Here is a 57,671-nt window from a genome sequence, read left to right as displayed (position 1 = left end):
ATTTCCTTCCCTGTCTCTAGATTCCACAGTTTGATTGTCTTGTCATCACTGCCAGAAGCCAAAGTCTTGCCGTCGGGGCTAAAACTCACGCTAGAGACATTGTTATCATGCCCAGTCAGGGTGCGGATTTTCTTTCCTGTATCTAGATTCCACAGTTTGATGGTGTTGTCACCACTGCCAGAAGCCAAAGTCTTGCCGTCGCGGCTAAAACTCACGTTAGAGACCCAGTCATCATGCCCAGTCAGGGTGCGGATTTCCATCCCTGTCTCTAGATTCCACAGTTTGATTGTCTTGTCATCACTGCCAGAAGCCAAAGTCTTGCCGTCGGGGCTAAAACTCACGCTTCTGACATTGTTATCATGACCAGTCAGGGTGAGGATTTCCTTCCCTGTCTCTAGATTCCACAGTTTGATTGTCTTGTCAGCACTGGCAGAAGCCAAAGTCTTGCCGTCGGGGCTAAAACTCACGCTCCAGACATCCCTATCATGCCCTTGCAAGCGATTGCGTTCGCTGCTTTCATTAAGAGCTTTTTGCAAGGCATTCATCACCACTGAGTTGTATACGTGCTGGTTTTGCAGGATTTTTCCTGCTTTAATTGCTTTGACAAAAGCATCCAACTCTTTTCTTCTATCGAGTAGAGACAAGGAAGAAGAACCGAGAGAATCTGCAAGATTGAGTTCCGCTTCTTTTGTCTTTTGCCAAGCCATTAAACCCAATCCACTGCTAACTACCACTGCCACCAGGGAACTTACCACAATTCCCCACATAGCTCTGATTCCATTCTTCCTGATGCGATCGCGTTCTTGGATACTCTGCTCAATAAATTCTTTCTCATCAATCAAGTCTTCTGGGCGTTCCTTCAGTCTTTCTTCTGCTTCCGCCAAAGCCGCACCACGCAATAATGACCCAGAATCTTGCTTCGTTGCTTCCCATTGTCCCTTCGCTGACCGCAGTCGTTCTTGCCAAGCTCTAAAAACGCGGTTTGTATTCATCCATTCGCGCAGTTCTCCCCAATTACGAATCAGAGTTTCATGGACTACTTCGACCGTTTCTTGACCGCTAAGATTGCGACTTGTCACCACCAACCGAGCATCAGCTAATTGTTTTACCAAAGACCAGCTTTGCTCCCCTAATTCCGCTTTCATGGCCACGCGTCGGGTATCTTCTGCTCCCTCACCCGGACGCACCAATTGAATAAAAATCCGCCGGACTTTTTCCTTCTCATCATCTGTCAAGTTGCCATATTTCTCATCAGCATGGCGAGCTAATGCACCTTCTACTTGACCAATTTCTTCATAGATTTTGTGAGTTAATTGTTTACCCGTTCGCTTGTTCCACAACTCTGTTAATGCAAACTCTAACAAAGGTAAATTTCCAGGTTGGTCTTCCACATCATTGAGAATGCGTTCTACCAGTCCGTCTGCAAATGTCACCTCTAATTTTTGGGCAGGTTTTTCAATAACTTCTTTTAGTTCCTCCCGATTCATTGGCCCCAGTTTCACATCAGCATTTTGCAAGACATCAGCAAAGGGACGATAGGAGAGAGCATTTCCCAAAAAATCTGCCCGCATCGTTGCTATCAACACGGTAGCGGATGAAGACAGAGAAATAGGAGTTTTTAGACTGGCTAATAAGCAATCGAGAAATTTACGGCGAATTTCCTGATCATTACAGAGTGTGTAAATTTCTTCAAATTGGTCAGCAATTAGTAGGACTCGATGATCAGGGTGATTTTGCCGAATTTTAGCAAAAACGTCCGAGAGAGGAATAGAGCCTTTTTGCAAATAATCAGCTAACTCTCGCGCTTGGATAATTTGTTTAGTTTCATTTAAGTTGGGTGTATAAAGAGGGACAAGAGCTAAAGCGATCGCATGGAAAGGATCAGAACCAGGACGAAAGTGAGTAAACTGCCAATGACCCTCTTTTTCTAACTTAGGAACTAATCCAGCTAATACCACCGAAGATTTACCGCTTCCCGACGCACCCAGCACGGGTATAAAATTACGGGTTTTAGTTGTAATATAAAGTTCTTCTATAAATATTTCCCGCCCAAAGAAAAACTCAGCATCCTTGGGGCCAAAATGAAACAAACCCTGATAAGGACAAAGGAGATATTCATCAACAGCGATCGCAGAATCAACAGATTTTACCTCTTCCCTAGAGTAGAAGTAGTTGTAGATAATGTTTCCTTCACCAACTACAGCACCTTTAACTTCATTTTGAAAAGTTGAGTGGTATTTGGAACTCTCTTCAGCCATCTAGATACTCCAGTGGCTTCTAACCAAATTTATTTTCTTGTGTGTTGCGATCGCCCACCTGAATCCCCTTCACTTCTCCTTGAAATACTGTGTTATACTTACCTGCTGCTGACTCTTCAGGTTTTAACTGTTTCAGCAACTCCTGCGCTAACTTAATAATTTCTGCATCTTGATCAGCACCAGCTTCCGCTAATTTCTTTTTAAGTGGTGCTTCATAGGTTTCAGGGTCTGTTTCGTGTTCTTCCAGAACCATTTGTGCTTTTGGTTCACTTTCAAATCTCTTCTTAATCAAGGTTTTCAATCCCTGATAGGCATCTTTAACGGCTGTTCCTGCGGTATCTTTAGTAGCAGCGATCGCACCAGCACCTAAAGCCGTAATAATCATAGAAACAGGTTCCATAGTTAATCCTCAATAATTTGTAACAGCTACAGGTATATTCTACGTTTAGATAATATTTGGAAATGGTCTTTTGCTCTCATATTTAGCACAGTAAAGCATCTCAGTACATGGCTAAAAAACTTATTTTTCCTAGCATCTAACCCAGATCAAAACGGCAAAAATACACTTTCTGCGACTTTTCAAATATCCTCTTAGATTATCACAAAACGTGTAATTTATTACTGACAGCATGAATTTGACAATCAGTAAACTAAAAAGTTTTTTAGAAGTCTTACGATGTGTATATTTAGTATCTGCTGTTTACCGAATGCGACAAAATTTGCGATCGTTATCACTCTCAGGATATTGCCAAGAATAGGCAAAATGGCTAACTCCCTTCAGTTGAGGTGAAAATTTGCGAAGTGCCTCCATTTGCGCTTCTAGCGATGGACGATTGCTAACGGATTCTCCCCATTTGCCTGCTAAGGCTGGGATTATCTGCGTACCTGGTTTTGCCATACTCAAAACTCGTTGCACTTGCGCCACAATACAACTGGCATTACCGCAATTCCCATAAGCCATAGGATGCCACTGCAATGAAGTGGGGAAACGATCCCAAGGTTGCAAACGGGAATCATAACCTTGCCCTACAGTTTGGTTGCCATCAGGGAAAAACACCACCCCTGTAGGAATACCTTGCTGCTTTGCTGGATAACTGGCTATGGTGACAAAATCTAAAATTCCTTGCATAGCGTGGGCAACAGCAAGCTGCCATAATTCCCATTGTAAAAGCGGCTGTCTATCGGTTGCAGACAGGATTGACTTTTGCCCTAATGGAGGAATGCGTCCTTGCCACAGAGGTTCGCCTTCTTGAGGATAAAGTTTATCAACTTCCGCTATATCTCCAGCGCCGACGAATCCCTTACTCAAAAAGCGCCGAATCAATTCCAGTCCTTTGTAATTGAGTGCCCGTTTAAATAAAGCTTCTTGGGTTGCGGGACTAAATAGCCATAAATCTGAAACTTTGGTGGCGATGGAATCACTTCCTGCTTGGCGGGGATAGCGCACATAGTCTAATAGCAAGCCATCTGGGCGACGGCGCAAAATTTCTTTTACTAATTGGAAGTAGTCGCGTTTTGCTTGTAAGTTGTAGGGGTCGATAAATACTTGAGAGCCATTGTCTACCACATATAGGCTCGTTTGACCTTTGCCATTACGAGCGATCGCACTTTCTCTATCTGGGCGCTGGGCGTAAGTATAGCCGAAATTGGCAGTAAACATCCAAGCGTAAACTTTTAAACCGCGTTGCCGACCTTTTTGAATTGCTGTGGCGAGTAAATCGGTGTTTTCTGCTCCCGGAGTGCGAATTACAGAAGGCCAAACCGTCGGGTTAGCTTTTGCTGGCAATAATGCCTGCCCGTCGTAAAAGACTTCTAAATAAACTTGGTTATAGCCACGGTTAACAATCCGATCCATAACCTGATCAATTATTCCTGGCTGAATGTCACAAGGGTACAAGCGCAACCAAATGGCTTGGACTTGCGGCCAAGTCCTAGTGCGGCACTCCTGTAATTCCTGTGCCTGTTTTTTTATAATGTTTTGATAGCGGGTTTTGGCATCTGGTTTGCCTTTGAGGGCTGACAAACGTAAGTTTTCTTTTTCTTGTGCCGCCGTTGATGATAATTGGCAATACTGGGTTACTTGTGCCCTTGCTGGTTCGCTTCCAAAGTTGGGGAGCAACGAACTACTAGTGAAAACAATAGCGAATAGACGCCGCCAAAATAATGTTGATCTTGCAACGTTCAAGGGATGGTTTGACATATCTAGCAGTAGATGGACACAATAATCATCGACCCCAATTCAGATAATTGTGGGTTATATGTATAAAATAATACATTTAAATGGCAGGGATTTTAAACCTATTTTTTTAAGACTACCAAAGGCTTGTTTGTGTTGCTGAATTTTTTGATAAAGACATAAATACATATAGGGAAGTATAAAACATCTGAAGATACACCAAGCTTAGTCTGTTATTAGATAGATTCTGCTTGTGCCTTCGTGAGTAAAAATCTGCTTATGCTATTCTTACCCCAAAAGGAATTTTAATATGCATCGTCGTTGGCTTTTATCTGCTTTAGCACTTTTGATGAGTATATTTTTAGTTGCTTGCACGACTGCAACCACTCAGCAGCCACAAACAAAAATCACAAGCACTACGGAGACGATAAACACAAATTCTCAGCAATTACCAAAAGGATCAGCAAGAAGAGTTGTTGCTCTTTCTTCTCTTTCTGCTGATATTATCTCTCGACTCAATCAAACAAAAATTGTTGGCATTACTGGTAGTAAATTATTTAAGGATAACTCAAGATTTAAGGATATTCCCCGTGTTAGTGAAGGGCAAAGTCCGCCAAATTTAGAAAAAGTGGTAGCACTTAAACCAGATTTAGTTATTGGTGCAGAAGGTTTTTCTAACATCCCAATTCAAAAACTTCAGCAGCTAGGAATTCCGACTTTTCTCACTAAGGTGAATAATTGGGAATCTCTAGAAGAACTTACTAAAACACTTGCTAAATCAATTGATGCTGATCCTCAGCCTTTGTTAAATCGTTACAAAACTTTCTTGCCAGAAAAGCCAACTCAGGGTTTTTCTACTCTAGCACTAGTTAGTCGTCAACCAATTTTAGCGCCAAATAAAAATAGTTGGGCAGGGGATTTGCTGGCGAAATTCCAAGCGAAAAATATAGCAGCAGATTTACAAGGGAAAAGTCCTGTTGGTGGCTATGTAACGCTTTCGGCTGAGAAGGTTTTAGAAGCAAATCCAGAGGTAATAATTTTGGTTAATCCCCCACAAGGGAATTCAGAAGTAGCGCTTTTAGATTCACTGAAAAAGGAAGCCTTTTGGCAACAACTGCAAGCAACAAAAAATAACCGAGTCTATGTGTTTGATTATTATGGTCTAGTAAATCCGGGTAGTATAGATGCAATTGAAAAGGCTTGTCAGCAGCTTAAGCAAGCATTGTTTGCATCACAGGGCACTTAGCTCGTCTTACAAATACCTGTACCCGATAAGTAAGACAAAATAAATTCGACAATTACTATGATTAATTCAAAATTAATATCAGTTTTGCCGTTATTTTGTGCTAAATAATTATTAACAAATTTATTTTTCAAGCATTCCTTGCACTCAATATTTTCACTCGGCAACACTCAACACTTTTTATTACAAAGTAGTTAGATAAAGACGGTTTCGACCTTATCAACAACTCTAAAAACTAGCTATTTACAGTGTTGTTGAAGAAGAGATACAGCTAATTCAAAACTATTAGGTTGAGTTTGTACTGCATAGGCTTCTTTTTCTAAATCTTGTCGTTTAATATCGGTATAACGTTTAAAAAATGGTTTAGAATAATTGATTGGTTGAATGTCTAAGCCTAAAGTTTTGATTTTTCCTTTTCCGGCACATACCTGCGCTGCATGAACAGTTTCATGGATTAATGTTTGAGTTCCAATATTTAACTCAAACACTACGGGATTAATCCAAATTTTTTTGTCAGCTTCTCTCAGTAACCCATAAGCTCCTCGCTTTGGTGGTAGTGCAATGATTACCTGAAACCCTTTTTTTTCTAATTTATTTTTTAAATCTAAAAATTTTGCTTCTGGATTGGGTATTTGAGAAAGCAATAGTAAGGAATTTAATATAAAAGTTTTGCTCATTACCTAATCCGCTTTAGGGAAGCTTTAGTTGGTTTGTGTTGCTGACAAATACCGCTCGCTAAGGTAATTCCCAGTCATAGATAGACTGGGAACAAGGTAATTGACTATGCTTTTAATCTTTTGCAGAACTAATTGGTTTTTGACCAAAGGGAATATTTTTTTTAACTTTAGGAAAAGCACCTCCAAGGCTGCGGAAATACAGTCCTCCAATGGTGAGTAAAAATGCCACATATCCCACTGCTTGCACAAGATAGAGATTATCTCTATAACCAAATAAAGATTTGAGAATAATGCCAGGAAACTGTTCGTCAGGCAAGATTGTGGAAGTATTTGAAACCATTGGCCCCAAAATACAGGAGTGGATTTTTGTAAAACGTTCGTAATAGAAACAAAGTCCTTCTGTGGCGCGACTGCTAAGGGCAAGGTTAGCCACTGCTTCGTCAAAATGTTTTAAGGCTGAAACTACTAACCCAGCGACAATTAATACTAATAAAACGCCCATTACCTGGAAAAACTGACGGATGTTAATTTTGACACCACCTTTAAATAACAGCACCCCAATGGCGGATGCCGCTACCAAACCACCAATAGCACCCAATGCTGGCATTAATCCCTGTTGGAAATTAGCAGCAACGAACAGAACAGTCTCAAAGCCTTCGCGGACAACAGCAATTAAAATTAAAGTAAAAACACCCCAACCAGCATTTGAGTTTTGTGTGAGCGCTTCTGTTACTGCTCCTTCAACTGTAGCTTTCATGAATCTGGCTTGTTTAGTCATCCAGATTAGCATCCAACTGAGCATTGCGATCGCTAACACACTAAACACACCCTCTAACGCTGGCTCAACTACGGTGGTGTATTGAGGATTCGCTGCTCCCAGTATTTGAATTATCCAACTGAATAGCACGCCTATTAAGGCACTGACGACAATACCAACGCCGATACCAGCATATACCCAAGAGTTGAGCCGAGATTGTTTAGCTTTTTTCAGCAAAGCTAGCACAATGCCAACAACAAGGGCAGCTTCTACTCCTTCTCGGAGCGTTATTACAAAAGTAGGTAGAGCAGTACTAAAATCCATCTTTTATCCTTCGTTTTTTGTCCTTTGTCATTAGTCATTTGTCATTTTAATTTAACTAATGACTAATGACTAAGGACTAATGACTATTAACCAAAATCGCGTAGCATCTTTTTGAGTTCGAGATTATGCATCTCTTCTTGCCCAATCATACCGCGAGCGAATTCTTCAAGATAAATGCTGGCATTGGTAACAGTATCGAGCAGATTTTTATACAGATCCAATGCCTTTTTTTCGTGGGATAAGCTTTCTTCTAAGATATCCTTGACTTTATGCTGATAGGTTTCTTCCATTGGAGCAATTTTCAGGGAGGGATGCCCATCTAAACCGGTAAGAATTTCTCCCACTTGTTCGGCATGAAGTAAAGATTCACTTGCCTGTGCTTTGAAAAAAGCCACAATTGGAATACGATTAGGGCCAGTCACCATCAAAGAATAATGTGTATAGCGTACTACCCCTGCTAGTTCAAATTCCATGATGGCGTTCAGCAGGTCAATGGTCTTTTTTTGGTCAAGTTCTTGCATCAGTTGTTAATTCAAGTAACGAATGGAGCGTAATGAGTTAGGAGTTAGGAGTTAGAAGTGAGGAGTTAGGAGTTAACAGTTTGGGATTCATAACTCCTAACTCTTGTACAGACACGATTAATCGCGTCTCTCTTAACTATTTTAAACTCCTTACCATATACTTCCCATTAAAAGAAAGTGTTATCTCTGTGCTTGGGTATTGGATTTATCAACCACTTTTTGGGAGTTTTCCTCAATGGTTTTCACTACCTTGGTAACATCACTAGAAGTTTTGACTGCTTTTGCTGGTGGGATAGCAGAAGGCCAAACTTTTATGAGTTCAGCGAAACTAGTATCGATCGCTTTGTGTGCTTCGGGATCTGCTTGAGCTACTTGACTAGAAATCCCTTTGTATAATTCATTGGCGTAAAATACAAAACCACGGGAGTCTTGATACTCAATTGGTGCGGTTATTTTACCATTTGCGATCGCAGCGCCATACTCGGAGTTAGCTGAATCTAGCAATTCGTTAATTACCTGTAGCACAAATCCTGGTTTTGAGCGTTGAGATTCTGGCAAAGCTGCGATCGCTCCATCAACTGCTTGCACTGAAGAGGCAAAATTAGTTTTAACTTTGCTATCTTTCGGACTAGATTTTACTAAGTCTTGTAAACTTACTAATGTTGTCTTAAATTCTTTGACTTTGCGCTCATTAAGTTGATCTTCTACATCAACGTAAATCTCTTCAACTGGATGTCCTATATGAGGTTCTGCCTGCTTCGGCTGATTTTGATCCAACAGTTCTCGTGCTACTAAAAGATGCCCTTTCATTAAGCCTAATTTAGACATATAGTCAACATCTTTTGCCTCACCCGTAAGTGCCACTTCTTGAACACCAACTTGGTCTTTAATTTGGTCGAACTGTTCTTGAGTAATTACTTTTTTAGTAACTAAATCTTCTGGGCTACCATAAGGACGACTTGCCTGGATTTTATTCGATAAAGCCGGAACACCTAGTTTGGCTTCAAATTTATCTAATTCGGACAATATAGCAGTATTAATATTAATTTTCTCTTTGCTAGCGTGGCCACTATGACTGTTACTACTTACTGCTTCTGTAGCTGGGCTAGCAACTGGTGCTGAGGGATTTTCTGCGGTTGGTGTACTACTACAGGAACTTAAGGTAACTATTACTGCTGCTGCTGCTGCTAAACAGATATAACGAACTTTTATCATCTTTGCTCCTCGCACAACTAAAAAAGGTATTAATTGAAACATTTCAAACTATTACTAGAAGCTAGTTTGTTTGACACATTGTCATAGATTTTACTGTCTCATATAATGAGATTTTTTATCAACTATTTATCTAAAAATTTTATAAGTTAATTACTAACTGCTAATAATATTGTCAAGATTTTTTAACAGAATTTTGAGAGTTACTCTCAGCAAGTACTTCAAATTGACCCATGCAACCGTTTTCTGCGATCGCATCCTGATGGGGATGGAACATATACTTACCTGGGTAGCGAAAAGCAAATTCCAAGATGTGCCTTTCTGCGACACCCATCGTAATCACATCACTTTTCTCGCTAGGAGTCATACTCATGCCATAGCGATAGACATCAAAGAAATTGGCGTGGAGATGAAACGTCACCGCCGGATCGTATTCAATGATGTTGAGAACATACAGCCGAATCAACTGATCTTTGTAAATGCGAATCGGGTTATGCATGAAATAGTGGGGCAGACCGTTGAAGGCGTAATAATCATTATGGCTATCATCATTCACGTCATACCCACCCATCACTAATACCATCTCATCAGCCGGGGAACGGGCAGTAGGTGGATCGATGATGAACATTCCGTACAATCCCTTGGCGATGTGGCGGGTGACTGGTTCAATATGGCAGTGGTATAAGTGAACGCCATAAGGTTCAGCATCAAATTCATAAATTGTGGCACTACCATTGCTGATTGGGCGAATACCATCCATTTCTGCCGGATGAACTCCATGAAAATGCAAAGAGTGAGAATGTCCCGCATTGTTGAGAAATAGTACCCGGATGCGATCGCCTTGTTTTGCCCGTAGCGTTGGCCCTGGTATACGTCCGTTTAAATCCCAGATATTGTAAGAGACAGCACTATTAAGTTGAATGATGGAAGTACCCGCAGTTAACTGAAATTCCCGGATAGTTCGTCCATTTTCTTGCTTTACCGTCCCGTAATCAAAATCCCTTAACATCCTCATCGGGTTAGTAACGTCGTCTGGTGTTTCAATATTGAATGGTGGCACTTTGACCATTGACTTACTTTGTAGATTTAGCATCTGCCAAAGTCCAGCTGCACCAGTTAATCCAGCACCTGCTACTCCTAACTGCAATAATTGACGGCGGCTCCAGGGTTTTCCGTTACCTAGAGCGAAGTTGTTGGGCATGACATTTCGTTACGGTTAGCACCAAAAAAGAATTGCAAAAGATTTGCAATTGCTTTTAGATATTAGAGGAATTAATAATTATTGTCAATAATTTTATGGAGCTTCAAAATGGCTAGTTAAGTTGCTAAATCTAGATAAAGCTAGAATCAGTCCCTGAAAAGTGTAGCCAATTATTTTTAACTTTTACAGTATTTATACGTTTAATTTATGTATAAATAATATTTAGATTAAACTAACTTTATTATGCCTATTCCTAATATGCTTATTGCTTCAGCAGTGGTTTAAGTACAAACAATGAGTATAATAGCACCTTTAATATCAAGTCTCTTAGTAATCTGTGGCGTATTTAATTAGCTTAGAGATAATATCAATTGCATTTCAAGGAATTTTTGGATGCTTGGCAACATGACCAATTTTAAATTTTTATCTGTTACCTTCGTGTTATCAGCATTGAAAATGCCATCATTCAAATCCATGTGTCATTCTTTTGTTATTTGTATGGACTTTATGTGGAGATTTCTGTCTCATGATGAGTCAATCTTCAAAAGATAGTATAGTATTCACTAAAGCCCACTTACCCAATACATTTGATACACACTTGTCAAAAACAAAGTTGATCGTATATCTTTTTGCAATCAAGCGGCATAATGCCCTTTGATTGATGAATTACCCGAATTTATTATAGGAGGTCAAAAATGACTACTTTTTCTCATATTTCAGTATTGCAGAAGACCGCAGGTATTACCTTATCCAAGCCTGTGCAGGTAACGCTTTATATGTTGCTATCTTCTTTAGTTATCTGGACTGTGTTGTTCTCTACCTATCCTGCGGTTCATAACACAGCACACTCAACGCGTCACCACACATTAGGCGTTGCATGTCACTAAATTATCATAATTTCAAGATTTTTTAGGATGAAGCAATGCTTTGACATCTAACACAATTATGACGCTAAAATAGCGCAAATTTCACGCCAGTGTTCTGTTTGGATATACTTTTAGGTTATGTAGAGATGCTTTATTTACTATCTCTACATAACCTTAACTGGATTGAAAATAGTGTCTAATTTAGAACTAATTCTTTGATTTGAATTTTTGGCTTTGACTTCATCAACTGCTATTTATTTAAGTTTCAGTTGCCAAAAGTACAGGAGTTTCACATATACCGTAAGTTTTTATGAAAAAATATCGGCTTTTTGGAGTTATCAGCGCTGTTTGCATCACTTTATCAATTCTTTATTCCTTTGTAGGTAATTCCCAAATTTCTACATCTAGAGTACTACTTTCTACCAACCCACCTTTAGAACGTATTCTCCCTTTTGAAGCAGAGGCAGAAAGGCCGCAATCTCCCGTTACCTTAAAGTTACAAGCTGTTAATGCTGCGGGTAAACCATTAGAAAATACCAAAATCAGCTTACAAATTCTCACGCCTAATCGGAATCCTTGGTTAACAACAGATTTTCCCATTGTTGAGGGAACAAAATTGCTGCAAATGAATGCCACTGCACCTGATGGAAAGCTAGAAATTCAGCAGATGTTACCCATTCGTGGTAATTACCAACTGCTGGTAAATGTGTCACCTTTAGTAGCAAATGCTTTTACCCCATATCAGCAAACTTTAAATCTGAATGTCCGGGAAAATCCTATTAAATATAAATATTTTGTTGTTATTGCAGCTATCTTACTATCACTTGGATTGTTGGGTGGTTGGGTTATTGGCGGACAAAAAGAACTTCAACAAGGAGAAATTGCACCACAGTCAGTCCGCCTTTTATTAAGTGCATTGACAGTGGTAGCTATAGTAACCCTATTAGTTATCAACATCAGTGCAGAAGTTGCCGAAGCTCATGGCAGTGAACACCATTCAAATAGTACCGAAGTAATCGCACCATCATCTCAAAAATCTCAAGGGTTGGAAATTAACCTTGGGGGAGATAAAAACGCAACTGTCGGAAAACTTGCGAACTTATCACTACAGGTGAAAGATAGCGCAACAGGACAACCTATCAAAGATGTAGCGTTACAGGTAAAAGCGATCGCCCTTGAACATAATTTAACAGTCTTTGATTACAAAGGTATTCCTGACGAACAAGGGAAGTTAACATGGCTAGAGCAATTTTTTGATGGTTCACCCCACAAAATCGAGGTGGAAGCAACTCCTCTACCAGGATCTAGCCGTCAATTTGCACCAGTGAAGGTAGCACAAGAAGTTGAAGTTGAAGCGATCGCACCACCAATTTATATCCGATTGATTGGTTTATTCTACTTTACAGCCTTTGTCGGCATTGGTATGGCGATCGGATTGCTAATACAGCACCGACGCACACCACAAATAAGGGAAAGTTAGTAATATAGGACTAATGTTTGATTTCTGAAAAAGCTCGGTACAAATTAAAAGCCTAATTCCCTATTCCCTACTCCCTACTCCCCACTCCCCGCCTACGGAGATAATTTCAAAAATCAAATACGATTCCTATATCAGTCTTTTAGTGAGAATTTCAGCCAATATAACAATGTGCATTAAGTAAGTGGGTCAAATTAAATACAAAATCTCATCCTCAATTCCTCTCCTTACAAAGGAAAGGGATTGAGGATAAGGTTTTATCTTATGTTTAATTACGCCTACCTACTTAACTTTTAGACTGGCAAAAAATAAATTATCCCAAATTATTTCTATATTTCTAGGGATGCAAGGTTTTGCACCCAGGAAATAGGATGTTTTTAAACTGGAAGTCTCTTAAGTAGGCAACAATAAATCAAAGTATCTTACGCAATGTAAAATTAATTAAATTAGCTGGTAGTAAGCGGCTTCAGCCCATATTACAATTACCACAGCAGAAATTAGATTTAAAGTGGGTAATATTATTGATGTTTATATTTTTGCCTGTTATTTCCTTAATTACTATTTTTTTGTTAGTTAATAAAAAATGTATCGATTGGCGTGAGTCGCTGATATTAGCAATTACTTACTGGGGAATTTTAGTCACTGCAATCACAGAATTTTTGAGTCTTTTTAAATTAATTACTTTTGGCTGGATATTGGGAACTTGGGGAATGATATGTATCGTATTAATTTATATATACTTCCAAATAAATCACCAAATAATTCCGAATCCAGAGCTAAGAAATTCTCCTCAAATAAACAAAAATGTTAAAGTTAAACCTTCAATAAATTTATTGTTATATGGCATAGGTTTCATTGTAGCGACAGTTGGATTAATTGCTATCATAGCGCCACCCAATAACTGGGATTCTATGGACTATCACATGAGCCGTGTTGCTCATTGGATACAAAATCATAGCATTGCCCATTATCCAACAAGTTATACTCCACAGTTGTATCAAAACCCTTGGTCAGAGTTCGTGATTTTGCATTTTCAAATTCTCAGTGGTGGTGACTACTTCGCTAACTTAGTTCAATGGTTTAGTATGATTGGCTGTATTATCGGAGTGTCATTAATTGCAAAAAAACTCGGAGCAGATTTACGAGGTCAAGTTTTCTCTGCGGTTGTAACTGCAACAATTCCTATGGGAATCTTGCAAGCTTCAAGCACTCAAAATGATTATGTAGTTGCATTTTGGGTAGTTTGCCTTGCTTACTACTTACTATCAACTATCCAAGCAGGAAAAAGTGATATTTGGGCGAATTCATTCAACATTGGTACTAGCACAGGATTAGCCATTTTGAGCAAGGGAACTGCTTATTTTTATGTATTTCCCTTTTTAATTTGGTTTGGTTTCTACCTGGTTAAACGCTTACGCTGGCAAGCATGGAAGCCTGCTTTGATAGTAGGCAGTATCTCTTTGTTGCTTAATATTAGTCACTATTTACGCAATTATAATTTATTTGCTTCCCCACTTGGTGAACCGGGTGGCTATCGTAATGAAATATTCGGTGTTAATATACTCATTTCTAATATTCTGAGAAATATTGCTTTACATATAGGAACACCGATTGGTTTCTGGAATGGGAAAGCGAACAGATTAATTCAACTTTTACATACATTCATTGGTGTAGATTATAACGATCCTCGGATAACTTTTTCCCAGACATTCTTTGTACCAGGAGGTTGGTCAACAATTGGGATAACTGGCAATGAAAACAGTGCTGGTAATTTATTACATCTAGCGCTAATATTGATATGTATGATTATTTTTATAACTCGAAAATCTCTCCGTAAAGACCGTTATATTTTTACTTATCTCATTGCTACCGTATCTACATTTTTGATATTTTGCTACTTGCTAAAATGGCAAGCCTGGAATAGTCGTCTGCATTTACCTTTGTTTGTTCTAATGTCTCCCTTTGTAGGTGTAGTGTTATCTAAGCTTAAACAGCAAAAAATAGCAATTGTTATAGTAACATTTTTGCTAATCTCATCATTGCCGTGGGTGTTTTTTAATAGGTACAGACCTATTATTGATAGCAACAATATATTCCAAACCCCTAGAATTGAGCAGTATTTTAGTAATAGACCATTCCTTAAAGGTACTTACACAGGAGCAGTTGAGTTTTTAAATTCCAAAAAATGCTCTAATATTGGGCTATCAATGGGAAATGACCCTTGGGAATACCCTTTATGGGTACTTTTGCAGGAAAATAATCAAAAATTACTTAAAATTCAACATATTAATGTTAATAATATTTCGGCAACTTTAGAAAAAGAGGATTCCTATAAAGATTTTGATCCTTGCGGGATTATTTCAATGGAAACTAAAAAAAGTAAACAAAAGAAATCTCAAGAAATTAATTTTAAAGATAAAATTTATGTCCGAGGTTGGGATTCTCCAGAACTTGGTGTATTTATTAAGTAGAATTTTATTATTTACAAGATCATAAAATTAAGATTTACTCAGAAGTTAAGAAAGTAATGCTGACAAAAATTACTGTTGAAACAATTCTTGACCGTGCCTTGATGGGATACGACTTATCTCACGAAGAGGGAGTGGTGTTGTTACAACAAACTGACGAGGAGGCGATCGCAGCGATACGTGATACATCCGATACACTCCGCCACACTCAAGCAGGCGATACGGTTACTTATGTAATTAATCGTAATATCAACTTTACCAATATTTGTGAGCAACACTGTAGTTTTTGTGCTTTTCGTCGAGATGATGGTGATGCTGGTGCATACTGGTTAGATTCGGCGCAAATTTTAGAAAAAGCGGCAGATGCAGTGCAACGGGGTGCGACGGAAATCTGTATGCAGGGGGGATTAAATCCACAAGCGCAGATAAATGGTAAATCTTTACCCTATTATCTCAAGGTTGTAGAAACCATCAAACAGGAATTTCCCCACATACATCTTCACGCTTTCTCTCCCCAAGAAGTGGAATTTATTGCCAGACTTGATGGACTTGGGTATGGTGATGTAATTGCTGCTTTGCGCGATGCTGGTGTTGGCTCAATGCCAGGAACAGCAGCTGAGGTGTTAAACGATGAAGTAAGGCGGATATTATGTCCAGAGAAAATCAACACAGCCACTTGGCTAGAAATTGTCAGCACCGCTCACAAATTAGGCTTGCATACCACCAGCACCATGTTATCTGGGCATATTGAAACCCACGAACAGCAAATTGGGCATTTAGAAAAATTGCGATCGCTCCAACAAACCGCCATTAATCAGGGATATCCAGCAAAGATCACAGAGTTTATTTTATTACCCTTCGTTGGGCAAGAAGCACCCAAACCCTTACGTCGCCGTGTCGGACGCGATCAACCAGTTTTGAGTGATGCACTGCTGCTAGGCGCTGTAGCGCGGATTTACTTAGGTAATTGGATTCCTAACCATCAGCAGAGTTGGGTAAAACTGGGGCTTGCAGGTGCAACAGAAGCTTTACTTTGGGGTTGTAATGATATCGGCGGCACATTGATGGAGGAGCATATTACCACAATGGCAGGTGCTTTGGGTGGTACGTGTATGGAAGTGGAAACTTTGGAAAATGCGATCGCTTCTTTAGGAAGACCTTACCAACAACGTAACACTCTTTATCAAAAAGTTAATAGTTAAGAATAGCTTTGATCTCTGTATTCTCTGCGCCTCTGTGATGAAATAAATTACTTTTAAACCGCAGAAATCCCGAGAGTTCAAAGATCAATAAATAATTTATAGGAACATTAATCAAATCGAATTAAGTTCAAATTAAGAATATATGATAAAAATTTTAAGATTACCCTTGTAGGTAAGATAATCCTGATTTGGTGTTGGCAAGCTCTAATAATTTAGAGGTGGAGCATTATGAGAATTTTGATAGTTGAAGATGATGATCGCATTGCTAAACCATTAGCCGAGTTTTTAAGACGACAACACCATATTGTGGATATAACAACCGATGGTTTTGCAGCCTGGGAATGGTCGCAGTCAGGATTATATGAGTTAATTTTATTAGATTTAATGCTTCCTAAATTAGATGGAATTACTTTATGTAAGCGTTTACGCGCTACTTCATCTAATGTTTTGATTTTAATGCTGACGGCACGAGATACAACAGGCGATAAAATTATAGGACTTGATGCTGGTGCTGATGATTACTTAGTTAAGCCATTTGAACTAAAAGAATTAGCAGCACGCATCAGGGCTTTAGCTCGAAGAACTCCAGAGATTCGTCCCCAGATTTTAATCCACGGTGATTTGCAACTAGACCCAGCAAATCAACAGGTTACTTATGCAGGAAACATCATATCATTAACTCCTAAAGAATATATGATATTAGAATATTTTTTGAAAAATCCCAATTTAGTTGTAACTCGTTCTGCAATTCTTGACAAACTGTGGGACTTTGATAAATCTTCGGGCGAAGGAAGTATTAAAACTCATATTACCAATTTGCGGAATAAACTTAAAGCATCTGGAAGTTCAGAGAACTTGATTGAAAATATTTATGGCATTGGTTATCGTTTAGGACAAAATTAAACTAGTTAAAAAAATATTAATTTTAGATATAGCGAAAATAATGTGTTTCAAAGAATCAAATATCGTTTATTGTTGTCTTATTTGGTAGTGTTTGCATCGCTGCTAGGAATATTTGCGATCGCAGTCCGATTTGCTTTCACTCGCAGTCTGAGTGAGCAAATAACAGATAAACTCACAGCCATAGGGAAAGGTGCGGCTGCAAATGTAGAGTTTGAAAAAGGTCGCTTAACGGTTGAAAGTGACTTTCGTCCCCAAGATTTAATTGCTTCTCATCAAGGATTACAGTGGTTTGATCCTCAAGGTAATTTAATTACTCGACAAGGAAAAACTGTTTTAACTTTACCTTTTTTACCAAACAAAATGGTACAAATTCAGACAGGTAAAGTTCCTATCCAAGTGGTGACTGTCCCAATTATTGCTAGCGATAATGGTGAGCTTGTTGGATATGTAAGGGTGAGCCAATCTTTAGAAGAATTTAATGAAACTCTGCAAAAACTGGATTTGGTGTTAGGCGGTGGAATTATTATAACTTTGGTTTTTAGTGGTATTGGCGGAATTTTACTAACTCGTCAAGCAATGCAACCCATTGAAGAGAGCTTTCAAAAACTAAAACAATTTACTGCTGATGCTTCCCATGAACTACGCAGTCCGTTAATGGCTATCAAAATTAATGCCGAGTTACCGCTACAATATCCAGAAGAAATAGGGCCAAAAGATGCAGAAAAGTTTCAGGCGATCGCTAGCGCTACTAACCAGATGACTCGCCTCACAGAAGACTTATTGTTGCTAGCACGCACCGATAAAGTCCCGACTCAAAATAGGGGTACTCTCAATTTTACGTCAATATTAGAGAACCTAATACAACTGTATAAACCTCAAGCTGAAGCCAAACAAATTAACTTTAAATGTCAATTAATTGCTAATCTTCAGCTAATAGGTGATTCAGTTCAATTAACGCGACTGTTTACTAATTTAGTTGAAAACGCATTCTATTATACACCATCAGGAGGCGTAATCGAAATTAAAACTAGTCGCGTCGGTTCCCAGCTTTATGTCAACGTGCAAGATACAGGCGTGGGAATTGCACCAGAGCATATTGACAAGGTATTTGAGCGTTTTTGGCGAGCAGATCAGTCTCGTTCTTATTGGTCAGGTGGTTCTGGTTTAGGGTTGGCGATCGCTCAAGCTATTGCCCAAAATCACGGTGGATTAATTAGTGTTACGAGTCAATTAGAAGTTGGTAGTTGTTTTACTGTGCATTTACCAACTTCTTGATAATGTGATTTTAAGTTCCTTACTTACTATCGTCATTGGTTTCGCGATCGCCATCACTAGTTTCTTTAACTTGAATACTACTCTTGGGACGAGTTGCTTCATTCTTCTCATCTTGTTGATTAGCATTTTCAACATAGAGAACTTTGCCATTACCAGCATCTACTGTAACTTCTTGCTGACCAATTTCTACAGCATAAATTAAGTTGCCATCTTCATTTTCGAGTTTAATACTTTTTGCCTTATCGCCCAAAGATGCTTCAGCTGCTTGCTGTGCTTGTTGTGCTGTAATTTTAGCTAGCGGTTGCAGTTTTGCTGCTTCTTGTACATCATCGTTTGTTTCACCGTCTCCATCACTGGCTTCAGCAACTTGGATAGTACTATGATGCTGAGGTGCAATTGCTACAAAAGATTGTGGTTGTTTGGCAGACACAACTCTCGACAATCCAGCAAGTCCCAAAGTACCAACAAAAGCTGCTGCCAAAATGATTTTCGTTGAAGTTTTCATACTTGAAAAATCCCTTTAAGTCTGGGTTTGTATTTTCACAGTAGGTAATAAAAGTCCAGAAATAGTCAAGATTTGTTTAACTTCAATAAATTCAATATCTAATAGTGGAATTAACTTTTTAGTAAACACTTTATACCAATTTAATGTGAAGCTGCACAAAATAAGTAACTCTCTATTCTTGGCACTCTTGGCATACTTGGCGGTTCGTTTAATATATTCTGTGCATATTCATAAAGAATTGGTATTAGCTATTTTTAGTGACTTTATCACAAGAAAATTCCGTTTTTAGTCAAACCTTGACTATTTCTTGACTTTTGCTGTGTAAAGTACAATCACTCAGTAATTTATTACAACACAGCTAACTTTAATATCTGATGTGAATCTCACTTATACGGAAACATCAGCAAAGGAAAGATCATGAATAAGATGTTAAACAGGGTTCCAGAGATTACAATTTACTTCTGGATTATTAAGGTTTTGGCAACCACAGTAGGTGAAACCGCAGCAGATTTTCTGTCAGCAACCCTAAACCTTGGTTTAGGTGTTACATCTTACATTATGAGCGGTGTGTTACTGATTGCGCTGTTGCATCAGTTTAAGCTTAAACGCTATGTTCCAGCAAGTTTTTGGTTTGTGGTCGTTTTGATAAGTATCGTTGGCACACTAATCACTGATAGATTAGTAGACGAGCTTGGAGTTAGCTTGATGACAACTACTGTAATTTTTAGCGTTTCCTTGTTGCTAGTTTTTGCGCTCTGGTATTCAAACGAAAAGACATTAGCTATGCACTCCATCAATACAGCTAAAAGAGAACTTTTTTATTGGGTGGCTGTTTTGTTTACGTTTGCATTAGGCACTGCAACAGGAGACTTATTGGCAGAGTCTTTGGGGTTAGGTTATGCACAATCAGCACTGATATTTGGCGCTTCAATTGCAATCATAGCGATCGGTTATTATTACCTTTGGATGAATGCAGTTTTGGCATTTTGGTTAGCTTACATTTTGACTCGTCCACTTGGAGCATCTATAGGTGATTTACTATCCCAATCTCCTACAAATGGTGGCTTTGGTTTTGGTACTGTCGGAACCAGTATGCTTTTTCTTTCTATAATCATAAGCCTGGTTATTTACTTAAGCCTTAAGCAGAAGAAACCAGCCTTACTACCGATTGACCGACAAGACTGATTAGCATCTAGCTAATTGAATCTCATGAGTATAAAAAACGATGACTTACTATTTTTTATTGTGAAAAATAAATGAACAAAGTTGCAAAAGTCACAATTTTCTTCTGGATCATGAAGATCATTGCCACAACACTCGGCGAGACGGCAGGTGACTTCATCTCAATGACTCTTGGGCTGGGGTATTACATGGGCTTTGCCATAACGTTTGCTATTCTGGCTATTCTCCTGTTTTTTCAAATTCAATCCGACAGATATCGTCCAGCCCTTTATTGGGTGGCCATCATCGCCACAACTACAGCCGGAACCGAAGTTTCAGACCTGATGGATCGATCTCTTGGGCTTGGCTACGCACTGGGATCGCTTATCCTGGTAGCCGGTCTTCTGAGCATTCTTAGCATCTGGTACTATCGCGATCGCGATCTGAGTGTTTATCCGATTGTGAAGAAAGATGCAGAGACCACCTACTGGCTGGCTGTCGTGTTCTCTAACAGTTTGGGAACAGCCTTTGGTGACTTTCTCACAAGCAACTTGGGACTAAGCTATATTCAGGGCGCATTGGTGACAGCCAGCGTCATTGGTGTTGTCATCGCCCTTCACTACGTAACAAAGTTGAGCGATATCCTTCTATTCTGGCTCGCTTTCATCTTTACACGTCCCTTCGGAGCCACTTTCGGAGATTTTCTGACCAAACCAGTTAAAAGTGGCGGTTTATCACTGCCGAGGGAATATGCTTCAGCGATCGCCTTTATCCTGCTCGCAATTGTGCTATTCTTTTCCGTGCAAAAGGAAAAAAAAGTGCGTTACCCAATTGAGTGATGCGTTTAAGCATAATGAATAAAATTAAAGTATGCTCCGACAAATTTCTAATTTTTGGTTACGTCATATACATCCTCGTTTGGCTCCCTTAATTGCCACAATTGGTATTGTTGGACTTGCTAGTTGTCTGCTCATCCTTTTTGTTTTAGCAAAACTGGCAGAAGAGGTTTTGGAGCGAGAAAGCTTTGTATTTGATACTAATTTTTTGTTATGGCTACATCAGTTTGCCAATCCAAATTTAGACAATTTAATGCTATTTGTTACAAATATTGGTAATCCCAATACAGTAGTTATAGTTGCAGGCATTACTGTCTTGTTACTTTGGTGGCGACATTACCAAGAAGAAGCAAAAGTTTTTGTAATTGCTTGCTTAGGAGGGTTAATTTTAAATACAGGGCTAAAGTTGTTTTTTTCTAAACCTCGCCCAGAACTGTGGCATCAATTGATTTCTGAAAAATCTTTTAGTTTCCCTAGTGGTCATGCACTAGGCTCTATGGTACTTTATGGTTTTATTGCTTACGAATTGGCAACTCACTATCCTCATTTTGCTAAAGTTATTTACAGTTTGACGGTTATTTTAATTGCTGCTATTGGAATCAGCCGCTTATATTTAGGAGTCCATTGGCCCACAGACATAATTGCAGGTTATGGAGTCGGCTTTTTGTGGCTGATGGTATGTATTACGATGCTTAAATTGCAAAGATTGAGGCAAGAAAAGTTAGTTAATTAAATTTTTAAGTATGTACACCCAAGAAGTTGCCGTTGCTAAAGTCTCTCGAAAAAAAGGCATCTTGGTGATAATTGTCTCATCAGATTTTTTAATCACCCGATTTTTTTGCCCAATATACCTATAAATGAGCGCCTTTTAGGGAAAAAACAGTCCAGCCTACTTTTTAGTATACACGCAATTAATCGCGTCTCTCCCCACTCCCCATTCAATTGATCCCCAAGTTACCAATCCAAGATAGGATAGACGTTGATTTACGTATCCTTTTACTTAATGCATATGAAGCGCTATTGGTCGCGTTTGCTTGCACTGGTTTTGGTTGTATCTATCGGCTTAATGGGCTGTTCTGGCAGTCCAGATAGCTTGACTGGGGATTATCGCCAAGACACCTTAGCTGTGGTCAATATTATGAGACAAGCTCTGGATCTATCACAAGATTCACCAGAAAAAGCAGCAGTTCAAGCAGAAGCGCGTCAAAAAATTAATGACTTTTCGGCTCGCTATCAGCGAGTTAACTCTGTTTCTGGTCTTGGCTCCTTTACAACCATGCGAACAGCCCTCAACTCCCTGGCTGGACACTACAGTTCTTACCCAAATCGTGCAGTACCCGAAAAACTCAAAAATCGTTTAGAGAAGGAGTTACAGCAGGTAGAAGCAGCGCTAAAGCGTGGCGGTTAATTTTTAACTATTGCCTACTCCATCATCAAGAGTCAATACTTTTGGCTCTTGATTATTTTATCAACTTCATATAAATCAAAGTTTTAAATTGTCAAATAAACTGATTGACACTTTTATAAATAAAGGCGTTGTCACAGTTCAACTTACTTCGTCTCCATCCAATTTTCACCGACACGCGCATCCACCAGCAACGGCACACTTAACTCGACTGCATTTTCCATCACCGACTTAATTTGCGGTTGTAATTCTTCCCATTCATCAGGGGGAATTTCAAACACTAATTCATCGTGAACTTGCAACAACAAACGCGCCTGATAGTTCTTCAAAACCTCATGCAATCTCACCATTGCAATTTTGATAATATCAGCATTGGAACCTTGAATTGGTGCATTAGCAGCAGAGCGTAGTAAACCTGCATCATAAGCACCCAAATTTTTCAATTTACTCAGATCAATATCTTCTGGGTTACTGCCTTTTAATCTGCGTAAACTATTATTAGTAAAGTCAAAATAACGACGGCGACCGAAAATAGTTTCTACATAACCAAGAGCGATCGCTTCTTTTTTCATTCGCTCTAAATATGCAAATACTTTCGGATATCTTTCATTAAACCGCTTAATGAACTCGTTGGCAATCGTCTTATCTATCCCAGTTGAGCGCGAAAATCTTAGAGAACCCATTCCATAAATCACGCCAAAATTGATAGTTTTTGCTATCCCTCGTTCTTCTGAGGTTATATTTTCTTTTTCAAACACTAACCGCGCCGTAACAGTGTGAACATCTTCATTTTGCTGATATGCTTGCACTAATATCGGCTCTTGACTCAAATGAGCCAAAATCCGCAATTCAATTTGTGAGTAATCAGCAGCCACCATTAACCAACCAGGTTCTGGCAAAAACGCCTTGCGAATTTGGCGACTAAAAGCTGTACGAATGGGGATATTTTGCAAATTTGGATTAGAAGAAGATAATCTACCAGTTGATGTTGCTGCTTGATTAAAATCAGTATGCACTCGCTGTGTATCTGGACGCACCAATGCAGGTAATGCATCAACATAAGTAGACTTTAATTTAGATAGAGTGCGATACTCAATGATCGCTTCAACAAATCCACTTTTATCATCTTCTTGGAGCCTTTCTAGTGTTGCTGCGTCTGTAGAGAAGCCTGTTTGAATTTTGCGAGAATGTCTAGTACTTAAACCTAACTTTTCAAACAAAATTTGGCTCAACTGCTTAGGCGAACCCAGGTTAAAATTTTCTCCAGCTATTTCAGTAGCTTTCTCTTTTAACCTGGCTAACTCAGTTTCTAAATGCTGTGAAAGTTCTTGTAAATAAGCTGAATTAATGCGGACACCCGTGTATTCCATTTCGGCTAAAACTGCTTCTAGTGGCTGTTCCACTTCCACTAATAGCTTAGACAAAGTTGGAATTTTATCCAGTTCTTCACGCAATTTGGACACTAAGCTAAAGGTAGAATAGGCATCCATACCACAGTAATCTGCTACGGCAGGAATATCTATATCAGCAATGGTTTTACCTTTAGGAACTAAATCCAAATAACTTTTCGCTATTAATCCCAAATATCGCTGTGACAAATCCATCAAATTATGACTTGAATCGGGATTTAAAATGTAACTTGCCAGCATGGGATCAAAAACTACTCCCGCCAAATTAATTCCTTGACACTTTAGAACTAAACGGTCAAATTTTCCATTCTGTAAAGCTTTGGGATATTCAGCACTTTCGAGAATTGGGCGTAATGTTTCTAGCGCCAAATCTTTATGCAAATTTTCCCCAGTTTTATGCCCCAGAGGAATATAGGCTACTTCATCTGGTTCCGTTCCCCAACAGCAACCAATTCCTACTAACTCAGCGTCTCTTGGTTCTAAAGCTGTAGTTTCTGTGTCCCAAGCAACGGGTGTTTCTGGATTAGTGAATTTTTGCAAAAGTTTTACTAACTCAGTTAATTTTGCTTCAGTGTTGATGATGCGTGGTGTAATTGGGAAAGTAGATTGTTGTGTAACTGCTGCTGTATCGCTAGCACTGAAAAACCATAAATCACTATCTTCATCATTGCTGAATTCTAAGTTAGTATTGGGGTTACTTATATCTGTTTTGGCTTCTTGCTTCTCTTCAACTTTTCCCCCAAAACGCTGCTGAAGGTCGTTGATTTTACCTAAAAAAGACTTAAATTCTAGCTTTTCTAAAATTGGTGCTAAGACGTTTGTATCAAAACCTTTTAACTTGCAATCTTCTAAATTGAACTCTATAGGAACATCTAAAACTATGGTTGCCAAATAGCGAGACTTTTCGGCATCTTCTTTACCCGTTGCCAGTTTTTTCTGAGTTGCGCCTTTAATTTCATCTAACGCAGCATAAACACCATCAAGGGAACCATAGGTATCTAACAGCTGCACTGCTGTCTTTTCCCCAATTCCCTTGACACCAGGAATATTATCTGATTTATCACCACAAAGAGCTTTAAAATCAACAATTTGTGAAGGTAAAACCCCCATCTTCTCTTTGACTTGTTCTGCTTCAAATTCCGTAATGCTGTTTGTAGAGCGTTTTAAGGCATCTGGACTAAAATTCAGAACAGTGATTTCTTTGTCAGAGTCGATTAGTTGAAATAAATCGCGATCGCCAGTGAGAATCTTCACCCTATATCCAGCAGCAGTTACTCGTTGTGATAATGTTCCCAAAACATCATCTGCCTCAAAACCAGGGGCAGTGAAAATTGGGAGATTAAAGCCATTGAGCAACTCATGCAGGTTTTCTAAATCGGGAATGAAGTCTTCTGGCGTTTCTTTGCGATCGGCTTTATAAGTATCGTCAGCTTGGTGGCGAAAAGTGGCCTCACCCAAATCAAAAGCGATCGCCATTGCTTGTGGCTGCTGCGTTGCCATTACCTCCAGCAGGCACTTCACAAAACCAAAACATATACTGGTAGGAATGCCCGTTTTTGTACGCAGTCCTCCATCTCGCCCTTTGGCGAAAGCAAAGTATGAACGATAAGCCAGCGAGTGTCCATCTATGAGGATGAACGTGGGGCGTGTTGCAGTTTTAGAAGTGATTTCAGACATAGCCCTATTTTAGCCAGAAGCTTCGTTACTGTGATCGCAATTCAGTAAACTCAGATTCAGAACTCTATTCTCAATCCAAAATCTAAAATCCAAAATCCAAAATGGTATAACCTCTTACTGGAACTTATAAATCTAGGAAATTATGCCGAAAGCATCTGCCACACACTTGGCATCTACTGATCATCAGGCTGCTACAAAAGACATTAAACTACTAGTTTTGGATATAGATGGCACAATCGCAGGGCATTCTAACACCATCAGCGAACCTGTAAAGCAAGCTATTATTGCAGCGCAAGCACGAGGAATTCAAGTGGCGATCGCAACAGGGAGGATGTATCGTTCAGCCTTGCGCTTTCACCAAGATATCGGCTCTACACTACCATTAATGGCCTATCAAGGAGCCTGGATTCAAGATCCGATCACCCAAAAAATCCATCGCCATTGGGCTGTTTCTAGAGAAATCGCCCACAAGTTACTCGACTATTTTGAACAACCTGAGTTGCGATCGCTTCTATCTGTCCACTTCTACATCAACGATCAACTATACGTCCGTGAAGTAACCAGAGAAACCAAAATTTATGCAGAACGTTCTGGTATTACCCCGATTCCGGTGGGTGATTTGCGTCAAGCCTTAACGAATGAACCGACAAAAATTCTTGCTTTGTGTGATGATACAGATGTAATCGAAAAGCTATTGGGAAATTTGCGCCTTCAGTACACACCGGCTGAACTTTATCTCACAACATCTGTTGCTACTTTCTTTGAAGCAACTAACGCCTCTGTGAATAAAGGAACTGCTGTGCGTTACCTAGCCGAGGAACTGCTGGGATTAGAGTTAGCCAATGTTATGGCAATTGGCGATAACTTCAATGATGTAGAAATGCTGGAGTATGTTGGACTGGGTGTAGCTATGGGCAACGCACCAGCAGGAGTGCAAGCGATCGCACAGTGGGTAGCTCCTAGCGTAGAGGAAGATGGAGCAGCAGTAGCTATTGAAAAATTTTTGCTGTAATCAGGATACTTTTTCAAACCTAACCCATATAAATCAGAAAGGACACCGACGACTGGCCGTGTTTCGTCTCGGTGCCCTAGCTGGTTCGCTCCTCACACACCTGTTAATGTAGCTGAGGTGGTGCATTGAGTCAATAGATATATAAAAGTTTTTATTTTGGCTTAAGCGACATTACCGATTCATAACTCCAAGGGCGCAAAAACACCTAAGTTTTCCTCCAGCATAAATCTTAATACTGACTGAGTAGCCATAAGCAATCCGAGTCTGGCATGGGCTAACTCTAGTGAAGTAATTTTCACCTCACCCCAAATCCGGCAATTACACCAAAACTTTTCAAAAGCTTCGCTCAAACTCAACGCTACTTTTTCCCATTTCACAGAACCCTTAACATCAGGGCACTCTATGTTGTCTACCACTTGTATTAACTCACTAATTAGACGACGCTCATCTGGGTGATTGAGCCGTAGTGTTCCGTCACCATTAAGCCAAGGTAAAGGATTAGGAGAAATAACACTCCAAAAAGCTGGACTAGTATTTGGAACTGGTTCTCTAAGTTTAATCAATCCCTCTCGATGAGCCAGAAGCACTAGCGAACAGCAGCGTGCATGGGCGTACTGAACACTAAACAAATTGGGCACTGAAGAGGCAGAGGGGCGGGGTGCAGGGGGCAGAGGGGAATGAAGAGGCAGAGGGGCGGGGTGCAGGGGGCAGAGGGGAATCTTCTCCTGTGCTCCCTGCTCCCTTGCTTCTTCCCCACTCCCCTCCACAAGACTTTGTAACCAAGTCGCTAACGTCGAGTTAGTTAATTCAAAATGTATCAAACCAGGGGGAACTATTTGGACGCTAAAAACGTCGCCACAGATCCCTGATATATCTGAGGCGATCGCACTGGCAAGCTCCATCGCGTTTCGATTCTGAGATTTTGATAGTCCCAGAGACACACTTGAGGTGTATAAAAATCTATTATTATCTCTACCTTTGTGTAGAGGAATTTTTTCATACTTTATGCATTTATTTTCTACTTTATAAGTATCAATACTTAGCGATTTTATTAAATAACTGTACACTAACTGTTTGATTGACGTATATTTGCTAACTTGTATTTTATAATGCACGTAATATTATTTAAATCATCATGTAAGATATATTTGTTACTTTTTTGTCATCCGTCTTGCGGTATAAATTTAATTTAGATAAAGAAAAATGAGAAGAGGATAAAATTTGATGAATAATCGATGAATAGTAAGTAAACTTTACTACCATCATTGTACAGTAGGAAGTATAACAAAAGAGTAGAGAGTAATTTGCTTTCTATTCTTTGGATTGGCTGGCGCTGTTAGGCGTTATGCCTGCCTCGCCAACACAAAGACACTCCTTGCACCCTTTTACTTACGTCTTTGTCTTCAGCCGAACGCTCTTTGTTACCTATGCAATCTCCATCCTCCTTTTCTGAGGCATCACGGCCTTTTTTAACTTGGCAACGCATTCTTGACTGGGCTCAAGAACACTACCGCTGCCGTACCTTTAGCAAAGATGAGCGCATTCCAGCCCGGCCTGGATTGCTATATTTGGTGCAAAGGGGTGCGATCCGTATGGTAGGAACCGCCCAAGTTAGCGCGACTGCCAGCCAGCTAACGTCTCGACGAATTAACAGAACCCCAGAAGAAGCGTTCTTGGGTTTTGTGGGAGCGGGACAGCCATTTGAAATTGTTGCTCAATCACCATTCACACTCCAGTCCTACGCCCATGTTGACCAAACTGCGGTGTTGTGGATGTACTGGCATGACTTAGATAACTGGCCTCACTTCCGTCGTGAAGTTATGGATGCCTTTAGGTATCAGCACCAGCGTAAGCTACTGTGGCTGAGTGCCTTGGGACAACGCCGCACAATTGACCGACTCTTAGGATTTCTCACATTGTTAATTGAGGAATATGGAGAGCCAGCAATGAGCGACACTGATCCTGATGTGATTCGCGGCTATTGTCTGCCCTTCCCCCTCACCCATGCCCAAATTGGGAGCGCGATTGGTTCGACTCGTGTTACTGTCACCCGCTTGATGGGTAAGCTGCGCCAACGTGGCTTAATTCTGACTCAAGGCGATAACCTCATTTGCTTGCCAGCAGAATCGATTAATAGAGCTGGTTAAAGCACGGGTTCAGAGCGGCGATTTCCGCCACTCTGTCTTGAGCGCGATGGGCTACGCCCCGCCGGAAACGCTCGCAAGAGTCAGCGAATTTTGACAAACCCAGCTTGGGAAATGAGTTCCTGTCCCTGCTCAGTCAGCAGTAAGTTGGCGTAAGCGACACCCGCTTGCTGCTCAGTCTGACCATTCTGTTTGACCACCACAAACAGATTGCGGGTAATCGGATATTTTCCTGATTGGAAAGCCTCAATGTTCAATTTGTTCCGTTTACCAGGACATTCGGACGGGAGGACAGATGGTTCCTGGTATGGAGCAATATATTGCCCTTGCGTCCGCCCCAACGACAAGGCTTTGATTGAGCATTGAGGAATCACCTCTGGGGCAGAAGCGTAGTAGATACTACCAGGACTACCAGCCAATTTTTGCAAGGCTTGGGTGGTTGTGGAGATAAATTCCACATTGGGACTGAAAGGTTGACCACCCAAGATATCTTGGACAAAAAGTTCCACCGTACCACCATCAGTAATGCGGCGGGAATAGGGTTTAATCGGAATATTGGGGCCGCCCACCTGGCTCCAATTATTAATTTTGCCTGTGTAAATTAACTTTAATTGCTCTACTGTTAGCCCTTGGATGTTAAGGTTGGGGTTAACTGCAACTGCCAAACCATCAATTGCCACAGGAACTTGTTTTAAAGTGAACCCACGCTGCTGGGCACGGCTTAATTCCTGATCTAGAATTGGTCGGGAGGACTGGGCAAAAGCTAGTTGACCGTCTATCAGAGATTGAATGCCAGTGCCAGAACCAGGAGATGCATTACTAGGTTCTACATAGCGCAGCCGAAACTCTGGTCGCGCGGCTTGAAGTGCTGGATCAACTACCAGCCGAATCGGTGCCCAAGATGTACTGCCACCGTAATTAAATAATCCTGTAGGAACATCCTGTATTGAAGTGAAAGTATTGCCACTAGGCTGTTCTGATGGAGTTTGGGGCGTTTTGCTGCTACTAGAATTAATTGTATTTAAGTTAACACCAGACTTTTTAGTAAACCACCAAAAACCGCCAGCTATTAGCCCAACCGTAATCAGTATTGATAATACAAGAATAGTTGTTTCATTTTTTTGAGACATAGTAAATTCCCCCGTTTCCATTCAATATAAGTGCTTGATAGGTTCTTGCTACTTGAGATTGTATTTGGAGTACAGGTGTTTTATTCACAAATTTTGATACCCTTATACTTGGTTGAAATTACTCAAGGAACGGACTCAGAAGAAGTCCTCCCCGGAAATAGTTCGCATTTAATCCGCGATCGAGCTTGAGTAGGGAACCTTTCCCCAGATGGCGATTAAAAATGTCGCCGTAGTTGCCTACAGATGCAAGAACGCGGCGCTGCCATTCTTTGTCAAGACCTAAATCTGGTGCGGAGATTGGCATTGCCCCAGCGCCGCCCGCATACCAGTGTGTTTCCGGCCTCTCTGCATTGATCAATGTATTAACTGTCCAGGCGACGATCGCTGACCACTGGGCATCCTCGGTTCCGGTGGCGGCGATTACCGGAAAGATCGTCAACGACTCTGGGAGGATGCGGCTCGATAATCGGTTTACCCCAGAGTCGAGGCGGATTTTTGCAAGGGTCGTGATCTCACCGCCGATTGCCTGGCAATTTTGCACGTTGTATGTATCGATCATCTCCCCATCCTCAGAGAACGGCCGACGTAACCAGTTTTTGTGGAGCGCACCAAAGTAAGCCGTGAGGCTCCGCTCAACCGAACTGCCAATCATAAAGCAGATGCTTTCTTTACCCAGGTCGCTGAGGTGGTGTGCAGCCGAGGTGGACGCCACCATTACCGCATTAGATTCTACAAAGACAGTAGGGCCAGGCAGCAGCTTACCAGCCAATTTCTGCTCCTCAATTTCCGACCCAGTGAGGAAGTATACGTCATCCTGTTGGTTACGCACCGCGTCAAAGTCTTTCGGTGTCTCATACTGATGATATTCGATGCGGTCAGAAGCTCCTAGCACGGCGGCGGCGATCGCACGGCAGATATCGACGTTTAGACCACTCCAGCCACCTGACTCGGCGGAAGTTGCTAGACCCGCCCGTTCGACACTACCACAGCGAACCACATTGTGTTCCTTGACACGTTTGATGACCGAACCCGCCTGAGCATCGGAAATCGAACAGCAGACACCAAATAGAGTCAGGAAGACTAACACAAAGCGCATGAATTGGGAATTGGGCATTGGGCATTGGGCATTGGTATCAATAACTAAATCGGCGGGGGGTGGTCACTGAGCTTGCCGAAGTGTTATCCCTCCCATCCCAACAAGAGGGGTGGGAAGGATAGCTAATTTTTTTAAGGGTTAGCTGCTGGATAGGTGCTTGGTAGCGCGTTGAAGCCTTTGGGAATTTTGTTAACTATCCCCTGGCGCTTGTCCTCTGGCGTAATCCCGATCGCCCGGCAGCCTTTACCGCCGTAGTGCGGTAGTGTCTTTACTACATTATCTGGAATCTTCGCAAAGGAGGCTGGCAGTGGCGGCGAGACACCGAGCAGGCGCTTCGGATCGAAGCCCGACAGCAAGCTGTCAGTGATCGGCGAATTGATGTCGCGTGGGCCGAGGTATTTCTGCTGGAATCCTGGCGGCCCGAATTTGTTGAACTCTGGGGAGTTGCCAGCAGCGAGTGCCTGTGCTTCATCGGGCAAACTAGCAAGGGCAGGCAAACCAAAGATCGTGTTGATTGTCTCGATCACCGAGTTGTGATCGCCCTCGACGTGCGAGACTGCGTGCGTCCGGGCATAGGGTGAAATGAGGATCAGTGGTACACGGATACCACGGGAGAGGGGCAGCCCATCAGGGCCATAGGACAAGATCCTTGGTGGTACATGGTCGTAGAAGCCATCAGACTCGTCATAAGTAATGATAATGGCACTCTGCTGCCAAATTTCTGGATTTGACGCGATCGCGTTGATCGTCCTAGCTGCCATCGCTTCACTGAGTTGGCGATCGGTGTAGGCCGGATGGTCGTCATCACCTGACTTCGCGGCATTAATTGCGGCGATTTCATCCGCAGGTGTGTTGGGGTTCGTGATCGGCGGCTTCAGCCCCTGCTGGTTTGTATAGCCGCCACGAATGTAGAACACGCCGCTTTTGGGCAACGAATTGTTGGCTATGTCGCTAAAAAAGTCATTCAGCCCACGGAGGTTTTTGCTCACCTGCGGCGTGTTGGCAATATAGCCGAAATACTGTGCGCCGTTGTGATGGCTGACATAGGCATTATGCGAAGCAATGCCGTTGGTATCGGTCGGTTCGAGATCGTAGCCTTCCTGATACCAGCGCCAATTGATCGGCTCAGTCTTGAGTTTGTCGATATATGAGATATCCTTTTGGATGTCAACTAGGTCAAATAAAGGATTCTTGTTATTAGCCAAGACCGACTTAATATCACGCCCCTGGAAGGTGAGTGGCAGACTGGCGAAGGTCAGATTTGAGGAAATGTTGTTATCAGCGTAGCTCTCTTTTGCACCAGCCGGTTGCTTGTTATCTGTGGTTATGTCGAACTGGGAGCCATAAAAGGGCTGTGGGTCGTTGACCAAGGGTATACCCTGCGTTATGCCACTGTGGCTGCCCACGGTGTAAGATTGGCCATTTGCACCGTGCTTAACCCACTGTGTTTCACCCGACTGCCCTGCTAGCATCGCTACTGCATTCGGGGTTGAAGGCGTGTCTTCAGTTGCAAAGATGTTATCAAAGACTGTGAAGCGACTAGCCCACTTCCAGAAAAATGGAATGGTATCGCAGTCAATGTGCGACATCACAAGGCGTGCGAACTGCTTGCCCTCAGCAATATTGGCTTCTCCACCCTTCGACGCGAAGCGTGTGTACTCGTCATAGGCGAACCGATCCATCTGTGGCTTGCCGTCTACAACATGGAGCTTGGCTGCCAGTCCCGTGTGCGAGTGGTCAACGCTGTCAACGGCGTTGGCGTTCTGTTCAGTTCCGATTCGGAATGGCTGAACTGTTACGGTTGTGCCGTTGGCATCGGTATAGGTCTGGGTGAAACCTGGCGTTTTCTCCGGGTCACGAGGCTTTTGTCCATCTGAGTAGAGTCCGTTAACACCGGGCAATGTGCCATACTCGTTGTCGAAAGAGTGGTTCTCGTTAAAGATGACGAAGACGTATTTTATCCGCTCCTGAAGCAGCCTTGTGAGCAATTTTGGTGATAGCTGGGGTTCCTTGCTTGGATCGTTTAAGTATCGTGCTACGTCTGGCGTTGCATTTGGCTGAGTTGTGACCGTTGAGTTTGCTGGCGAAGCTTTGTGTGCAGAAGACTCCTCTGCGATCGCCGAACCGAGAAACATAGACGGTGCGATTGACCAGGGAAGTAGCAAGAGTGTTAAAACAAAATAGAATTTCGTAAATTGTCTCAAAGCACATCTCCTTAGTAATTTCTATCCAGCTACGCTATGCGGAATTCATTTTTATATACTGCAAGCATTTGATTGATTTAGAATAGGTATTTTGGTTACGCTTTGCTTTATTGGTTCCGAACTCTATTAAAAATTAATATCTTTTAAGATAAGCAAAATCATGCTCTAATTTAACCTTTTTGCTTTCTTCTTAGCCAAAAACCGATGTTAGAAAAATTAGTGTTCCAGCAAAAGGTTGAGGCTCAGGAACAGGCTCAATTTTAACGAATTTAACGGCAGTAATACCCGAAATTTGAACATTTACAAAGTCGCTATTGTCCAAAAATTTTCTCTTATTGGTACTACCAGTCCCTGTTATATAGCTGTCAAAATTCAGTTATAAACTGTACAAATTATTGTTTTTATCTGTCAGTAAGCCTGCGTCTGAAAAAGCAAGTATATTCTCTTTAATGTAAGCTGTATTGTCAGCCAAACTGTTGGATAATATTCGAGCGTCATTGCGTTAGCGAAGCCCATTGCGTTAGCGAAGCCCATTGCGTTAGCGTAGCGGGGCGTTCGCTTTTAGCGTCTCGCAGAGAAGCCCATTGTGAATTGGTATTATTCCTACCTCACCAGTTGCTAAAAATCCTCACTTCTATAATTTTGTTACCTGAAAATTAATGAAAAGTTAAGAAAAAGCTAACAAAACCAAACTATATAAATAAAGATAAACTAAGCTAAAACATTCATGGCTTCTAATTTTCTTCGGTGATTATCGCACTGGTTCAAAGTCATAACCCGTGCGTGAGCGAGAACCAGGAACAATTTTTACAAGTTGGACTGGCGCATTGCGATCGCCTGATGCTAAAAACCGAATTGTACCAGAAGCACCAGTGGCAGAAAAGTCAGAGGATAAAAGTGCTTGTTGGACTCCAGAACGTGTAGGATTGCGTTTTAATGCCTCAATCAGAGCTACAGTGGCATCATAGCTAAGGGCACTTCGCCAACTCACATCACCGCCCCATAACTGCCGAGATTTTTGAGGAAAATCTGACTTGGGAGCGCCATCAATATGCCAGGGAACTGCCAATACCATTCCCACAGCTTGCTCTCTACCAATTTCTAAAGTTTTAGCGGTGTAAACATCATCTCCCGCCAGCAGAGTTAATTTTTTCTGATTAATCTGAATTACTTGCAGCGCTTTATCAAGAGTTTCAGTGTTAGCAGCCAACATCAACACTTCTGCACCTTGCTTAGTTGCTTGTTCTACACTTTTAACCGCACTAAAATTCACCTGAGACAAATCAAATTCGCTAGATACTTGTCCACCCTCTAGGGAAACTGATGAGACAAACTCCGACTTTAAAGACTGGCTATAGTTACTCTGAGAATTAAAGAAAATTACTGCATTTTTTTTCTGCAAGGTTCTTACCATGTAGTTGGCTAAACTTCTAGCAGCCATAAAATCACTGGGAACCGTGCGAAAAACGTAGTGGCTAAAGTTAGAAATTTTTACAGATGTACTGGTAGGGGAAATTGCTACAAGTTGTCCTGAAGTATAAATAGTACCTGCGGCTAAGGTAGAATCGCTAGTATTCGGCCCAACTACACCTAATACTTCTGAATTACTGACTAAGTTGGAAGCGATTTGCTTGGCTATTTCTGGATTGTCGTCGTCGTTAGCTATCCCTATTTTTAACGGTACTCCCTTAACTCCTCCAGAGGTATTAATTTCATTTTGGGCTTGAGCGATACCACGTAAAATTTCTAAAGCAGCATTGGGGTCAGTGCCCAATGGTACAGAAGCCATAATGGTGTAGCTCTGGGAAGAACCAATGCGGGCATTGTTCAAAAAAATAAGCGTTTCTGGATCGTTACGGTTGAGTTTTAAGGCATCTGTAAAATTAGCGATCGCTTTATCATAACTTTTAGCTGCGATCGCCTGTACTCCTTCTTTTTTAACTGGAGAGATATCACCCAAAGTTAAGGATTTTTCCCCAAAACTAATGCGGTCTTGTAAGGATGGATTGCTATCTGTTTCTGGATTTTGAGTGATACTATTACTAAATTTGACCCCATTGTTAGTAAACCACCAAATACTACCGCCAACTATTCCAACGGTCAACAGCAGGGTCAAAGCTAAAATTTTAGTTTCATTCTTTTGTGACATGAACAAATTTAATAAGATAAAAATGTTTATTATTTGTAGAACTTACGTTTGGAAGTAAAAAGGAACCATTCCAGATGCACGATAAATAAAAATTTAATAAAGTTGTATAAACCCTAATTTGATTATTTGGCTAAATTTAGCAATTTGGTTCATTTAATTCTGACAAATCCAGCTTTTTCGATCAGTTGTTGACTTTGAGGTGTCAGAAGCCAATTTGCATAAGCTTCTCCAGCTTGCTGATCTGTTTGACCATTCTGTTTAACTATTACAAATAAATTGCGAGTAATTGCATAATCACCACTACGAAACGCCTGACTATTCAACTGGTTACGTTTATTGGGACATTCAGATTGAGGTACAAGGGGTTCTTGGTAGGGAGGCACAAATTGACTACTTGTCCGCCCTAGTGGTAGAGTTTTAATCATACACTGGGGTACAACCTCTGGCGCAGAAGCATAGTAAATTCCACCAGGACTTGCAGCTACTTTTCGTACTGCTTCTGTGGTCGTACTAATGTAATTAACGTTGTTACCAAAATTCTCTTTATTTAAAACATTTTCCACAAAGAACTCAACTGTTCCTCCAGCTTCTTTACTGCGAGAGTAAACTGTAATTGGTAAATTTGGCCCATTCACCTGTTGCCAATTAGTAATTTTGCCAGTGTAGATATTTTTTAGTTGGGCGATAGTTAAACCAGAAACATTAAGATTTTGGTTAACTGCGATCGCAATTCCATCAATCGCTACCGAAATCTCTTTCAAACTAAATCCTTTTTGTTTAGCTTCAGCATTTTCTTCAGCTTTAACTGAGCGAGAAGATTGAGAAAAAGCTAGTTGATTATCTATCAACATCCGAATCCCAGTTCCAGATCCTGGTTGACCTGAAGGAGGTTGAGTATAGCGTAAAGTAAATTGAGGACACAGGCTTTTTAGTACAGAGTCTACGTCTTTACGAATGGGTGCCCAGGTTGTGCTACCACCATAGTTGAACGTTCCCTCTGGGAGATTTGGCACGTTACATTTGTTGGGGTTTGTAGCATTATCTGTGGTGCTATTCCCCAAAGGTTTAGTAACAGTTCCATTTAATTGCGCCCACCGTTCCATAAAAAACCATAAGCCACTAAAGATTAAGCCAATGGTGATGACAGCAGCTAAGAAAAGGCTAAGTGTTTCGTTTTTCTGAGACATAGTTAGCTGTTAGCACCAAAAGTTTTTTAAAGTAAGAGAGATAATAATTTATAAATAAGCCGAAATACGGCTGTTAAAGAAATGGCTACTAAGGCTGCTGCAACTGATAAAATTACTACTGCCTTAATGCCAAGCCCTCCCTGTAAAAAAGGGAGAAAAAAAATAATCGCAAAACTAATTGTTGGAATAATTAATAAATCGAACTTTTCAATCCATCGCCTAGTTTGGGCAAATATCAGTATCCCCAAAATCACACATGCAACAGTGAAACTAACTATTGGTGATTTTACTAGACTGAAGAGAGCGATCGCAATTAATGCCCCTTCAAATCCACTAAATGCCGCCCCACCTAACAATTCCACTGTCGAAAACGCTGGTTGAGTTGGTGAAGGGCGGGGGACGACGGGACTAGAACTAGGTGGTTGTGGTGGAAGTGTTACAGAAGGCGAATTAAGTTGTGTAGAAGCATGAGCCGCCTGTGAGTTAAGTGCATCTAAAACCTCTTGGGCTGACTGAAAACGCTGATTAGCAGCAGGTAGCAGCATCTTGTCTAATATATCAGCAAGGCGAGGGCTGACAGTTACTTGTGATCGCCATTTCCACTGATTGCTATAGGCATCAAATAATTGAACTGCTTCTTTATTTGTCAACAAAATAATAATAGTTACAGCCAAAGCGTATAAATCCGTAGATGGAAATACTTGACCCCCAGCCATCTGCTCAGGCGGTGCAAATCCCATAGAATAAATTCCTGTGGAAGAAGCAGCAGAACCAAGTGCAACATTTGTTACTTGCTTAACTGCGCCAAAATCTAGGAGAAAAAGTCTACCATCACGACGGCGCATGATGTTAGAGGGTTTAATATCTCTGTGAATAATGCCTCTATGATGGACAAACTTTAGCACCTTCAGGATTTCTTGCAGCACTTCCAACACCTGCTGTTCAGAAAACTTGCCTTGTTGAACTAATTCTTCCTCTAAGTTTTGCCCATCAATGTATTCTTGTACCAAGTAAAAAAACTGGTCTTGCTCTCCTGGTTGTAAACCATTAACTATTACTGGAAAGAAAGCAAACAAGTCAGGTATTTGCTCGTGATCGTTACCCAGTTGTGATAAAACTTCTGCCTCTCTCTCAAACATCAACTGTGCTTGTTGCAGTTGATTTAGGCTTAAATTTCCCGCAGGCTGAAACTGCTTTACTACGCATTGGCGCATTCCCGGTATTCGGCGATCGCGTGCCAAAAAGGCTGCTCCAAATCCCCCCCTTCCCAGCAGCTTTACGGGCACATATCGACCATCTAACAGCAATGGCATACCACAGCTAGTACAGTATTTTTGCTGCGTTGTTTTCAGCGTCGTAATATCATCTAAATCGGCAAAATAGTTTTGTGGGCGTGGGCAACGTGGACGAGTACAGTAAACTTCCATTTTTGTGATTAGTCATTAGTCAAAATAATTCGTAATTGATAATACGTAATTCCTTTAAATTACATAGAAACTCAACTTCTTTATCAAGAGCAGGAAACTTTTTTACTGATGTCAAATTCTTAGCTTGCCTACGTTACGTTAGGCGAAAAGCTATGAAATAATAATTACCAATTACGAATTACGAATTATTTGTTCATTGGTCATTCACAAAAGACATAGTACAAATGACGTAGACGCCTTAAGGGTAGGACTAATCACCAAATTTTAGTCTTCGGCGGCAGAGGTAGACGTCGCTATATCTAATGTAGATATTACTATGGTTTTTTGTGCTAATGTTAACACATCTTGACTCCATCCAGGATTAGCAAACTGAGGCAAAATTTCCCGACTAAAAGCTTCTGCGGCCTTGGATCTATAGCGATTAGGATTAAAAATCAGCCACAGTGTCCGTTTGACAACAACGCCTTCAATGGGGGTACGATGCAGAACACCCATTTGTAACTCTTTAGCGATCGCGCTAGTTGAAACAAAGGCAGCGCCCAAACCAGATTGCACAGCATTTTTAATTGCTTCAATGGAATTTAATTCCATTTCAACCTTAAAACGTCTGGTATCAATTTCACAGCGTGCTAATACTTGGTCAATTACTTTGCGGATAGTAGATTGGGAATCTAGGGCAATGAATTGTAATTTATATAGGTCATCTTTTTGAATTTTTTCTAGTTTGCTAAAGGGATGAAAGACAGGTAGGATTAGCGCTAGTTCGTCTTCAGCATAAGAAAGAACTTCCAAGGATTCTGATAATTCACCAGGAATTTCACCGCCGATAATTGCCAAATCAACTTGTCCGTTAGCGACACTCCAAGCAGTCCGCCGGGTAGAGTGGACGTGTAATTGCACTGCCACATCTGGATATTTTTGTCGGAACATACCGATCATCTTGGGCAAAAGATAAGTACCGGTGGTTTGAGAAGCACCAACAATTAAAGTACCGCCTTGGAGATTTTGTAAATCCTCGATCGCGCGGCAGGTTTCCTGACACAGACTGAGGATTTTTTCACCGTAACTTAGGAGTAGATGCCCTGCTTCAGTTAATTGGGCGCGTCGTCCTCCCCGATCAAATAGGGGGACATCTAGCTGCCGTTCAAGATTTTGCACTTGCAAGCTGACGGCAGGTTGAGAAACGTAAAGACTATCAGCGGCACGCTTGAAGCTTCCTTCTTGGGCGATCGCTTTTAAAATACGTAACTGATCTAAAGTGAAAGGAAGGTCAGACATAAGGCTCAAACCACAAACTTTGAAAGGAGCGGATGCACACAATAAATCAGGTTTGGCAACAATCAGCCAGGTATGATTTGTTGCAGATTAAACTTGAACACTTGACTCGAAAAAGACAGAAGCACAACATCTTGACTAAAGTCTCCCTTTGAATACTTTGTGGTATTGGTTGTACTGAGTTCCATTTTCTTTAAATTATTTCACCCGTGTATATGCTGTTGATTTCTTGGTTGACACCCAGTCATTTTGTCATGCTGGGGCTACAAATAGTTTTTGCGATCGCTCACAGTGGAGGCGCTGCTTTGCGTCCAAGGGCAGAAAAATATATTGGCCCAAGGCTTTATCGCGTTCTCTTTGCATTAGTCAGCCTACCGTTGGCTGTGATATTAATTATTTACTTTTTTGGGCATCGATATGATGGTTTGCAACTTTGGCAGGTACAAGGAGTACCAGGAGTGCGAGAATTTGTTTGGCTGCTGTCAGCTATCTCGTTTTTATTTTTATATCCTGCTACCTTCAATCTACTAGAAATTGCTGCCATTCAAAAGCCCCAAGTTCATCTCTATGAAACAGGAATTATTCGGATTACCCGTCATCCTCAGATGGTAGGACAAATAATTTGGTGTATTGCCCATACTCTGTGGCTGGGTACTACCTTTACCCTTGTGACTTCTATTGGATTGGTGTTGCATCACTTGTTTGGAGTTTGGCATGGCGATCGCCGTTTAAGCGATCGCTATGGGGAAGCCTTTGAAATTGCCAAACAACGGACTTCAATTATTCCCTTTAAAGCAATTATCGACGGACGTCAATCTATCAAATGGCGGGAATTTATTCGCCCTTCCTATTTAGGAGTTGCCATTTTTATAGTTTTGCTTTGGTTGTCACACCCTCTGTTGCTGGAAGCAACTAGTAAGATAAGATGGGAAATCTAGGCGATCCCCAGTGTCAACAGAAAATCCAAAATAGATGAGGATTTCAGCTTATCAATTGCCCTAAATCAATGTAGGATAAATTCAAACATCTATCGATGGGGGTGGTCTGAGTCGAGTTAAAATTTTAAATTGGTAGTTATTGGTTAGTTGCTTTTCCTTGGGGAAAAATGTCATATTCAGTCAGATCCCCAGGTGGCCATGGCAATCAGGAGCCTAACATCCAAAAAAGCCACCGTGAGAGTGGCGCTGGCTTTTATTATCAGAGACACATCAATACGCTCAATTTTTACCTAATTATTCTGTGTCTTGAGATTTGGTTCCTGAAAGCATCCATCGGCAGTTACTGACTTGCCAATCTTTCACTTCAATGCTGATAGGTAGTTTAATATAAAAACCTTATAATCCAAGAGGCGTCATGGTGTTGTCGGTTAGTGAGCGGACATTTACTCAAGAAGTTTTAGAATCACCTATTCCTGTTTTAGTTAATTTTGAAGCACCTTGGTGTGGCTTGTGTCGGATTATCCATCCACTTTTATTGCAATTTCAAGCCCAATGTGGGGAAGAAATTAAATTAGTTGGGGTTAACGCCGATCAAAATTTTAAATTGTCAACTACTTATAGGCTCAAATCACTACCCACTTTACTATTGATTGAAAATGGCACTATTCGCCATCGCTTGGAATGCTTTCGCGGTAGAGAAGATTTACGTCTAGCTTTAGAAGACATTAAAGCTAGGTACACTAGTAGCTCTAAAATTTACAAAAGTTCAAAAACAGTGGACTTAGAGTATCGGTCAGCTTGATGGATATTGGGCATGGGGCATGGGGCATAGGGCATAGGGCTAATGACCAATGACTTTTGACTCTCGACTTCCCCGTTCGCGCAGCGTCCCGTAGGGAAGGGGCTGACTAATGACCAAATCTAAAACCATGCTTAATACCCCACCCAATCAGTCTTGGGTGGGTTATTTTATCCTAAAGGGTGTAGTCACAATTATTAACAGTTTCGACACGCTAATCAAGAATTTTAAAAGTAGGCGTCAGTGATGGAAGTAATCTATCAGTATGCCTGGCTGATTCCGGTGTTCCCTCTTCTTGGGGCAATGCTGGTCGGTCTAGGGTTAATCTCGTTGAATCAGGTAACAAACCGCCTCCGCCAGCTTAATGCTGTGGTGATTATCTCCATGATGGCAGCAGCTATGGGGCTGTCGTTTGCCTTGCTCTGGAGTCAAATTCAAGGACACCCGTCTTATATTCGCACCTTTGAGTGGGCGGCGGCAGGTAGTTTTCACCTGAGCATGGGCTACACTATTGACCACCTAACAGCCCTAATGCTGGTGATTGTCACAACGGTAGCCTGCTTAGTCATGGTTTACACCGATGGCTACATGGCTCACGATCCCGGTTACGTGAGGTTTTACGCCTATCTCAGTTTGTTTGGCTCCTCAATGTTAGGTCTGGTGGTCAGCCCCAACCTAGTACAGATTTATATATTCTGGGAACTGGTCGGGATGTGTTCCTACTTGCTGGTCGGTTTTTGGTACGATCGCAAGTCAGCAGCAGATGCCGCTCAAAAAGCGTTTGTGACCAACCGGGTAGGCGACTTTGGTCTGTTACTCGGTATTTTAGGGCTGTTCTGGGCAACAGGAAGCTTTGATTTTAATATCATGGGCGATCGCCTCGCCCAACTTGTCGAATCAGGTTCTATCAGCAATTTTCTCGCTGTCCTGTTTGCGATTTTAGTTTTCTTAGGCCCAGTTGCAAAATCAGCCCAATTTCCTCTCCACGTCTGGCTACCAGATGCGATGGAAGGCCCCACCCCCATTTCTGCCTTGATTCACGCGGCAACAATGGTGGCGGCTGGTGTTTTCCTGATTGCCCGGATGTACCCAGTATTTGAAGACGTTCCAGCCGCAATGAATGTCATTGCTTTTACTGGGGCGTTTACGGCGTTTTTGGGGGCAACCATTGCCATTACCCAAAACGACATCAAAAAAGGCTTGGCTTATTCCACCATTTCCCAACTTGGTTACATGGTGATGGCAATGGGAATAGGTTCCTACAGTGCTGGACTATTCCACCTGATGACCCACGCCTATTTCAAGGCGATGCTGTTCTTGGGTTCAGGTTCTGTAATTCACGGTATGGAAGGTGTCGTTGGACACGACCCCGCCTTAGCGCAAGATATGCGCTTGATGGGTGGACTGCGGAAGTATATGCCGATCACAGCAACTACCTTTTTGATTGGTTGCTTGGCAATTTCCGGTATCCCGCCCTTTGCTGGTTTCTGGTCAAAAGATGAAATTTTAGGGAAGGCTTTTGAAGCTAACCCACTCCTCTGGTTTATCGGTTGGCTAACTGCCGGGATTACTGCTTTTTATATGTTTAGAATGTATTTCTCGACATTTGAAGGCAAATTCCGGGGTACTGACGAAAAAATCAAGGAAAAACTTAAGAAAGCTGCGGCGACAATTGTCCTGGAATTAGAGTCAGAAGAACCAGTCCCGAATTTTGGGCCTGGGGCGATGAAGAAAGGAGAATTGGCGGCAACAAGTCAGCATCATGATTCCCATGACTCCCACGGGCATCACAGCGACTCTCCCCACGAATCGCCGTGGACAATGACGCTGCCGTTGGCACTGTTGGCTGTGCCTTCGATTTTGATTGGTTTGGTGGGAACTCCTTACGCCAATTATTTTGAAGAGTTTATCTTTCCTCCTAGCGAAACTCTCTCCGAAGTTATAGAAAAGGCTTCCGAGTTCAATCCGACGGAATTCTACATCATGGCAGGTGCCTCAGTGGGAATTTCTTTGGTTGCGATTACCTTAGCTTCGCTGATGTATTTGGGTCGTAAAATTGATCCGGCTGCGATCGCTGCTAAAATCCAACCACTTTATGAGTTATCCCTCAACAAGTGGTATTTTGATGACATTTACCATCGGGTTTTTGTCCTCGGCTTGCGTCGCGTAGCCAGACAAGTTATGGAAGTTGACTTCCGCGTTGTCGATGGTGCTGTTAACCTCACAGGCTTTTTCACCCTTGTTAGCGGTGAAGGTCTGAAGTACCTAGAAAACGGTCGCGCTCAATTCTATGCCTTGATTGTATTTGGGGCTGTTTTGGGTTTAGTGATTGTTTTTGGTGTTACCTGATTTTTATAGGGGTGGGCGATCGTCCACCCCTACATTATTTCTTGATTTCCTGGTTTGTTTACTAGATGCCCAGATTACGCAATAATTGATTTTATGGATTACTGTTATTAACTTTTTTTCTACAACATCTAAACTCTTTTCTTGAGCTAGTGAGAAGTTATTTACAAAATATAGTGACTTTTATTTAATAAATTCCAAACTCAAGCCTTGTAATTGTATATTCTATATTGCAAACCATTTATCTCTACGTGCTATCTCCCCTACAGGAATTGTTTTAGATGCCACAATATTCTTACATATAGCTTCCGCTACGGCAACCAAAAATCCAGGATATCGATCAGGGTGTTCGGCAATCTCCTCAGCAAGATCAATTGGCAAAGGGTTTTTTTCTCCTTTTCTAGCAATGCGACGTGCAAACAAGTAGGAAGCATATTCCTCTGATATTGCTCCTTTAGCATAACTTTGAGCAATCACTTCCAATACAGGATGCCAATCAGTTTCATTTCTTTGAAGAAGATCAAGTGCAAACTCCTGGCAAAGTTTTAGTACTAATGGATCAGATTCAGTATACGCACTAAGATATGAAACATAAAGCTTTCTTTTACTTTGTTCTTTCGCACGTAAAGTAAATAAAGTAACAGTTCTTGCACCCAAAGTTTTTGGCATTGAATCTACATTAAAGTAGATCATGCGCTCGTGCAAGTCTTGTATTAGAGCAATTGTATCTTCTACAGAGCGATACAGACGCTGCCAGTTGTCAAAGGATAATTTTTCAATGTAAGAATCTATGGATATAGCCAAATTTTCTAAGGTTTTTGAACTACCCCAGGTTACAAGAACTAATGTAATGAACATGGCATCTACTTCGTTATTCACTTTATCTAACTGTTGCTGCCACCAACTTGGCCTACCAGCTTGCAATCTTGCATAACGTGTTCGTCGGCACAAAGATTTTGAGTGATCAAGAAGTTCAGGAAATTCTTTGCATGTTTCACTTTTAGATTTAATTCCACTACCTATGTTTGCAAGATGAAACAATGCCCAATGATCCCCACAAACTTCGCGAACTTTTTCAATAAGATTGTCCCAAGGAATAATATCAGTTGCCCATTCTTGGACATTGCGCTGTGATTCTTGGTGAGATGTTTCTACAATCTTGTAATACTTAGAAACCTGTGAAAATTCCGGGATAGAGTGGACACTATCTTTATTAAGAGCTTGCAAGAAATATCTACCATTATTAACTAGGTGTGAAATCTGATGTTTCCAAATTTCAGAAAGTGTAAAGTTTAAATTCCTTGCCTTGAAAGCTACTGCATATCGACTTGCATCAATCGAGTGACTGAATAGCTCTATAAAGCTATTTATTTGAATGTTTCGACGATTATCAACTACAATATTTCTCTGTAAAATTTCATCTATAGTTAAAAGAAAGTTTTGTTCAGTCATTTCACAATAATCAAATCGCCGCATTTTAAAAAGAAGAGACACGCATTTTGCGCGATTAACCTCATCTGATAAAATCTTTTTTATATCAACCAAACTAATTTTATTCAAAATACCTAAATAGTATCCATATTCAAGCCAGTTACCTTGCTCAATAATACTTTGACTATAAAAATATTTATTCCATAAATTTAAAATTTCATCTGATGTGGCATTTGCTCTGATTAAATCTATTATTTCTAAAGCATAGTCTTTAGGAGGATTTTTCTCTAGACTCTTAAAGCAGTGATTTATTAGTTCTTCCTGTCCACAATCTTTTGGAAGTACGAGAGGGTTTCCTAAACCAAGACGGCGGCTATTGGAAGGTAATACATATCGCAATCCAATCTCATCTAATATCAGTTCAACAACAGCTTTAACAGACTTAGGATGTTGCTTAAATACCCAATCAGAAAGTAGAGTAGCTGCTAATATCCTTGGATGACTAATTAGTCGATATCCTTCCTGTTCAATTAAATCTTGTAACCTGTCAATGAGTGAAGGGAGTTCACCTTTGGTATAGCAGCCAGCATAAAATCTCGTAACGTTGAACCAGTAAAAATTACGTGCTATGGCATCAAAACGATCAGGTAATGTCCCCATTTTTTCATTTCCAGTTGGAGAATAAGGAGCAGTATCATAAAGGTATCGCGCTGTGAAGTACTCTCGCAGTGGTTGAACTTCAAATTCATAAGTACCTTCAACACGTTGTACCAATGCCATTATGCGTTCAACCATCCCTCTAAATAATTCGTCTAATAATGATTTAGAATGACCTTCATCATCAAGATATTTTGAAAGAAGTTCATAAAGTTTATCTTTGGAGATACTACCATTACCTCCCTGTTCTGCCTCTGTGTGAAGTATCCAAGCAAAATATCTTTGAACATTTATTAAAAGTTCTCGGTGGTCACGAACTATAGGAGTCTTTGCTGCTTCACGATCTAGAAAATGCTTTATATAATCATCGTAAAGAGCCGTTCGTTTTTCTGGAAGCGATAAACCTTGACTACGAATAAGGCTTAGTAATATTGTCAACTGCATTGGATTTTTAGATAAATCGCGCAGATGTGGTTGATTTAGCTTTTCTTTTATAACCTTTCTAATTTCCGCAGCTTCTTTATTATCAAGCTTTCGTGCCTTAATCCAATTGGTTGTATATTCGTCAATCAGAGTACGAGTTAGCGAATCAAGCTGATAGTGTGGAAACTTATCCTGTGGAAGACCAGGAGAATTAGCAAACGCTGCTGGACGACTTGTAACGATTACTTGGAGTGATTCAGCAATTGATTCAAGGCGATTGACACCATTAATAATTTCATTAACAACTTCTTGCCTTTTCGAGATATCAGCAACTTCATCAAGTCCGTCAAAAACGAGTAGAACTGGACTAAGTTTCATGACAGCACGTAGATCACTAACATCAAACTCACCACCACCTGAATCATGCCGTACCAAGGCAGCAAGAAATGATTCTAAAGATTTTTGCCAATTAGAAGGAAGTTCTTCTTCTTCATTAAGTGAAAAAGGATTTTTTTTGTCAAGCCAAGTTGCTAAATCTCTCAAATCAATTTTGAATGGTAGACGAACTGGAGAGTATCTATGTATTGGAGGCAATTTTTCTAACGTTTCATCTTTATGATCTGTCGATAAAGAACGTAATACTTCATCATTGCCCAATACTCGCATCCGATGTACTTGGCACACATATTGAGTTATTGTCGATTTACCTTGTCCAGGCGCACCTTCGATAACTATTAGAGGGATATCTTTCTGAACTAAGATATGGAGTAGAAATGTTGCTGCACCAACTATCTCCCGTTCTTCTGGTCTAATATTAGAGTACAAATTCGCATCACTGAAAGTAGTCTTTACTTGAGTATTTCTATTTCTTTCAATATCTGAAGCAATCTCGTGATATATTCTATATAATTTAATTTCTTTCTTACCAGTTATATCTCTTTGTGGGGGAGAAATTGGAACATCTATAAATAAATCTAACAGCCTATTTTGCAGTTCTACCTGCCTGAATTTGACCTCTTGCTCTTGACAAAATTGATGTTTGACAAAAGAACGAATTGCATCAGACCTGCGCTCACTATTTTCTGAAAGCCTAGACTCAATAACTGATCGAATTAAGTCTGGGCCTGTCATTAACTCAGGATATACCCACTTTAGATCCCAAGAGCTATCCAGTCGGCGGTTTAAATCATCAAGCCACCAGCAGATGGATGGTACATCAAGCTTATTAAGTAGTTGATTAGCTTTATCTATGGAGCCTGAGTCAGGATGTGCAGTTCCAGGAACATTAGTAATCAAGACAAACCTAGTTGCTCCCTTGGGAATTTGCTTCTTAAGTTTTGGTGCTTCCTCCTCTAAAATTCCTACCAGCCATTTATGAGGATCAGGTAATGCAAATGGCCGTTTTACCCACTTAATTTGGTACATTATGAAACTGCGGTCAGAATCCATTCCCAAATAGGCCACCGCATCTCGTCCCCCATCTGGCTGTGCAACTGGAAAACATTGGACGTTAGGATACTCTTTTGTCAGTAGTGCTTGGCAGAACTGCTGAAACTTTTCTGGGTTTAGATTCTGAAATGGGTAATCCATGTACCTATAAGATTAAGGGATATTAGGCAATATTATATACTCTCTTTCTACTTGCAGAATTGATGAGTATTGTTTCGGTAGTCGTTCTTTATTTAGGGTAAATTTGTGACTTGACTGAGAGTATCAAAACCCACATCCCGCACCCGCAAATGTCAAAAAAGACTCCCAAGAGTAAAAATCGGGGATTGCCAATTTAATTAAATCAACCTAACGAGGAAGACGAAATCCTCAAAAAGCTGTTACTTAATAACTAGTGACTTTTTGCCAAACATGATTTTGATAGCAGACGAATTGTGATGAATACAGCTAATTTTCCGTGGCTGACGACGATTATTCTGTTGCCGATAGCCGCTTCACTACTGATTCCCATCATTCCAGATAAAGAAGGCAAAACAGTGCGCTGGTACTCCCTCATCGTAGGGCTGATAGATTTTGCACTAATTGTTTATGCTTTTTATACTGGGTATGATTTCTCCAATCCAGATTTGCAGTTGGTCGAGAGTTACGCCTGGGTACCCCAACTAGATTTGAATTGGTCAGTAGGGGCAGATGGCTTATCCATGCCCCTAATTATTTTGACTGGATTCATTACCACGCTGGCGATATTAGCAGCTTGGCCTGTCACCTTCAAGCCGAAGCTATTTTACTTCTTGATTTTGGCGATGTATGGCGGTCAAATTGCCGTGTTCGCCGTCCAGGATATGCTGTTGTTTTTCTTGGTGTGGGAACTGGAACTAGTACCGATATACTTTCTGCTGTCGATTTGGGGAGGCAAAAGACGGCAGTATGCAGCGACTAAATTTATTTTATACACCGCAGGCGGTTCGCTGTTTATTTTGCTGTCTGCCCTGACAATGGGATTTTACGGCGATACGGTGACGTTTGACATGCGATCGCTCGGTTTAAAAGACTTCGCCCTCAATTTCCAACTTGCCGTCTATGCTGGCTTCCTGATCGCCTACGCCGTCAAGTTGCCGATTATTCCCTTACACACCTGGCTACCTGATGCCCACGGTGAAGCAACAGCGCCCGTACACATGTTATTGGCAGGTATTCTTTTGAAAATGGGCGGTTATGCCTTAATTCGGATGAATGCCCAAATGCTCCCCGATGCCCACGCTCTTTTTGCACCAGTGTTGGTGGTTTTGGGGGTAGTTAACATCATCTACGCTGCCTTAACATCCTTTGCCCAGCGCAACCTGAAGCGAAAAATCGCCTACTCCTCAATTTCTCACATGGGCTTTGTGATGATTGGTATCGCCTCCTTCACCGATTTGGGATTGAGTGGGGCAGTATTGCAAATGGTTTCTCACGGGTTAATTGGGGCGAGTTTGTTCTTCCTGGTTGGCGCAACTTACGATCGCACACACACCCTGATGTTAGATGAAATGGGCGGTGTTGCGAAGAGAATGCCGAAGATTTTCGCTATGTTCACCACTTGTTCGATGGCTTCTTTGGCATTACCAGGGATGAGCGGTTTCGTGGCAGAATTAATGGTATTTGTCGGCTTTGCTACTAGCGATGCTTATAGCTCTACCTTCAAAGTGATTGTTGTATTCTTGATGGCAGTGGGAGTAATTTTGACTCCCATTTATCTGCTGTCGATGTTACGAGAAATTTTCTACGGAGAAGAGAACAAGGAATTAGTTTCTCACCAAGCTTTGATAGATGCTGAACCCCGTGAAGTATTTATCATTGCCTGTTTGTTGATTCCAATTATTGGTATTGGTTTCTATCCAAAATTGCTGACTCAGATGTACGACGCTACAACTGTACAATTGACCGCAAGATTGCGTGATTCCGTGCCGACATTAGCACAGCAAAAAGACGATGCACTAAAGGTTTCTTTGAGTGCGCCTCAAATTGGTAATTAAGTTGCGATCGCTAGTTTAGTTTAAATATTGATTACTTTGAGGGCGGGTTTTGTACCTGCCCTTTTTTGCTATTGTCAGTTAGAGATTCTAGTAATCAGTATCGAAAAACCATGAATTTAATGTAAAATTTTGCAATCACAAGTCTGTGAATACTGAGAAAAATCCACAGGCAATGTCTACAAAGGGCTACGCCTAGACTAAAAATGGTTCTTTATTCTTGTGCTGCGATCGCACATCAATAGATTACGTACAATCTATCTAGAATCAAATTTGGCAAAACCGCTCATGTTAAACTACAATCCACTGCATTGTTTGCCATCTTCCGAAGAATTACCCGACTCAGATGATACTGCTGTGGATAATGAACTCCAAAATTTAATTCCCGGCTTAATGAAAACGACACTGGCTTTGGTTTGGTGCGATCGCTGGGATTGGTTCTTTGGTGTTGACATGGGTATTTATTATCACCCAGACAAACCAGCCATCGTCCCTGATGGATTTCTTAGCTTAGGAGTTAAACGCTTCATTGATGAGGATTTACGCCTAAGTTATGTGCTGTGGGAAGAAAAGAAGCAGCCGATCTTAGCACTAGAAGTTGTTTCCCAAATATATCGAGAAGAATATAGCACTAAAAAAGAATTATATGCCAAAGAATTAGGGATTTTGTACTACGTTGTATATAGTCCGCTTCGGCGTAAAAAGACACCTTTGGAGGTGTATCACTTAGTTGATGGCGAATATATCTTAATGTCAGGAAATCCCGTTTGGCTGCCAGAGATTGGTTTAGGAATTGGGCGAGAACGGGGAATTTATCAAGGTATTGTGCGGGAGTGGCTATACTGGTATGACGAGGAAGGGCAAAAATTGCTGACACCAGAAGAACGCATTAGGGAAGCGGAAGAACGCACAGCTTTTGAAGAACAGCGACGGGTGGAAGCAGAACAACAGGTGAAAATGTTAATTGAAAGATTGAATGCGCTAGGTGTTGATCCAGAAAATTTGTTATAGATTCACCAGATTCTGTAATGGTTAGCGATGTCTACGACGGGCTACGCCTACGCGCCTACAACTCACTGAATATAGAAAATCTGGTTTCTTAGAAGAGGGATAACCTAAAATCACTAGAGTTAAATAAAAGTACCTGATATTAAAATACTTGCATGAACTCAAGGGTTGAGGTGTTAGCCTCTCTGCGATCGCACAAGTAATTTAGTTGCTAAAGATACATAAATTTCTATGAGTTAGATGATGCATTCGATGATGGTTTAAAATCATCTAATTCAGTCAGAGCTATCTTGACACACGCACGAACACCTTTCCAATCAACTTCTGACAAGTGACCAATCAAAACCAAATTAGCTGAGGGTGGTAAGGTGACGATAAAACTTCTGAAAACAGACGCAACCCGCAAACTTGCTACTGCCCAATTCTGAAGTGTGTAATCAGTAATTCCAAGGGCAGTTGTCTGACTAGTGATGAGTCCAATGATCACATCGGGACGAGTTGCGTGATAAGTGGCAGATGACAGAACTACAGCAGGACGACGCTTAATACCAGTGACACCAGGAAAATCAACTGTGACTACATCACCGGGATTGAATGTCACTAAACTGTCTCCTCACTTTCAGGGAAAATTGAAGTTGCGTACTCCAAAGAGAAGGATGCTAAATCATGCTGATCTTGCTCAGTCCAAGTATCACTTTGGTCGATGATAGACAAGTTTTGCTCGACTAGCTCATTTAAAATCAGGGTTGCCAAGCGTAGCCGCTCAGTCGGTGATAAGTTACAAACAACTTGGCTGTATATTTCTTGAGCAGTATTGGACATAATAAACCCTCCTGTCATTTATCCTAACAGTTGCAATACCTGCGTCAAGACGCTAAAAACCACGAGTAGTTGGGATACTAAGTGAGACATAAATTGATAGCTATAACTGATAGCTCTGTATTTAATATAGTTTCATAAATATTGCTTATTTATACTGCCTCAATGGTGATAATTGGCTTAATTAGGGAAGTCTATGTATAACCAATCCCTGATTTTGAGGTTAAACACTTAGAAAAAGGGTAAAAAAATACAAATTGCAATGAGTACTTATGATTCTACTTATCTTAGACACTATTGCTTTAGCTAGTGCTTCTGTAGGAGCGTTTGCAGGTGTGAGGGCAATTTCCAACATAGACGTAGAAAAAGAGAAGTTTAAAAAAAATCTCAAGTCTTTATAATGAAGCTTTTAGAGAGTTGGAAGTAGATTTCATCTTTACAAAGAATCTTATACAAGAATACAATCAACTTCGGCAAGATATTCTATATAATATGGGAAAATTTTTTAGTTTTTTTGATGAAAATTTTGAAAAAATAAAAAAGCTGAATCCCAGCGAATTTTCAATTAATCAAATTCAAGAATGCAAAAATACTTTCAATGAAATTAAGCAAGATTTATTGATTGATGCTAATCATATTGATTACTTGAAGAATTCCTATGGAGTAATTCATCTTGCAAATCCTATAAAATTAGCAGTGCAAGAAATTATATCTAACAAATTATCTATCAAACAAGCCAATAACTATACAAGGGATTGTTTAAGTAAATCTTCAATGAACACTATTGCAGGAAGCATGATAATTTTATCTCTACTTGCATCTGCTAATATTGCTGTGAGTCCAGCAGTATTAATTACTGGTTTTATACTTACTCGTTTGCAGGAGGAAGCTTTAATTCAGGTAAGAGAATATGAATCAGAAATAAATGCAGGAATTAATAAAATTAATTTAGCTAAGGATTTGATGCTAAAAATAAAGCAAGAAATTTCTAAATCAATGAAAAAATTGAAGTCTTTAAATGATGCAATGAATGAATTTTTAGCTACCGATAATATAGCTGCCTTTACTCACAAAGCAACTCAAGCCGCTTCTAGATTAGCTTATTCAGCTCCAGTAGCTCATGAATTTAAAATATTCATACCTTTAATCAAAAGACTAGTTGAAATGTTCATACCTAAAATTTTAGATTATGAAGGTAAGCTGAAAAATGTTACATTAGGTATTAAAGATAACCACGATGATCGCAGTTTTTTATTAGGATTAGATGAAATAATCAACATTAAATTAGAGCAAGAATTGCTCAATAGTATGATTTGAAAGATAGCGATATTTGGATGATATTGTAAACCTTAATAACCACTAACAGTATAACTATCAGCCTAGTTATCAAAGTGTATTGTATGATTAGGCTGACTTCACCTCACACCCTGGATAGTTAAGACTAAACCTGCTGGTATCTGAACCAATTGGAATATTAAAAATTTTAACGATACGGGTGTGGCATTTTGAACTTAGAAATAGTGATCGCCACTATCATTATCTTGCATTGCCACATATTGCAATATAATATATCGCAAGACAACTTTCACAAGACGATGAGCAAAGAAAATATTACGTTTCGGATAGATAGCGATCACAAGGCTGCACTTGATGTGATCGCAGCCGGAATGAATCGCGATCGCAGCTACGTACTTAATGAGGCAGTAGCCACTTATCTAGAGATGTATCAGTGGCAAATTGAGGAAATTCAAAAAGGGATTGCTGAAGCGGATGCTGGAGACTTTGCCAGTGATGAGGAAGTAAAGGCGACTTTTGCAAGACTCACCAATGCAGATTAAGTGGCTACGTCGTGCGCTTCGTAATTTGGAACAAGCCCATAACTACATCCTGAAAGAGAATCCACAAGCAGCGCAGGAAGTGATATTGAAGATTCAACTTGCTGCCAGTCAACTTGAGAATTATCCTTTTATGGGGCGAACTGGACGTATAGAAGGTACAAGGGAGCTAGTAGTTTCTAGCACGTCATATATTGTTATTTATCGAGTCAAAGAAGAGTCAGTAGAAATTCTTCGAGTTTTCCACACGTCAAAGCGCTATCCAGATTAGCGCCATTACCCACACAGTCACAAATAAAGTTATCAAATATCGCTTGCTTCCGGTAGCCAGTTTTCATCCAACACTAACTCTAAAAAATATGGACATTCTTCTGGAAACACGGATATAATTATCCCCGTTTGCTTGGCTGCTTGCCGACGCGCCCTTTGATAACTTTCCTCAAGTTGCTCTGTAGGATAGCTCTTAAGACTAGGACTATCTTCTATTGCTAACTCAATCTGGGTGCGAGAATCGGTGATGGAATCGAGCCAACTATCTGAGCGACGCTGGGGTTGATATTGCCACTTCAGCAAATGCAAAAGTAAGCGAGTTATTTGACTGGAAATACCCCGCCGTTCACTTTTGCCCAAGCCTTCAACCTCTTCAATCAGATGTTCTACATCAACTTCCTGCCAGCGATGCGATCGCAATAGTTGGGTTGTCTGTTCAATCCACAAATTAAAATCTGCTTTATAGGTTGCGCTCATAGCCGTCTCCTTTTCCTGGTTCGATTGCAATAATATTTTGATACTGCACAGCTATTCAAACCTCAAAAGTCTTCATCATCGACAAAAAATTCCGCATCGTCTTCCAATCGAGAATTACCCTGCCCAATACCAGCAAGTCCCCACAGAGGTTGCAGCAGTGCCATACCAATTAATCCGACAACGGCACTAAAAGCCAGCACTAAACCCATTGGTATCTGAATCGATTGAAATGTTAAGAATTTTAACGATACGGGTGTGGCATTTTGGACTGAAATAATTGCGATCGCTATTACCCAAACCGCTACAACTAGAGATGTTAAAAAAGGAGCGATTTTCATATTTTGAGCGAAGTTAAAAGTTAGAAGCTAGGAGTTATTAATTTAGAACTCATAAATCATAACTGTTAATAGGATTTAGAAGTTAAGAATTGTTAATTTACAACTCTTAACTCTTAATTCTTATCCTTTTAGTTTAGCAATGGCACTCTTTAACTCTTGGGCGATTATGGTGAGTTTTTCGGGAGTGTTGGTTTCTAGATAGACGCGCACCAAGGGTTCTGTACCGGAAGGACGCAGTAAAACCCAGCTACCTTCTTCTAAATACAGCTTAATACCGTCTTTACGTCCCACTTCCCTGACTTTAATTCCAGCTACATCTGTAGGTGGATTTTTAGTAAAAGAGTCGATAACGGCGATTTTGTGCGCCTCTGTGAGGTGTAAGTCTAAGCGGTTGTTATAAAGTGGGCCATCGGCTTGGGCGATCGCTTCCTTAACCATCTGACTAAGAGGTTTACCTTCATAAGCGATCGCTTCTGCCACCAGCATATCGGCCAATACTCCGTCTTTTTCAGGAATATGCCCGATAATACTCAAACCGCCTGATTCTTCTCCACCAATTAACACGGCAGTTTCCCGCATTTTTTCGCCGATGTATTTAAAACCGACTGGTGTTTCGTAAATTTGCAGCCCATTTTTAGCGGCGAAATTATCCAGTAGGTGGGTTGTCGCCACAGTGCGGACTATCGCGCCAGTTTTACCTTTATTTCTGATTAAATGACGTGCTAGAACTAACAGCACAGTATTAGGAGTCAAGACGGTTCCTTGTTCATCGACGATACCAAAGCGATCGCTATCTCCATCGGTTGCCAAACCCAAATCAGCGCGATCGCGAACTACTGCTTGTACTAACTCAACTAATTGTTCTCCTTTGGGTTCTGGCATTCCACCCCCAAATAAAACATCCCTCCAATCGTGGAAATTTTCTAACTGAACGCCACTATGTTGCAAAACTTCATCTAAATAGCCACGAGAGGTAGAATACAAAGCATCGTACTTTACCTTTAAATTAGCGCTTTTAATTTTTTCTATATCAAGTAGAGTGTAGATAAATTGCAGATAATCTGCTTTCGGATCGAAAATTGAAATTGAACCTGATGGGTTACTCCCAGGCAACTCATCCGATGCACTTTCTATATTTGCCACAATAGTATCAGTAATCTCAGGAGTGGCAGGCCCAGCATAATCAGGTATATATTTAATTCCACAGTAGGGTGCTGGATTATGACTAGCAGTAAACATTAATGCCCCAGCAGAATTTAGATGACGGGCGTTGTAGGCAATTACTGGTGTGGGACAATCCCGATTAGTAATTTTCACAGTCCAACCCAAGTCTGCCAAAACTTGGGCTGATATTTGGGCAAACTGGTCAGCTAAAAAGCGAGTATCGTAGGCAATAAGTACTGGTCTATTTTTTGTATAGGCTGTATCCAGGTAAGTGGCGATTGCTCTTGTTACTTTCCGCACATTGGGGAAAGTAAAGTCATCGGCAATAATCCCTCGCCATCCATCAGTACCAAATTTTATCTTACTGGACATTTTTGCTACTTGCTCCTGTACATTATCAGTACTATAAAAGCTTCTCGCAAAGCGGGTGTAGCAGCAACTATTCTCCGAAGTTCTTTTCTAAGCAAGCCTTAGTTTAAACTTCTCATCACCGTATTTTCTCTCACTGTTTCTGAGCAATGTCAACCCCCGATCGACCTTTTGCCAGTTATCACCTTTGGTCTCTAGTTGCCCCAGCGACTGGGCAAGAACGCTGGCATTGCCAGATGAGACGGGGGTTTATCAAAGCACGGCAACACGAACCACAAGTCAAAGCGCTTTTAGGGCAAGCCACCGCGCCCCAGCGAATTGGTATACTTGCCCAAAAAGGCATTTATGAGTTTCATCATCACACGTATCTGTTGAAGCAAGCTGATGGTGTAGAAAGAGTTGCACAGCTACTTAAATTAGGCAACTCAAGCGTTCAAGTCCAGCAACGCGTGCTGCAAATTCTGAAAAAATATCATGATGCACCGTTGCTTTTGGATAAAGATATTATCCAATTAACGCCGGGTGATGAAGGCTTTCCTAAACCGATAGTAGTTGAACAAGAAGATTATTGCTTTCGCTTATATGCAGCTATGGATTGCGTTTTTCTTGAGAGCGATCGCACAATACATATTTTAGATTTCAAAACTGGTAAGTCGGCTTTTGATCGACGACAGGCATTAGTTTATTTAGTAGCTGCTCGTTATCTTTACCCTGGACGGGAAGCTGTTGCATCATTTTATAATTTAGAAATATGTAAAAAGTCTGAGTTAATTAGTATCAATAATAGTGAATTAGAATATTTAAAATTTGAGTTAGCTAATATTGCCCACAAGCACCAGCACGATTTACAAAAATATCAGGAAGAAACTAGTAATTTCAGTAAGATTTTCCCTCCCAATCCTGGCTCTCACTGCCGCTTTTGTCCATTTAACTCAATCTGTGAGTTTGCTGATTTTAAGCAGTATAAATCGTATCCATTGCCTAGTTTAAGAGTTAATAGCAGCTAGTAGGAGTGGGGAATGGGGAGCAAGGGGACAAGAGGACAAGAGGTGAGAACTTGAAACAAGTCTTTCTCCTTGTCCCTAAGTTTTCTTCCCCATGCCCAATGCCCCATTCCCTAATTCAAAAAGGCGGCAATTCTTTAAGAATTGTGAACCGAATATGATTTATTGCCAAATCGCCAATGGGGATATCTTCTTTGGTTAGCCGTTCACCTTGACTTGTTACGGTTTCAAAGGTGATACCTTTGCCAATTTCAATATGATACCAGCATAAGCCCATAAAAAAGCGCGTCGGATAAGGGCCACCTTCACCTATATCGTCAGGATTTGATTCCATTGGCAACCAACCAAAATTCGGGACATAGAACTCCAACCAAACATGATTAAAGTCGGGTTGTAGCGGTACTCCTACAAAGTCACTATGAGGAGGACATTTGTACCTACCTACGGTGCGGCAGGGAATACCATTTAAACGGGATAGGGCAAGTAAAACGCCTACATATTCGCCACAGGAACCAACGCCCCGTTCTAAAACTGTATCTGGCGTGTCTATGTAAGGTTTAATACCATAAGACAACTCATCATAGACGTAGTTGCGGATGCTGTGCATTTTCCGCAGCACATTGGTTTCAGAACCGATCGCTTCTCTGGCGGCGCGGCGAACAATGGTAGTATCCATTGCTAAATCGTCGTCATCCACTAGGTAGCGTGTTTCTAATTCTGAAGAAAGTTTAGGTACATCTTCCACGTCTCTAGGTGTGATGCGATACTTAATACCGCGAACTTCCAAAAGTGCTTTCCAGCCAAATATATGCCGTTCACCTGGGGCAAGAGAATCAAATTTAAAGACTGCTACACGTTGCCCTTGTACTACTTCTTCGGTAAAAGGTATACCAATGGGTTCAACGTGTTTTACCTTTTGCCGTTCAGTTTCCGATGGTAAGGCGATGCGCCATTCTACATCGGGTAAATAAACCTCGTCTAAGGGTGCAATTTCCTCAGCGTAGGACATTTCAATTAGATAGCCATTAGAGAGGGCGTAGCGCTTATCTGGATCGTAATGATAATACAGGGGGTGAATAAAAGTGCGATCGCGGAACGTTAGCTCATAACTCGGATCGGCATTTGGGTTGTCCCGAATATAAGCCTCCTCTGAGG

48 protein-coding genes and 1 pseudogene (2 of these 49 cut by a window edge) are annotated in these 57,671 nt (G+C 40.9%); 23 read left to right on the top strand and 26 right to left on the bottom strand.

Annotation, left to right across the window (positions count from 1 at the left end):
• The 3 genes from RMY00_RS28430 to RMY00_RS28420 all read right to left on the bottom strand — a co-directional run.
• The coding region annotated (locus tag RMY00_RS28430) for a WD40 repeat domain-containing protein (RefSeq protein WP_322650748.1) crosses the window boundary (this coding region is incomplete at its 3' end): on the bottom strand, positions 1-2,258 show 2,258 of its 2,471 nt. The annotated region extends 213 nt beyond the left edge of the window.
• Positions 2,259-2,277: 19 nt separating this feature from the next.
• The gene (locus tag RMY00_RS28425; RefSeq protein WP_322650747.1) at positions 2,278-2,658 is read right to left on the bottom strand and encodes a hypothetical protein; all 381 of its coding nucleotides are present in this window, start codon (positions 2,656-2,658) and stop codon (positions 2,278-2,280) included.
• Between the two features lie 300 nt (positions 2,659-2,958).
• Positions 2,959-4,458, bottom strand: coding sequence for a family 10 glycosylhydrolase (locus RMY00_RS28420; protein WP_322650746.1), 1,500 nt, complete (start codon positions 4,456-4,458; stop codon positions 2,959-2,961).
• A gap of 286 nt (positions 4,459-4,744) precedes the next feature.
• Here RMY00_RS28420 and RMY00_RS28415 point away from each other — a divergent pair, with 286 nt between their 5' ends.
• Positions 4,745-5,680, top strand: coding sequence for an ABC transporter substrate-binding protein (locus tag RMY00_RS28415; protein WP_322650745.1), 936 nt, complete (start codon positions 4,745-4,747; stop codon positions 5,678-5,680).
• 236 nt (positions 5,681-5,916) lie between these two features.
• Here RMY00_RS28415 and RMY00_RS28410 read toward each other — a convergent pair whose 3' ends face one another.
• The 5 genes from RMY00_RS28410 to RMY00_RS28390 form a co-directional block, all read right to left on the bottom strand.
• Positions 5,917-6,354, bottom strand: coding sequence for a hypothetical protein (locus RMY00_RS28410; protein WP_322650744.1), 438 nt, complete (start codon positions 6,352-6,354; stop codon positions 5,917-5,919).
• Between the two features lie 112 nt (positions 6,355-6,466).
• Entirely contained in the window at positions 6,467-7,435 is a 969-nt protein-coding gene (locus tag RMY00_RS28405) for an FTR1 family protein (protein ID WP_322650743.1), read from the bottom strand.
• An 86-nt stretch (positions 7,436-7,521) separates the two neighbouring features.
• Positions 7,522-7,956, bottom strand: coding sequence for a ferritin-like domain-containing protein (locus RMY00_RS28400; RefSeq protein WP_322650742.1), 435 nt, complete (start codon positions 7,954-7,956; stop codon positions 7,522-7,524).
• 180 nt (positions 7,957-8,136) lie between these two features.
• Positions 8,137-9,171 (bottom strand): helix-hairpin-helix domain-containing protein, encoded by a 1,035-nt coding sequence (locus RMY00_RS28395; RefSeq protein WP_322650741.1) that lies wholly within the window; start codon positions 9,169-9,171, stop codon positions 8,137-8,139.
• Positions 9,172-9,343: 172 nt separating this feature from the next.
• Positions 9,344-10,369: a multicopper oxidase domain-containing protein gene (locus RMY00_RS28390; protein ID WP_322650740.1), complete on the bottom strand. Its 1,026-nt coding sequence runs from the start codon at positions 10,367-10,369 to the stop codon at positions 9,344-9,346.
• Positions 10,370-11,064: 695 nt separating this feature from the next.
• Here RMY00_RS28390 and RMY00_RS28385 point away from each other — a divergent pair.
• The 6 genes from RMY00_RS28385 to RMY00_RS28360 all read left to right on the top strand — a co-directional run bounded on the left by RMY00_RS28385 (position 11,065) and on the right by RMY00_RS28360 (position 18,560).
• Entirely contained in the window at positions 11,065-11,256 is a 192-nt protein-coding gene (locus RMY00_RS28385) for a CbtB domain-containing protein (RefSeq protein WP_322650739.1), read from the top strand.
• A 289-nt stretch (positions 11,257-11,545) separates the two neighbouring features.
• The gene (locus tag RMY00_RS28380; protein WP_322650738.1) at positions 11,546-12,715 is read left to right on the top strand and encodes a hypothetical protein; all 1,170 of its coding nucleotides are present in this window, start codon (positions 11,546-11,548) and stop codon (positions 12,713-12,715) included.
• A 521-nt stretch (positions 12,716-13,236) separates the two neighbouring features.
• Entirely contained in the window at positions 13,237-15,183 is a 1,947-nt protein-coding gene (locus RMY00_RS28375) for an ArnT family glycosyltransferase (RefSeq protein WP_322650737.1), read from the top strand.
• 56 nt (positions 15,184-15,239) lie between these two features.
• Positions 15,240-16,382, top strand: coding sequence for a 7,8-didemethyl-8-hydroxy-5-deazariboflavin synthase subunit CofH (cofH, locus tag RMY00_RS28370; protein ID WP_416212108.1), 1,143 nt, complete (start codon positions 15,240-15,242; stop codon positions 16,380-16,382).
• 228 nt (positions 16,383-16,610) lie between these two features.
• A complete protein-coding gene (locus RMY00_RS28365) occupies positions 16,611-17,285 on the top strand; it encodes a response regulator transcription factor (RefSeq protein ID WP_322650736.1) in 675 nt (224 codons plus the stop codon).
• A 42-nt stretch (positions 17,286-17,327) separates the two neighbouring features.
• The gene (locus RMY00_RS28360; protein ID WP_322650735.1) at positions 17,328-18,560 is read left to right on the top strand and encodes a HAMP domain-containing sensor histidine kinase; all 1,233 of its coding nucleotides are present in this window, start codon (positions 17,328-17,330) and stop codon (positions 18,558-18,560) included.
• A 19-nt stretch (positions 18,561-18,579) separates the two neighbouring features.
• Here the strand turns inward: RMY00_RS28360 and RMY00_RS28355 are convergent, their stop codons facing one another.
• Positions 18,580-19,065, bottom strand: coding sequence for a PepSY domain-containing protein (locus tag RMY00_RS28355; RefSeq protein ID WP_322650734.1), 486 nt, complete (start codon positions 19,063-19,065; stop codon positions 18,580-18,582).
• A 417-nt stretch (positions 19,066-19,482) separates the two neighbouring features.
• Here RMY00_RS28355 and RMY00_RS28350 point away from each other — a divergent pair, with 417 nt between their 5' ends.
• The 4 genes from RMY00_RS28350 (at position 19,483) to psb27 (ending at position 22,470) form a co-directional block, all read left to right on the top strand.
• Entirely contained in the window at positions 19,483-20,250 is a 768-nt protein-coding gene (locus tag RMY00_RS28350) for a hypothetical protein (protein ID WP_322650733.1), read from the top strand.
• 71 nt (positions 20,251-20,321) lie between these two features.
• Positions 20,322-21,065 carry a hypothetical protein gene (locus tag RMY00_RS28345; RefSeq protein WP_322650732.1) on the top strand — a complete coding sequence of 248 codons (744 nt, stop codon included), beginning with the start codon at positions 20,322-20,324 and terminating at the stop codon, positions 21,063-21,065.
• Positions 21,066-21,096: 31 nt separating this feature from the next.
• Positions 21,097-21,795, top strand: coding sequence for a phosphatase PAP2 family protein (locus RMY00_RS28340; protein ID WP_322650731.1), 699 nt, complete (start codon positions 21,097-21,099; stop codon positions 21,793-21,795).
• Positions 21,796-22,065: 270 nt separating this feature from the next.
• Complete coding sequence (gene psb27, locus RMY00_RS28335; RefSeq protein ID WP_322650730.1) at positions 22,066-22,470, top strand: photosystem II protein Psb27; 405 nt, start codon at positions 22,066-22,068, stop codon at positions 22,468-22,470.
• A 143-nt stretch (positions 22,471-22,613) separates the two neighbouring features.
• On the opposite strand, the gene polA is transcribed toward psb27, so the two are convergent.
• Positions 22,614-25,553, bottom strand: a complete 2,940-nt coding sequence (polA, locus tag RMY00_RS28330; protein ID WP_322650729.1) for a DNA polymerase I — start codon at positions 25,551-25,553, stop codon at positions 22,614-22,616.
• A gap of 142 nt (positions 25,554-25,695) precedes the next feature.
• Between polA and RMY00_RS28325 the strand changes: the two genes are divergently transcribed.
• Positions 25,696-26,565 (top strand): HAD family hydrolase, encoded by an 870-nt coding sequence (locus tag RMY00_RS28325; RefSeq protein WP_322650728.1) that lies wholly within the window; start codon positions 25,696-25,698, stop codon positions 26,563-26,565.
• A gap of 179 nt (positions 26,566-26,744) precedes the next feature.
• On the opposite strand, the gene RMY00_RS28320 is transcribed toward RMY00_RS28325, so the two are convergent.
• Complete coding sequence (locus tag RMY00_RS28320) at positions 26,745-27,467, bottom strand: DALR anticodon-binding domain-containing protein (RefSeq protein ID WP_322650727.1); 723 nt, start codon at positions 27,465-27,467, stop codon at positions 26,745-26,747.
• Positions 27,468-27,992: 525 nt separating this feature from the next.
• On the opposite strand from RMY00_RS28320, the gene RMY00_RS28315 reads away from it, so the two are divergent.
• On the top strand, positions 27,993-28,712 hold the full coding sequence (locus tag RMY00_RS28315; protein ID WP_100901811.1) for a Crp/Fnr family transcriptional regulator: 720 nt from the start codon (positions 27,993-27,995) through the stop codon (positions 28,710-28,712).
• Between the two features lie 80 nt (positions 28,713-28,792).
• Here the strand turns inward: RMY00_RS28315 and RMY00_RS28310 are convergent, their stop codons facing one another.
• The 7 genes from RMY00_RS28310 to RMY00_RS28280 form a co-directional block, all read right to left on the bottom strand.
• Positions 28,793-29,839 (bottom strand): PstS family phosphate ABC transporter substrate-binding protein, encoded by a 1,047-nt coding sequence (locus RMY00_RS28310; RefSeq protein WP_322650726.1) that lies wholly within the window; start codon positions 29,837-29,839, stop codon positions 28,793-28,795.
• A 118-nt stretch (positions 29,840-29,957) separates the two neighbouring features.
• Entirely contained in the window at positions 29,958-30,953 is a 996-nt protein-coding gene (locus RMY00_RS28305) for a hypothetical protein (protein WP_322650725.1), read from the bottom strand.
• 113 nt (positions 30,954-31,066) lie between these two features.
• The gene (locus tag RMY00_RS28300; RefSeq protein WP_322650724.1) at positions 31,067-32,923 is read right to left on the bottom strand and encodes a phospholipase C; all 1,857 of its coding nucleotides are present in this window, start codon (positions 32,921-32,923) and stop codon (positions 31,067-31,069) included.
• Between the two features lie 967 nt (positions 32,924-33,890).
• Positions 33,891-35,288, bottom strand: coding sequence for an ABC transporter substrate-binding protein (locus tag RMY00_RS28295; RefSeq protein ID WP_322650723.1), 1,398 nt, complete (start codon positions 35,286-35,288; stop codon positions 33,891-33,893).
• A 149-nt stretch (positions 35,289-35,437) separates the two neighbouring features.
• A complete protein-coding gene (locus RMY00_RS28290) occupies positions 35,438-36,475 on the bottom strand; it encodes a PstS family phosphate ABC transporter substrate-binding protein (RefSeq protein WP_322650722.1) in 1,038 nt (345 codons plus the stop codon).
• A 26-nt stretch (positions 36,476-36,501) separates the two neighbouring features.
• Positions 36,502-37,902, bottom strand: coding sequence for a serine/threonine-protein kinase (locus tag RMY00_RS28285; RefSeq protein ID WP_322650721.1), 1,401 nt, complete (start codon positions 37,900-37,902; stop codon positions 36,502-36,504).
• 264 nt (positions 37,903-38,166) lie between these two features.
• Complete coding sequence (locus RMY00_RS28280; RefSeq protein ID WP_322650720.1) at positions 38,167-39,180, bottom strand: LysR family transcriptional regulator; 1,014 nt, start codon at positions 39,178-39,180, stop codon at positions 38,167-38,169.
• 212 nt (positions 39,181-39,392) lie between these two features.
• Here RMY00_RS28280 and RMY00_RS28275 point away from each other — a divergent pair, with 212 nt between their 5' ends.
• From RMY00_RS28275 to RMY00_RS28265, 3 genes are all read left to right on the top strand, one after another.
• Positions 39,393-40,115: an NnrU family protein gene (locus RMY00_RS28275; RefSeq protein ID WP_322650719.1), complete on the top strand. Its 723-nt coding sequence runs from the start codon at positions 39,393-39,395 to the stop codon at positions 40,113-40,115.
• A 415-nt stretch (positions 40,116-40,530) separates the two neighbouring features.
• Positions 40,531-40,917: a thioredoxin family protein gene (locus RMY00_RS28270; RefSeq protein ID WP_322650718.1), complete on the top strand. Its 387-nt coding sequence runs from the start codon at positions 40,531-40,533 to the stop codon at positions 40,915-40,917.
• A 243-nt stretch (positions 40,918-41,160) separates the two neighbouring features.
• Positions 41,161-43,263 (top strand): NAD(P)H-quinone oxidoreductase subunit 5, encoded by a 2,103-nt coding sequence (locus RMY00_RS28265; RefSeq protein WP_322650717.1) that lies wholly within the window; start codon positions 41,161-41,163, stop codon positions 43,261-43,263.
• Between the two features lie 222 nt (positions 43,264-43,485).
• Here the strand turns inward: RMY00_RS28265 and RMY00_RS28260 are convergent, their stop codons facing one another.
• The gene (locus RMY00_RS28260; protein ID WP_322650716.1) at positions 43,486-47,361 is read right to left on the bottom strand and encodes an NTPase (NACHT family)-like protein; all 3,876 of its coding nucleotides are present in this window, start codon (positions 47,359-47,361) and stop codon (positions 43,486-43,488) included.
• A 296-nt stretch (positions 47,362-47,657) separates the two neighbouring features.
• Here RMY00_RS28260 and RMY00_RS28255 point away from each other — a divergent pair, with 296 nt between their 5' ends.
• Both RMY00_RS28255 and RMY00_RS28250 read left to right on the top strand, forming a co-directional pair.
• Positions 47,658-49,235 carry an NAD(P)H-quinone oxidoreductase subunit 4 gene (locus RMY00_RS28255; RefSeq protein ID WP_322650715.1) on the top strand — a complete coding sequence of 526 codons (1,578 nt, stop codon included), beginning with the start codon at positions 47,658-47,660 and terminating at the stop codon, positions 49,233-49,235.
• 285 nt (positions 49,236-49,520) lie between these two features.
• Positions 49,521-50,243 carry a Uma2 family endonuclease gene (locus RMY00_RS28250; RefSeq protein ID WP_322650714.1) on the top strand — a complete coding sequence of 241 codons (723 nt, stop codon included), beginning with the start codon at positions 49,521-49,523 and terminating at the stop codon, positions 50,241-50,243.
• 226 nt (positions 50,244-50,469) lie between these two features.
• On the opposite strand, the gene RMY00_RS28245 is transcribed toward RMY00_RS28250, so the two are convergent.
• Both RMY00_RS28245 and RMY00_RS28240 read right to left on the bottom strand, forming a co-directional pair.
• A complete protein-coding gene (locus RMY00_RS28245; protein ID WP_322650713.1) occupies positions 50,470-50,841 on the bottom strand; it encodes a type II toxin-antitoxin system PemK/MazF family toxin in 372 nt (123 codons plus the stop codon).
• The gene (locus RMY00_RS28240; protein WP_322650712.1) at positions 50,841-51,062 is read right to left on the bottom strand and encodes a hypothetical protein; all 222 of its coding nucleotides are present in this window, start codon (positions 51,060-51,062) and stop codon (positions 50,841-50,843) included. The genes RMY00_RS28245 and RMY00_RS28240 overlap by 1 nt, the downstream gene beginning before the upstream one ends.
• A gap of 269 nt (positions 51,063-51,331) precedes the next feature.
• Between RMY00_RS28240 and RMY00_RS28235 the strand changes: the two genes are divergently transcribed.
• Together RMY00_RS28235 and RMY00_RS28230 are read left to right on the top strand one after the other, a co-directional pair.
• Positions 51,332-51,460, top strand: coding sequence for a hypothetical protein (locus RMY00_RS28235; protein WP_322650711.1), 129 nt, complete (start codon positions 51,332-51,334; stop codon positions 51,458-51,460).
• A 16-nt stretch (positions 51,461-51,476) separates the two neighbouring features.
• A complete protein-coding gene (locus tag RMY00_RS28230) occupies positions 51,477-52,376 on the top strand; it encodes a hypothetical protein (protein WP_322650710.1) in 900 nt (299 codons plus the stop codon).
• Between the two features lie 119 nt (positions 52,377-52,495).
• On the opposite strand, the pseudogene RMY00_RS28225 reads toward RMY00_RS28230, so the two are convergent.
• Positions 52,496-52,570, bottom strand: a pseudogene (locus RMY00_RS28225) (DUF1049 domain-containing protein); the annotation flags it as partial.
• 84 nt (positions 52,571-52,654) lie between these two features.
• Between RMY00_RS28225 and RMY00_RS28220 the strand changes: the two are divergent.
• Both RMY00_RS28220 and RMY00_RS28215 read left to right on the top strand, forming a co-directional pair.
• Positions 52,655-52,897, top strand: a complete 243-nt coding sequence (locus RMY00_RS28220) for a CopG family ribbon-helix-helix protein (RefSeq protein WP_322650709.1) — start codon at positions 52,655-52,657, stop codon at positions 52,895-52,897.
• On the top strand, positions 52,887-53,165 hold the full coding sequence (locus tag RMY00_RS28215; protein ID WP_322650708.1) for a type II toxin-antitoxin system RelE/ParE family toxin: 279 nt from the start codon (positions 52,887-52,889) through the stop codon (positions 53,163-53,165). Before RMY00_RS28220 ends, RMY00_RS28215 begins: the two co-directional genes overlap by 11 nt.
• 32 nt (positions 53,166-53,197) lie before the next feature.
• On the opposite strand, the gene RMY00_RS28210 is transcribed toward RMY00_RS28215, so the two are convergent.
• From RMY00_RS28210 to RMY00_RS28200, 3 genes are all read right to left on the bottom strand, one after another.
• Positions 53,198-53,641 (bottom strand): DUF29 domain-containing protein, encoded by a 444-nt coding sequence (locus RMY00_RS28210; protein WP_322650707.1) that lies wholly within the window; start codon positions 53,639-53,641, stop codon positions 53,198-53,200.
• A gap of 62 nt (positions 53,642-53,703) precedes the next feature.
• Positions 53,704-53,979 (bottom strand): LapA family protein, encoded by a 276-nt coding sequence (locus RMY00_RS28205; protein ID WP_322650706.1) that lies wholly within the window; start codon positions 53,977-53,979, stop codon positions 53,704-53,706.
• A 120-nt stretch (positions 53,980-54,099) separates the two neighbouring features.
• Complete coding sequence (locus RMY00_RS28200) at positions 54,100-55,515, bottom strand: phosphoglucomutase/phosphomannomutase family protein (protein ID WP_322650705.1); 1,416 nt, start codon at positions 55,513-55,515, stop codon at positions 54,100-54,102.
• Between the two features lie 146 nt (positions 55,516-55,661).
• On the opposite strand from RMY00_RS28200, the gene RMY00_RS28195 reads away from it, so the two are divergent.
• Positions 55,662-56,519: a PD-(D/E)XK nuclease family protein gene (locus tag RMY00_RS28195; RefSeq protein WP_322650704.1), complete on the top strand. Its 858-nt coding sequence runs from the start codon at positions 55,662-55,664 to the stop codon at positions 56,517-56,519.
• 115 nt (positions 56,520-56,634) lie between these two features.
• Here the strand turns inward: RMY00_RS28195 and RMY00_RS28190 are convergent, their stop codons facing one another.
• A protein-coding gene (locus RMY00_RS28190) for a transglutaminase family protein (RefSeq protein ID WP_322650703.1) crosses the window boundary here: on the bottom strand, positions 56,635-57,671 show its 3' portion. The gene runs 634 nt beyond the window's last position; the window shows 1,037 of its 1,671 coding nt (coding positions 635-1,671); its start codon lies beyond the right edge, outside the window — the gene reads right to left on this strand; the stop codon is at positions 56,635-56,637.

This window comes from Nostoc sp. ChiVER01 (assembly GCF_034531155.1).
In the GTDB taxonomy this organism is placed as follows: Bacteria; Cyanobacteriota; Cyanobacteriia; order Cyanobacteriales; family Nostocaceae; genus Nostoc.
This window is presented reverse-complemented; position numbering and strand designations above follow the sequence as displayed.

What these genes read in the sequence shown, in the direction of transcription:
- RMY00_RS28220 (WP_322650709.1), top strand. Translation starts at nt 52,655, where the DNA reads ATGAGCAAAGAAAATATTACGTTTCGGATAGATAGCGATCACAAGGCT.
- RMY00_RS28195 (WP_322650704.1), top strand. Translation starts at nt 55,662, where the DNA reads ATGTCAACCCCCGATCGACCTTTTGCCAGTTATCACCTTTGGTCTCTA.
- RMY00_RS28340 (WP_322650731.1), top strand. Translation starts at nt 21,097, where the DNA reads ATGCTCCGACAAATTTCTAATTTTTGGTTACGTCATATACATCCTCGT.
- RMY00_RS28420 (WP_322650746.1), bottom strand. Translation starts at nt 4,458, where the DNA reads ATGTCAAACCATCCCTTGAACGTTGCAAGATCAACATTATTTTGGCGG.
- RMY00_RS28395 (WP_322650741.1), bottom strand. Translation starts at nt 9,171, where the DNA reads ATGATAAAAGTTCGTTATATCTGTTTAGCAGCAGCAGCAGCAGTAATA.
- RMY00_RS28290 (WP_322650722.1), bottom strand. Translation starts at nt 36,475, where the DNA reads ATGTCTCAGAAAAACGAAACACTTAGCCTTTTCTTAGCTGCTGTCATC.
- RMY00_RS28240 (WP_322650712.1), bottom strand. Translation starts at nt 51,062, where the DNA reads ATGTCCAATACTGCTCAAGAAATATACAGCCAAGTTGTTTGTAACTTA.
- psb27 (WP_322650730.1), top strand. Translation starts at nt 22,066, where the DNA reads ATGCATATGAAGCGCTATTGGTCGCGTTTGCTTGCACTGGTTTTGGTT.
- RMY00_RS28415 (WP_322650745.1), top strand. Translation starts at nt 4,745, where the DNA reads ATGCATCGTCGTTGGCTTTTATCTGCTTTAGCACTTTTGATGAGTATA.
- RMY00_RS28250 (WP_322650714.1), top strand. Translation starts at nt 49,521, where the DNA reads ATGTTAAACTACAATCCACTGCATTGTTTGCCATCTTCCGAAGAATTA.
- RMY00_RS28320 (WP_322650727.1), bottom strand. Translation starts at nt 27,467, where the DNA reads ATGGAGCTTGCCAGTGCGATCGCCTCAGATATATCAGGGATCTGTGGC.
- RMY00_RS28410 (WP_322650744.1), bottom strand. Translation starts at nt 6,354, where the DNA reads ATGAGCAAAACTTTTATATTAAATTCCTTACTATTGCTTTCTCAAATA.
- RMY00_RS28390 (WP_322650740.1), bottom strand. Translation starts at nt 10,369, where the DNA reads ATGCCCAACAACTTCGCTCTAGGTAACGGAAAACCCTGGAGCCGCCGT.
- RMY00_RS28275 (WP_322650719.1), top strand. Translation starts at nt 39,393, where the DNA reads ATGCTGTTGATTTCTTGGTTGACACCCAGTCATTTTGTCATGCTGGGG.
- RMY00_RS28345 (WP_322650732.1), top strand. Translation starts at nt 20,322, where the DNA reads ATGAACAAAGTTGCAAAAGTCACAATTTTCTTCTGGATCATGAAGATC.
- RMY00_RS28295 (WP_322650723.1), bottom strand. Translation starts at nt 35,288, where the DNA reads ATGTCACAAAAGAATGAAACTAAAATTTTAGCTTTGACCCTGCTGTTG.
- RMY00_RS28325 (WP_322650728.1), top strand. Translation starts at nt 25,696, where the DNA reads ATGCCGAAAGCATCTGCCACACACTTGGCATCTACTGATCATCAGGCT.
- RMY00_RS28350 (WP_322650733.1), top strand. Translation starts at nt 19,483, where the DNA reads ATGAATAAGATGTTAAACAGGGTTCCAGAGATTACAATTTACTTCTGG.
- RMY00_RS28315 (WP_100901811.1), top strand. Translation starts at nt 27,993, where the DNA reads ATGCAATCTCCATCCTCCTTTTCTGAGGCATCACGGCCTTTTTTAACT.
- RMY00_RS28210 (WP_322650707.1), bottom strand. Translation starts at nt 53,641, where the DNA reads ATGAGCGCAACCTATAAAGCAGATTTTAATTTGTGGATTGAACAGACA.
- RMY00_RS28285 (WP_322650721.1), bottom strand. Translation starts at nt 37,902, where the DNA reads ATGGAAGTTTACTGTACTCGTCCACGTTGCCCACGCCCACAAAACTAT.
- RMY00_RS28265 (WP_322650717.1), top strand. Translation starts at nt 41,161, where the DNA reads ATGGAAGTAATCTATCAGTATGCCTGGCTGATTCCGGTGTTCCCTCTT.
- RMY00_RS28205 (WP_322650706.1), bottom strand. Translation starts at nt 53,979, where the DNA reads ATGAAAATCGCTCCTTTTTTAACATCTCTAGTTGTAGCGGTTTGGGTA.
- RMY00_RS28380 (WP_322650738.1), top strand. Translation starts at nt 11,546, where the DNA reads ATGAAAAAATATCGGCTTTTTGGAGTTATCAGCGCTGTTTGCATCACT.
- RMY00_RS28425 (WP_322650747.1), bottom strand. Translation starts at nt 2,658, where the DNA reads ATGGAACCTGTTTCTATGATTATTACGGCTTTAGGTGCTGGTGCGATC.
- RMY00_RS28305 (WP_322650725.1), bottom strand. Translation starts at nt 30,953, where the DNA reads ATGCCCAATTCCCAATTCATGCGCTTTGTGTTAGTCTTCCTGACTCTA.
- RMY00_RS28375 (WP_322650737.1), top strand. Translation starts at nt 13,237, where the DNA reads ATGTTTATATTTTTGCCTGTTATTTCCTTAATTACTATTTTTTTGTTA.
- RMY00_RS28215 (WP_322650708.1), top strand. Translation starts at nt 52,887, where the DNA reads ATGCAGATTAAGTGGCTACGTCGTGCGCTTCGTAATTTGGAACAAGCC.
- RMY00_RS28260 (WP_322650716.1), bottom strand. Translation starts at nt 47,361, where the DNA reads ATGGATTACCCATTTCAGAATCTAAACCCAGAAAAGTTTCAGCAGTTC.
- RMY00_RS28255 (WP_322650715.1), top strand. Translation starts at nt 47,658, where the DNA reads ATGAATACAGCTAATTTTCCGTGGCTGACGACGATTATTCTGTTGCCG.
- RMY00_RS28400 (WP_322650742.1), bottom strand. Translation starts at nt 7,956, where the DNA reads ATGCAAGAACTTGACCAAAAAAAGACCATTGACCTGCTGAACGCCATC.
- polA (WP_322650729.1), bottom strand. Translation starts at nt 25,553, where the DNA reads ATGTCTGAAATCACTTCTAAAACTGCAACACGCCCCACGTTCATCCTC.
- RMY00_RS28405 (WP_322650743.1), bottom strand. Translation starts at nt 7,435, where the DNA reads ATGGATTTTAGTACTGCTCTACCTACTTTTGTAATAACGCTCCGAGAA.
- RMY00_RS28385 (WP_322650739.1), top strand. Translation starts at nt 11,065, where the DNA reads ATGACTACTTTTTCTCATATTTCAGTATTGCAGAAGACCGCAGGTATT.
- RMY00_RS28270 (WP_322650718.1), top strand. Translation starts at nt 40,531, where the DNA reads ATGGTGTTGTCGGTTAGTGAGCGGACATTTACTCAAGAAGTTTTAGAA.
- RMY00_RS28280 (WP_322650720.1), bottom strand. Translation starts at nt 39,180, where the DNA reads ATGTCTGACCTTCCTTTCACTTTAGATCAGTTACGTATTTTAAAAGCG.
- RMY00_RS28365 (WP_322650736.1), top strand. Translation starts at nt 16,611, where the DNA reads ATGAGAATTTTGATAGTTGAAGATGATGATCGCATTGCTAAACCATTA.
- RMY00_RS28235 (WP_322650711.1), top strand. Translation starts at nt 51,332, where the DNA reads ATGATTCTACTTATCTTAGACACTATTGCTTTAGCTAGTGCTTCTGTA.
- cofH (WP_416212108.1), top strand. Translation starts at nt 15,240, where the DNA reads ATGCTGACAAAAATTACTGTTGAAACAATTCTTGACCGTGCCTTGATG.
- RMY00_RS28200 (WP_322650705.1), bottom strand. Translation starts at nt 55,515, where the DNA reads ATGTCCAGTAAGATAAAATTTGGTACTGATGGATGGCGAGGGATTATT.
- RMY00_RS28310 (WP_322650726.1), bottom strand. Translation starts at nt 29,839, where the DNA reads ATGTCTCAAAAAAATGAAACAACTATTCTTGTATTATCAATACTGATT.
- RMY00_RS28355 (WP_322650734.1), bottom strand. Translation starts at nt 19,065, where the DNA reads ATGAAAACTTCAACGAAAATCATTTTGGCAGCAGCTTTTGTTGGTACT.